Source organism: Scytonema hankhaensis NUACC26, from assembly GCF_045865695.1.
Taxonomy (GTDB): domain Bacteria; phylum Cyanobacteriota; class Cyanobacteriia; order Cyanobacteriales; family Nostocaceae; genus Scytonema.
In genome coordinates, this window is the sequence record NZ_BAACAP010000197.1 from 1 (window position 1) to 57,671 (window position 57,671).

General features: G+C 41.4%; 49 protein-coding genes and 3 pseudogenes. 29 read left to right on the forward strand and 23 right to left on the reverse strand.

The genetic code is table 11. From position 1 onward, the window contains the following. A partial coding sequence (locus ACKTT2_RS21730; protein WP_407890522.1) for an ATP-binding protein occupies nt 1-4,269 on the reverse strand: 4,269 nt, incomplete at its 3' end. A 133-nt stretch (nt 4,270-4,402) separates the two neighbouring features. Between ACKTT2_RS21730 and ACKTT2_RS21735 the strand changes: the two genes are divergently transcribed. The 4 genes from ACKTT2_RS21735 (at nt 4,403) to ACKTT2_RS21750 (ending at nt 6,282) form a co-directional block, all read left to right on the forward strand. Continuing rightward, complete coding sequence (locus tag ACKTT2_RS21735; protein WP_407890523.1) at nt 4,403-4,564, forward strand: hypothetical protein; 162 nt, start codon at nt 4,403-4,405, stop codon at nt 4,562-4,564. After that, nucleotides 4,551-4,709 carry a hypothetical protein gene (locus ACKTT2_RS21740; protein WP_407890524.1) on the forward strand — a complete coding sequence of 53 codons (159 nt, stop codon included), beginning with the start codon at nt 4,551-4,553 and terminating at the stop codon, nt 4,707-4,709. Before ACKTT2_RS21735 ends, ACKTT2_RS21740 begins: the two co-directional genes overlap by 14 nt. Nucleotides 4,710-5,050: 341 nt before the next feature. Then, the gene (locus ACKTT2_RS21745) at nt 5,051-5,332 is read left to right on the forward strand and encodes a hypothetical protein (protein WP_407890525.1); all 282 of its coding nucleotides are present in this window, start codon (nt 5,051-5,053) and stop codon (nt 5,330-5,332) included. A gap of 77 nt (nt 5,333-5,409) precedes the next feature. Beyond that, nucleotides 5,410-6,282 carry an amino acid kinase family protein gene (locus tag ACKTT2_RS21750; protein ID WP_407890526.1) on the forward strand — a complete coding sequence of 291 codons (873 nt, stop codon included), beginning with the start codon at nt 5,410-5,412 and terminating at the stop codon, nt 6,280-6,282. A 109-nt stretch (nt 6,283-6,391) separates the two neighbouring features. Here the strand turns inward: ACKTT2_RS21750 and ACKTT2_RS21755 are convergent. Then, nucleotides 6,392-6,739: pseudogene (locus ACKTT2_RS21755) on the reverse strand (LysR family transcriptional regulator); the annotation flags it as partial. A gap of 151 nt (nt 6,740-6,890) precedes the next feature. On the opposite strand from ACKTT2_RS21755, the gene ACKTT2_RS21760 reads away from it, so the two are divergent. Beyond that, entirely contained in the window at nt 6,891-7,667 is a 777-nt protein-coding gene (locus ACKTT2_RS21760; protein ID WP_407890527.1) for a class I SAM-dependent methyltransferase, read from the forward strand. 732 nt (nt 7,668-8,399) lie between these two features. Next, nucleotides 8,400-8,816 carry a surface-adhesin E family protein gene (locus tag ACKTT2_RS21765; RefSeq protein ID WP_407890528.1) on the forward strand — a complete coding sequence of 139 codons (417 nt, stop codon included), beginning with the start codon at nt 8,400-8,402 and terminating at the stop codon, nt 8,814-8,816. Nucleotides 8,817-9,088: 272 nt separating this feature from the next. Here ACKTT2_RS21765 and ACKTT2_RS21770 read toward each other — a convergent pair whose 3' ends face one another. Next, nucleotides 9,089-9,583, reverse strand: a complete 495-nt coding sequence (locus tag ACKTT2_RS21770) for a hypothetical protein (protein ID WP_407890529.1) — start codon at nt 9,581-9,583, stop codon at nt 9,089-9,091. 307 nt (nt 9,584-9,890) lie between these two features. On the opposite strand from ACKTT2_RS21770, the gene ACKTT2_RS21775 reads away from it, so the two are divergent. Further along, entirely contained in the window at nt 9,891-11,033 is a 1,143-nt protein-coding gene (locus ACKTT2_RS21775) for a protein kinase domain-containing protein (RefSeq protein WP_407890530.1), read from the forward strand. Nucleotides 11,034-11,329: 296 nt separating this feature from the next. Here the strand turns inward: ACKTT2_RS21775 and ACKTT2_RS21780 are convergent, their stop codons facing one another. Together ACKTT2_RS21780 and ACKTT2_RS21785 are read right to left on the reverse strand one after the other, a co-directional pair. Next, nucleotides 11,330-12,862, reverse strand: a complete 1,533-nt coding sequence (locus ACKTT2_RS21780; RefSeq protein WP_407890531.1) for a SagB/ThcOx family dehydrogenase — start codon at nt 12,860-12,862, stop codon at nt 11,330-11,332. 360 nt (nt 12,863-13,222) lie between these two features. After that, nucleotides 13,223-13,351, reverse strand: coding sequence for a hypothetical protein (locus tag ACKTT2_RS21785; RefSeq protein ID WP_407890532.1), 129 nt, complete (start codon nt 13,349-13,351; stop codon nt 13,223-13,225). 132 nt (nt 13,352-13,483) lie between these two features. Between ACKTT2_RS21785 and ACKTT2_RS21790 the strand changes: the two genes are divergently transcribed. The 4 genes and pseudogenes from ACKTT2_RS21790 to ACKTT2_RS21805 all read left to right on the forward strand — a co-directional run. Further along, nucleotides 13,484-14,761 carry a glycosyltransferase family 4 protein gene (locus ACKTT2_RS21790; protein WP_407890533.1) on the forward strand — a complete coding sequence of 426 codons (1,278 nt, stop codon included), beginning with the start codon at nt 13,484-13,486 and terminating at the stop codon, nt 14,759-14,761. Nucleotides 14,762-14,885: 124 nt separating this feature from the next. Then, nucleotides 14,886-15,752: an aldo/keto reductase gene (locus tag ACKTT2_RS21795; RefSeq protein ID WP_407890534.1), complete on the forward strand. Its 867-nt coding sequence runs from the start codon at nt 14,886-14,888 to the stop codon at nt 15,750-15,752. Between the two features lie 59 nt (nt 15,753-15,811). Next, on the forward strand, nt 15,812-16,807 hold the full coding sequence (gene ilvC, locus ACKTT2_RS21800) for a ketol-acid reductoisomerase (protein WP_407890535.1): 996 nt from the start codon (nt 15,812-15,814) through the stop codon (nt 16,805-16,807). Between the two features lie 298 nt (nt 16,808-17,105). Next, nucleotides 17,106-17,375, forward strand: a pseudogene (locus tag ACKTT2_RS21805) (Uma2 family endonuclease); the annotation flags it as partial. A gap of 157 nt (nt 17,376-17,532) precedes the next feature. On the opposite strand, the gene ACKTT2_RS21810 reads toward ACKTT2_RS21805, so the two are convergent. Beyond that, the gene (locus ACKTT2_RS21810) at nt 17,533-17,793 is read right to left on the reverse strand and encodes a type II toxin-antitoxin system RelE family toxin (protein ID WP_407890536.1); all 261 of its coding nucleotides are present in this window, start codon (nt 17,791-17,793) and stop codon (nt 17,533-17,535) included. Further along, nucleotides 17,790-18,005 carry a hypothetical protein gene (locus ACKTT2_RS21815; protein WP_407890537.1) on the reverse strand — a complete coding sequence of 72 codons (216 nt, stop codon included), beginning with the start codon at nt 18,003-18,005 and terminating at the stop codon, nt 17,790-17,792. The genes ACKTT2_RS21810 and ACKTT2_RS21815 overlap by 4 nt, the downstream gene beginning before the upstream one ends. Before the next feature lie 447 nt (nt 18,006-18,452). Here ACKTT2_RS21815 and ACKTT2_RS21820 point away from each other — a divergent pair, with 447 nt between their 5' ends. The 3 genes from ACKTT2_RS21820 to ACKTT2_RS21830 all read left to right on the forward strand — a co-directional run bounded on the left by ACKTT2_RS21820 (nt 18,453) and on the right by ACKTT2_RS21830 (nt 20,346). After that, nucleotides 18,453-19,331: an NB-ARC domain-containing protein gene (locus ACKTT2_RS21820; RefSeq protein ID WP_407890538.1), complete on the forward strand. Its 879-nt coding sequence runs from the start codon at nt 18,453-18,455 to the stop codon at nt 19,329-19,331. Between the two features lie 570 nt (nt 19,332-19,901). Continuing rightward, a complete protein-coding gene (locus ACKTT2_RS21825; protein ID WP_407890539.1) occupies nt 19,902-20,114 on the forward strand; it encodes a hypothetical protein in 213 nt (70 codons plus the stop codon). Then, entirely contained in the window at nt 20,107-20,346 is a 240-nt protein-coding gene (locus tag ACKTT2_RS21830; protein WP_407890540.1) for a hypothetical protein, read from the forward strand. The genes ACKTT2_RS21825 and ACKTT2_RS21830 overlap by 8 nt, the downstream gene beginning before the upstream one ends. 84 nt (nt 20,347-20,430) lie before the next feature. On the opposite strand, the gene ACKTT2_RS21835 is transcribed toward ACKTT2_RS21830, so the two are convergent. The 4 genes from ACKTT2_RS21835 to ACKTT2_RS21850 form a co-directional block, all read right to left on the reverse strand. Then, a complete protein-coding gene (locus ACKTT2_RS21835) occupies nt 20,431-21,540 on the reverse strand; it encodes a tetratricopeptide repeat-containing S1 family peptidase (RefSeq protein WP_407890541.1) in 1,110 nt (369 codons plus the stop codon). Nucleotides 21,541-21,598: 58 nt separating this feature from the next. Next, nucleotides 21,599-21,808 (reverse strand): hypothetical protein, encoded by a 210-nt coding sequence (locus tag ACKTT2_RS21840; protein ID WP_407890542.1) that lies wholly within the window; start codon nt 21,806-21,808, stop codon nt 21,599-21,601. Nucleotides 21,809-22,169: 361 nt separating this feature from the next. After that, complete coding sequence (locus ACKTT2_RS21845; RefSeq protein ID WP_407890543.1) at nt 22,170-22,838, reverse strand: response regulator transcription factor; 669 nt, start codon at nt 22,836-22,838, stop codon at nt 22,170-22,172. A 26-nt stretch (nt 22,839-22,864) separates the two neighbouring features. After that, on the reverse strand, nt 22,865-24,100 hold the full coding sequence (locus ACKTT2_RS21850) for a sensor histidine kinase (protein ID WP_407890544.1): 1,236 nt from the start codon (nt 24,098-24,100) through the stop codon (nt 22,865-22,867). A gap of 352 nt (nt 24,101-24,452) precedes the next feature. On the opposite strand from ACKTT2_RS21850, the gene ACKTT2_RS21855 reads away from it, so the two are divergent. The 4 genes from ACKTT2_RS21855 (at nt 24,453) to ACKTT2_RS21870 (ending at nt 28,467) form a co-directional block, all read left to right on the forward strand. Beyond that, nucleotides 24,453-25,913, forward strand: a complete 1,461-nt coding sequence (locus ACKTT2_RS21855) for an efflux RND transporter periplasmic adaptor subunit (RefSeq protein ID WP_407890545.1) — start codon at nt 24,453-24,455, stop codon at nt 25,911-25,913. A gap of 15 nt (nt 25,914-25,928) precedes the next feature. Beyond that, entirely contained in the window at nt 25,929-27,188 is a 1,260-nt protein-coding gene (locus tag ACKTT2_RS21860) for an ABC transporter permease (protein ID WP_407890546.1), read from the forward strand. Nucleotides 27,189-27,264: 76 nt separating this feature from the next. Next, nucleotides 27,265-27,951, forward strand: a complete 687-nt coding sequence (locus tag ACKTT2_RS21865; protein ID WP_407890547.1) for an ABC transporter ATP-binding protein — start codon at nt 27,265-27,267, stop codon at nt 27,949-27,951. Nucleotides 27,952-28,227: 276 nt separating this feature from the next. Then, the gene (locus ACKTT2_RS21870) at nt 28,228-28,467 is read left to right on the forward strand and encodes a DUF7219 family protein (protein ID WP_407890548.1); all 240 of its coding nucleotides are present in this window, start codon (nt 28,228-28,230) and stop codon (nt 28,465-28,467) included. Nucleotides 28,468-28,639: 172 nt separating this feature from the next. On the opposite strand, the gene ACKTT2_RS21875 is transcribed toward ACKTT2_RS21870, so the two are convergent. Together ACKTT2_RS21875 and ACKTT2_RS21880 are read right to left on the reverse strand one after the other, a co-directional pair. Continuing rightward, nucleotides 28,640-29,632: a ParA family protein gene (locus ACKTT2_RS21875; RefSeq protein WP_407890549.1), complete on the reverse strand. Its 993-nt coding sequence runs from the start codon at nt 29,630-29,632 to the stop codon at nt 28,640-28,642. Beyond that, entirely contained in the window at nt 29,629-30,822 is a 1,194-nt protein-coding gene (locus ACKTT2_RS21880) for an ATP-binding protein (RefSeq protein ID WP_407890550.1), read from the reverse strand. The genes ACKTT2_RS21875 and ACKTT2_RS21880 overlap by 4 nt, the downstream gene beginning before the upstream one ends. A gap of 214 nt (nt 30,823-31,036) precedes the next feature. Between ACKTT2_RS21880 and ACKTT2_RS21885 the strand changes: the two genes are divergently transcribed. Then, nucleotides 31,037-31,681 carry a Uma2 family endonuclease gene (locus ACKTT2_RS21885; protein ID WP_407890551.1) on the forward strand — a complete coding sequence of 215 codons (645 nt, stop codon included), beginning with the start codon at nt 31,037-31,039 and terminating at the stop codon, nt 31,679-31,681. Nucleotides 31,682-31,822: 141 nt separating this feature from the next. On the opposite strand, the gene ACKTT2_RS21890 is transcribed toward ACKTT2_RS21885, so the two are convergent. Both ACKTT2_RS21890 and ACKTT2_RS21895 read right to left on the reverse strand, forming a co-directional pair. After that, nucleotides 31,823-32,188, reverse strand: coding sequence for an aspartyl protease (locus ACKTT2_RS21890; protein WP_407890552.1), 366 nt, complete (start codon nt 32,186-32,188; stop codon nt 31,823-31,825). After that, nucleotides 32,185-32,502 (reverse strand): hypothetical protein, encoded by a 318-nt coding sequence (locus tag ACKTT2_RS21895; protein ID WP_407890553.1) that lies wholly within the window; start codon nt 32,500-32,502, stop codon nt 32,185-32,187. The genes ACKTT2_RS21890 and ACKTT2_RS21895 overlap by 4 nt, the downstream gene beginning before the upstream one ends. Before the next feature lie 132 nt (nt 32,503-32,634). Between ACKTT2_RS21895 and ACKTT2_RS21900 the strand changes: the two genes are divergently transcribed. The 4 genes from ACKTT2_RS21900 (at nt 32,635) to ACKTT2_RS21915 (ending at nt 38,999) form a co-directional block, all read left to right on the forward strand. Then, nucleotides 32,635-32,778 (forward strand): hypothetical protein, encoded by a 144-nt coding sequence (locus ACKTT2_RS21900; RefSeq protein WP_407890554.1) that lies wholly within the window; start codon nt 32,635-32,637, stop codon nt 32,776-32,778. A gap of 403 nt (nt 32,779-33,181) precedes the next feature. After that, entirely contained in the window at nt 33,182-33,406 is a 225-nt protein-coding gene (locus ACKTT2_RS21905) for a hypothetical protein (RefSeq protein ID WP_407890555.1), read from the forward strand. Nucleotides 33,407-33,693: 287 nt separating this feature from the next. Then, nucleotides 33,694-36,603, forward strand: a complete 2,910-nt coding sequence (locus tag ACKTT2_RS21910; RefSeq protein WP_407890556.1) for a sensor histidine kinase — start codon at nt 33,694-33,696, stop codon at nt 36,601-36,603. 194 nt (nt 36,604-36,797) lie between these two features. Beyond that, nucleotides 36,798-38,999 carry a PAS domain S-box protein gene (locus tag ACKTT2_RS21915; protein WP_407890557.1) on the forward strand — a complete coding sequence of 734 codons (2,202 nt, stop codon included), beginning with the start codon at nt 36,798-36,800 and terminating at the stop codon, nt 38,997-38,999. A gap of 157 nt (nt 39,000-39,156) precedes the next feature. Here ACKTT2_RS21915 and ACKTT2_RS21920 read toward each other — a convergent pair whose 3' ends face one another. Then, nucleotides 39,157-39,852: a haloacid dehalogenase type II gene (locus ACKTT2_RS21920; RefSeq protein WP_407890558.1), complete on the reverse strand. Its 696-nt coding sequence runs from the start codon at nt 39,850-39,852 to the stop codon at nt 39,157-39,159. 552 nt (nt 39,853-40,404) lie between these two features. Between ACKTT2_RS21920 and ACKTT2_RS21925 the strand changes: the two genes are divergently transcribed. Then, complete coding sequence (locus ACKTT2_RS21925; protein ID WP_407890559.1) at nt 40,405-40,560, forward strand: hypothetical protein; 156 nt, start codon at nt 40,405-40,407, stop codon at nt 40,558-40,560. 289 nt (nt 40,561-40,849) lie between these two features. On the opposite strand, the gene acsF is transcribed toward ACKTT2_RS21925, so the two are convergent. Next, nucleotides 40,850-41,926: a magnesium-protoporphyrin IX monomethyl ester (oxidative) cyclase gene (acsF, locus tag ACKTT2_RS21930; RefSeq protein ID WP_407890560.1), complete on the reverse strand. Its 1,077-nt coding sequence runs from the start codon at nt 41,924-41,926 to the stop codon at nt 40,850-40,852. 480 nt (nt 41,927-42,406) lie between these two features. On the opposite strand from acsF, the gene ACKTT2_RS21935 reads away from it, so the two are divergent. Beyond that, nucleotides 42,407-42,925: a TM2 domain-containing protein gene (locus ACKTT2_RS21935; protein ID WP_407890579.1), complete on the forward strand. Its 519-nt coding sequence runs from the start codon at nt 42,407-42,409 to the stop codon at nt 42,923-42,925. On the opposite strand, the gene ACKTT2_RS21940 is transcribed toward ACKTT2_RS21935, so the two are convergent. Both ACKTT2_RS21940 and hemW read right to left on the reverse strand, forming a co-directional pair. After that, nucleotides 42,922-43,587 carry a DUF2996 domain-containing protein gene (locus ACKTT2_RS21940; protein WP_407890561.1) on the reverse strand — a complete coding sequence of 222 codons (666 nt, stop codon included), beginning with the start codon at nt 43,585-43,587 and terminating at the stop codon, nt 42,922-42,924. The genes ACKTT2_RS21935 and ACKTT2_RS21940 overlap by 4 nt on opposite strands. A gap of 236 nt (nt 43,588-43,823) precedes the next feature. Next, a complete protein-coding gene (gene hemW, locus ACKTT2_RS21945) occupies nt 43,824-44,999 on the reverse strand; it encodes a radical SAM family heme chaperone HemW (protein WP_407890562.1) in 1,176 nt (391 codons plus the stop codon). A gap of 275 nt (nt 45,000-45,274) precedes the next feature. On the opposite strand from hemW, the gene ACKTT2_RS21950 reads away from it, so the two are divergent. The 3 genes and pseudogenes from ACKTT2_RS21950 (at nt 45,275) to ACKTT2_RS21960 (ending at nt 47,702) form a co-directional block, all read left to right on the forward strand. After that, complete coding sequence (locus tag ACKTT2_RS21950) at nt 45,275-46,351, forward strand: PIN/TRAM domain-containing protein (RefSeq protein ID WP_407890580.1); 1,077 nt, start codon at nt 45,275-45,277, stop codon at nt 46,349-46,351. Nucleotides 46,352-46,358: 7 nt separating this feature from the next. Continuing rightward, complete coding sequence (locus ACKTT2_RS21955; protein WP_407890563.1) at nt 46,359-46,541, forward strand: DUF8622 domain-containing protein; 183 nt, start codon at nt 46,359-46,361, stop codon at nt 46,539-46,541. Between the two features lie 255 nt (nt 46,542-46,796). Continuing rightward, nucleotides 46,797-47,702: pseudogene (locus tag ACKTT2_RS21960) on the forward strand (YheC/YheD family protein). A gap of 4 nt (nt 47,703-47,706) precedes the next feature. On the opposite strand, the gene ACKTT2_RS21965 reads toward ACKTT2_RS21960, so the two are convergent. Next, nucleotides 47,707-53,697, reverse strand: coding sequence for an EAL domain-containing protein (locus ACKTT2_RS21965; RefSeq protein WP_407890564.1), 5,991 nt, complete (start codon nt 53,695-53,697; stop codon nt 47,707-47,709). 267 nt (nt 53,698-53,964) lie between these two features. After that, on the reverse strand, nt 53,965-54,351 hold the full coding sequence (gene gloA2, locus ACKTT2_RS21970; RefSeq protein WP_407890565.1) for an SMU1112c/YaeR family gloxylase I-like metalloprotein: 387 nt from the start codon (nt 54,349-54,351) through the stop codon (nt 53,965-53,967). A 195-nt stretch (nt 54,352-54,546) separates the two neighbouring features. Here gloA2 and ACKTT2_RS21975 point away from each other — a divergent pair, with 195 nt between their 5' ends. Next, nucleotides 54,547-54,633 carry a PEP-CTERM sorting domain-containing protein gene (locus ACKTT2_RS21975; RefSeq protein ID WP_407890581.1) on the forward strand — a complete coding sequence of 29 codons (87 nt, stop codon included), beginning with the start codon at nt 54,547-54,549 and terminating at the stop codon, nt 54,631-54,633. A gap of 262 nt (nt 54,634-54,895) precedes the next feature. Here the strand turns inward: ACKTT2_RS21975 and ACKTT2_RS21980 are convergent, their stop codons facing one another. Both ACKTT2_RS21980 and ACKTT2_RS21985 read right to left on the reverse strand, forming a co-directional pair. After that, nucleotides 54,896-56,143 (reverse strand): vWA domain-containing protein, encoded by a 1,248-nt coding sequence (locus ACKTT2_RS21980; protein ID WP_407890566.1) that lies wholly within the window; start codon nt 56,141-56,143, stop codon nt 54,896-54,898. Nucleotides 56,144-56,201: 58 nt separating this feature from the next. Continuing rightward, nucleotides 56,202-57,299, reverse strand: a complete 1,098-nt coding sequence (locus ACKTT2_RS21985) for an RRXRR domain-containing protein (protein ID WP_407890567.1) — start codon at nt 57,297-57,299, stop codon at nt 56,202-56,204. Nucleotides 57,300-57,671: the final 372 nt, after the last annotated feature.

Sequence of the window (57,671 nt, forward strand, 5' to 3'; positions counted from 1 at the left end):
CCATTTTCCTTGAGTATTAGGTAGGATTAAGGCACAGCGATCGCCTCCAGAATGTTGCAGAATAATCTGTGTTAATTTGTGCAGTAGTTCGTCCAGTTGAATCGTGCCGGAAATGGCTTGGGAGGCTTTGAGAATCGCAGCAAAATCAAAGGTACTGATGTCGGTACTAGAAGAACGACCCAAATCAGTGGAATTATAAACCGAGATAACGGAGCTAACGCTGCTCGATAGTGTTTCCAGCATATGGAGTGATTGTACTCTTTGCTGGAGAATAAAGCGCAGTAGATCGGGATAGCGGTTTTCCAAATCCTCGGTTTTGGCTTTTGCGCCCCAACGAGCATAACAGTAGTATGCCTCCTGCATATAACTTGCTGCGACTTTCTGTTTGCCCCAACTTAGGTAAAATTTAGCAGCCAGTTCATTGCTGAGTGCTTCATCTTGCACATAACCATGTGTTTTGGCTTGGGCAATAGCTAAATCGTAATGTTCCATCGCCTCAGCAAATTGACCAAGCACTCGATAGCGTTCTGCTACCACAAGTTGCCAACGATGTTGATGATTGAATGGAGCATGATTCGCCCAAGTTTGTAGTTTTTCTTGATGGGCATTGATTCGTTCTAAAATGGCTGATTGTTCTTTAGCGTTAGCATCGGTGTAGCGTGCTAGATGAATTAAAGCATCATAAAAAACTCGGACAACTACGACGAAATAGCCAGTTACAGCATTGCTATACTGTTCTGCTAAGGCTGCTTGTTGTGAGGCTGCTTCGTATTCTCCGAATAAATAACAGAGAACAGCTTGATTGAGATGAAGATAGAATAACCCCGTGCGATTGCTGGTAGCTTGTAAGCTGGGTAAGATTTGGGCGGCATTGAAGACTTTGCCTTGTAAACAATAGGGAACTTCAGCTTGTCCTAATAAATTGAGAATCGCTTGCTGGTAGCATTCATAATATTTTATCGTTGCTTCTTGTTTAACCTGGCTGATGACTTGCCGATGAGTCTCCATTTCCTCAGCCAAATCATTTAATTCTCGACCACTCCAATAGCTACACTGACTATATGATACTAAGTTCAACGCTACGCATACCCAATCTCCGGTTTCTAAGCCGCTGTGATAAGCTTCTAGCAAACATGGGATACTGTGATGTAAAGGTTCTTTCCAGTGCCGAATAAAGCTGTTGACAATAAAATAAGCTCTGCTTTTAAAAGCGTTAATCTGGTGTTGTTCTAGTAATTTTAATGAAAGTTGTCCAAACTCATACCCAGCATCAATATCTCCAATCAAACCACAAAGAGTCACTCCGTAGTCTGCATAGGAAAAAATGGCAATAGATGAATTGCCAAACTGGATAGCCATCTCCACTTGCTTGGATGTAAGTAGCGGTAACAGTGTTGGTTTAGCAATGTATGCAGAGGAGACCAGTGTAGTCATTATTTGCATGGCTGCCAGTTGATGTGGATCGCTCATCGCAGGCAAATCCAGCAAACTTAGGGGTGCGTGCCCCATCCATAGTTGCCTTGTTTGTTGAGCTGCTGCGCTAATATCTGCCATCACTGGCTGTTCGGGAAATTCCACACCGAGTAATTTCAACACTTGCAACCCAGTCTCAATTACTTTGGCAAATTGACCTTGAGACCGGAATGCCGTCATTCGGGTTTCATAGACTTTGATAGTATCAAGCAAAGAAGTAGCAGATTGCAACACAACGTCACCCCATCCTGCCAGCTTGTCAAAATCTGTATTTAGGCAGGTAGCTTCTAAACGCTCATTATGCAGATTCAGGGTTAATTTGTAATGTTCCGTCCAGGCATCGGAAGGCAGTAAATCAATACCTTGGGTACAATATTTGACAGCAGCATTATAGGCGATCGCTGCTTTGGCTTTGCGCCCCGCCAGCAAATTCAGTTGCCCTAACTCCAGTTTTTTGTCAGGCTGAGTTATCAAATCAATGCCTATATTCAAGTGATTGACAATTTCAAAGATATATGCTTCTAATTGAGTTACAGGCGTGTTAGCGTGCAATAATTGACCGATTGCCAGATGAGTAGCTTGTTTTTGGTCTTCGGGAATTAAACAATAAGCCGCTTGTTGGACGCGATCGTGTAGAAAGCGATAAGCAACATTTTCGATATTGTTAGTATTAACTTCTTGCTCGTGGCTGAGATAAAACTTGTAAACTTGACTTTGCGGTAAAATCAATCCTTCCTGCAAAGCCTTCCACAAAGCATCTGCCACTTCCTGTGGCGACTGTTGTGAAACAATTGCCAAAGTAGTTAAATCAAAAGAGTTCCCAATACAAGCAGCTAACTTCAGGATATTTTGTGTTTGCTGGGGCAATTTCTGTAACTGAGTAGCCATAAATTCTACCACATCATCAGTCACAGATAGCGCATTAACTTGAGTAAAATCACATTCCCAGTAACCTTGCTCGCGATCGAATTTAATTTGTTCATCTTCGTATAAAGCCTTGAGAAACTGCGTGATAAAAAAGGGATTGCCTTTAGTTTTACGATTGATTAATTCTGTTAGGGGACGCGATCTCTGTATCGTACAATGTAAAGTATCAGCCACTAACTGATTGGTATCACTTAAGGAAAGGGGGGCAAGAGTAATAGTATTAACAGTCTTACCAGCTTTCTTGAGTTCCTCTACCTTCAACATAAATGGATGTACGGCTGACACTTCATTATCTCGATAAGCACCTAACAAAAGAAGATATTTTTGATTTTCCGTCAGCAGTTTAATTAACTGTAGCGAAGCCAAATCTGCCCACTGTAAATCATCCAGAAACATCACCAGTGGATGTTCCCTTCTGGTGAAGACAGTAATAAACTTTTGAAAGAGTAAATTAAACCGATTTTGTACCGCCGTTCCCGATAGTTCTGGTGCAGGCGGTTGTTTACCAATTACCTGTTCTAATTCTGGAATGACTTCAATCAAAACTTGCCCATTGTCTCCAACCACTTGAAGAATTTGATTGCGCCACTGTACCAATTGTGCGTCTGATTCTGACAACAATTGCGCCATTAAGTCGCGTAAAGCTTGCACAAAGGCGGATAAGGGAATATTACGATTGAATTGGTCAAACTTACCTTTGATGAAATAACCCTGCTGACGGGTAATTGGTTTGTGGACTTCGTTCACTACAGCAGTTTTACCAATCCCCGAAAATCCCGCTACTAGCATGATTTCTGATGTGCCGTGAGTCACACGCTCAAATGCTTGTAATAAGCTAGCTACTTCTGCTTCTCTGCCATACAACTTTTCCGGGATGAGGAAGCGATCGCAAACATCCCACTGACCGATTTCAAAATCTCTAATTTCTCCTGTATCTTGGAGTTGGGCTAAACAAAGTTCTAAATCATGCTTTAATCCCAAGGCACTTTGATATCTATCTTCGGCATTTTTTGCCATTAACTTCATAACAATATCCGAAACCGCTTGAGGAATTTCCTCTTCCCCTCTGCCTCTCTGCCCCTCTGCCCCTCTGCCCTCTAGAGGCAGTGCGGTCTTGGGGTCTCCCCAAGTGGAGCAACTGCCGTCCTCCTGCCTCCTACCTTCTAGCTGCGGTGGCATTTTCGCCAGATGACAATGCACCAACTCCATTGGGTCATCACAATTAAATGGTAACTTTCCACTTAATATTTCATACAATGTTACACCCAAAGAATAATAATCGCTGCGATAGTCGATCCCACGGTTCATTCTGCCTGTTTGTTCTGGGGAAATATAGGCGAGAGTTCCTTCTAAAACATTTGGACTTTTAATTTCTTGGGTTTCTTTAGGTAGTAATGAAGCGATACTAAAGTCAATTAGTTGAATTTGTTTTGTTTGAGGATGAATCAAAATATTTGCTGGTTTAATATCTTTATGAATAATACGATTTTCGTGTAACTCGTGGATAATGCAGACTAGTTGAATAGCCATCTTCAAAACTTCTACTAAGGATAAATTCGAGTTTTTAATGTATTCTCTTAAAGAAATTTCTCCGATATCTGCCATCACCAAAATATAGCCATTGCCATAGGTTTCTAGCGACAAGGGATGAATAATTCCAGCCCTGTTGAGATTTTTACTGATTGTATACTGATGGCGAAATTGTAGTAATTCGTTAAAACTGGGATACTCTAAGGTCAGAAGTTTAATAACGACTGGAAGTTGGTCTGATTGGCGGATAGCTCGATACACGTTGGTTCTGGAGCCAACATACAGTTGAGAGTTAATTTGATATCCTGGAATGATGGGGATAGAGTTCACAGTCGCCATCTATATATACCTTATGACAGAATTTGGTTTTCCTTGCTGATATTAGTATTCCCATCAACTTGATGTTATATAACGCTATCGAGAGGAATTGGGGACGACGATTATCGTCAAGTACGCTCTTTAAGATTGACTGATGAAACGCAGGATTGCTTTGGGGATCGCTGCTGAATGCTTTGGGATGAGTAGAGCTGATTACTTGGAACAGGTCATTGGCAATGCTAGCCCAAGTGTTATACGGGAGAGTTCCGCGATTTCTCCAGATAATATTTGGACTGTTGACAATGCTCATCCTTGATGACACAGGACAAAGAGCAGGTGCATCAAGCCAAAACTACTGTTGTTGGACTTACAACCACGCCACCCATAATGGCAACACAGTCATAGCAAGCAGTGAGGGCAGTGGATTCAGAATTGAAGTTGGAATCAGGAATGCAGGATGAATCGAGTTTTAACCAATCAATAAAGCACTTATTGCTTTCACTAATGCTTCTGGCTCGACGGGTTTACTCCTTAAGTTTATACTAGTTGCCTAGCCTTAGCGATCGCTATTAAATAGTGCTGTTTATAGACTAGTTCATTCAGGCTAAAACCCTGATTTTTCCGTTAGTCTCTGAACCAAATTTCGCTTTATGTGCAACAAATTTCATTTTATGGGCGACAAATAGCACCGAAGTCTTGAAATTCTGTTCTAATTATTTCACTTTATCCGCGACAAATTTCATTATATGCGCGAACCCACAACCCCACAAAAACTGATGATCTTCTTGCTAGAGCAGAACTTTTGCAACAAGCTATTGCGACTTTACAACTCCAAATCCAACAAATTAAAGCCACAGGTGAAGTTGCACCGCCTGGTTGTTGTGTTTTGCGCTACCAAGCACGCAGAAACCGAGGTACTTATTGGTACTACAAGTTGCACGCACAACAACCGATATTCCCAACCAAAGAACCAAAAAAACTTAGCAAATACAAGCATTTGGGCAAAGCTGGGAGTCCGGCTCATATTGAGGCTGTGATGCAGGTTGCCAGAAGAACTCAAATCGATTACATATTTTTGTTGTAGTGTTGTATTACTTTGTATTTGAAATCATAATGTTGAGTAAGATGCTGGCTTTGTAGAGGGGAGATACAAAAAATCAAATGAGTGCCTATGGTCAAACCCAAGTTAACCAAATACCATCGGGGTACCGCTCGCAAGGGACTGATACAAACATTGAGGTTGATATTTATCTATTTACTCGCCTTCGACAACTTTCACTCTCGCAACGCTTAGAAATGTTTGCTGCTCATGAACGTGGAGTGAAGAAACTTTGCCTTACAGGGATTAAATTCCGACATCGTGGAGCGCCTTTGGAGGAAATTCGTCGTGTGTTTGCCCGCGCTGTACTAGCAGAAAAATTTAGGATTGATTTTCACCCCAAAGGTGCTGATGAAAATATGTGGATTCAAGATTCGATCTCGCTTGCAGGAGAGTTACACCAACTTTTTGAATCAATCCATATTCCCTACTATGTGAGTGGTGGTGTTGCAGCTTCGCTGCACGGTGAACCCCGTTCGACTCGTGATTTGGATTTGGTGATTGAGGTTCAATCTAACCAAATCGATTTGTTGGTGGCAACACTTGAAGCTGCAGGATACTATTGTCCTGTAGGTGCAGTTGAGGGTTTAAAGCAGGGACATGAGCGGATGCTCAATATTACGCACACCGAAACTATTGCTAATGCCGACTTGTATATGGCTGATGTTTCGCCATTTGCAATGTCGCAGATAGCACGTCGGAGGTTAATCGACTTAGAAGAAATACCAGCGTTTTGGGTTGCCTCGCCAGAAGATACGATTTTACAGAAATTACAGTGGGGTCGAGGGAGTCAATCTGAAAAACAGTGGCGCGATGTGTTGGGGATACTCAAATTGCAAGCACAGAGCTTGGACTATGCATATTTGGCAGAATGGGCAGAACGGTTAGATTTAGTTGATGCTTTGAGCCAGTCATTTATTGAAGCAGGTGTGTAATGTCTAACTTGGGAGAAAAAATGCGATCGCCTGATAAGAATTCCCTACCTCCCATCAAGCTCATTCCACTGAGCGATGGAGGTGCAGCATCTGCAACAACTCCTAAAAAACAACGTAGTTCGAGAGCAAAGATTTCTGGCAGAACGTTAAATGCTGCTGAACTTACAAAACCGATCCCTAATTGCCCAATTTCACCTCGGCTGGTTTGTCGTCCCATTTGAATGGCTTGCTCTAACTGCTTAAGTATTTGTTGCGCTTGTGCAAAAAAAACTTCTCCTGCTGTTGTTAGCTGCACCTTTCGTTTCGTGCGATGAAATAACTCGAAGCCTAGCTCAGTTTCCAATTGACGAATTTGCTGGCTTAAAGGCGGTTGTGCAATATGCAATCGTTCTGCAGCCCTTCCAAAGTGCAGTTCTTCAGCAAGAATCCCAAAGTAGCGCAGATGTCGAAGCTCCATTTTGTTTGCTAACTAATATCTTTTATATATTAATCAATGATGAAAAATATATTGGACAATCACTTAGAAATTTTATACTTTTTAGATATGTCGGAACGCTTGTGCTTCTCAGTAGAGACCGGGGGTCTGTAAATATTAGGAGACTTTCATCATGCTTCAGAATCAATGGGATACATCCCTCTATGAGGGAAAACACGCTTTTGTGTGGAAACACGGAGAGGAGTTGCTGCAATTGTTATCTGTACAACCAAAAGAGCGCATTTTGGATTTAGGTTGTGGTACGGGACATCTGACAGCAAAAATTGCAGATGCAGGGGCTATTGTTATGGGGATTGACGCCGATGTGATGATGGTTGAAAAAGCAAGGCAGAACTATCCTCATTTGAAATTTTTGGTGGCTGATGCGCGAGACTTTCAAGTCAATGAACCGTTTGATGCTGTTTTCTCTAATGCAACACTGCACTGGATTCCAGATGCAAATGCAGTCATTCGTTGTATCGCTCGAGCCTTGAAACCAGGGGGTCGTTTTGTGGCTGAGTTTGGTGGTAAAGGAAATATTCAAGCGATCGCGACAGCTCTTGATGATGTCGTTAGAGAAAATGGGTTGCGATCGCCCGAACAGCTCGATCCCTGGTATTTTCCTAGTATTAGCGAGTATGCTACTTGTTTGGAACAGCATGGATTTGAAGTCCGTTATGCAGTTCTGTTCGATCGCCCTACAGCATTAGAAGATGGAGATGCTGGTTTGGGAAATTGGATTCGGATGTTTGGCGATCGGTTTTTGTTAGGATTTTCTACTGAGCAACAAAGCCGTGTCATTCACCAGATAGAACAGCGTTTGAAACCAGTGCTTTATCAAAATGGCATATGGAGAGCCGATTATCGCCGAATCCGTGTAGTCGCTGTTAAAAAAGATGGGTTTACGTAAAAGCCTTCACAAGTTCTTCATTTTGTCTCTCTATAGTAGAGAATAGGTTCCAAACAAGATTTGTTTTTGAACCTCATATATTAGCTTTCTATATCTAAACATCTATGTTAACCTCCCCTTAGTTTTAAAAGATAAAACTAAGGGAAATTTTACGTATAAAGACAATATACTAATTATCGTTTTAACTCAAATAATAAAAAGCTTTTTGCCGATTTGTTCGTAATGACGGCAACACCTACTGTATAAATAAGTGTAACAAAAAGCATATATTTAAAGCTAGATTCCATGAGCATAACGAGGAAATGAAAATAATTCTTTTCCCAGTCCCCAATCGCCAATCCCCATTACCTCTCAACAAGGAGGGAAACCCGAGTTATACCAATTCTCCAAATGATTGCTACACACGATCCCCCTAAATCCCCCTTAATAAGGGGGACTTTAAAGACTTTCCCCCCTTATTAAGGGGGGCTAGGGGGCAATACTTGTCGGTTAAGCGTTTTTTTCCTCCCCTGCGCCCCCTGCAACCCCTGCACCCCCTGCTTGTCTCCCGCGACAATCTTCTTAACTGAGCAGTATTGGGCTAGGGGGGATCTCGATCTGTTGCTCTAATACAGAGAATTGGTATTACCCATTTTCAAAACGGTTAATAAAAGCTTTAAAAATATTTCTTGATTTTATTAAAATAAATTTCTCTAAATAAATTAAATTAGATTTAAATATTTTTACGGACATATGAAAAGCTTTTTTTACAAAGGCATTTTAGCGATTGCTACTACCATTACCCTGAATAGCCCTTTTCTTGCCCAAGCAAATGAGGATAAGCTTTGGATACCCATTAACAATAGAATAGATGGCTCTACGTATTTAGATGCGAACAGTATCACCCATAAAGGTAATACAAAAACTTTTTGGCTATACGTAACTGTCAATAAACCAAACCCCCAAGGATGGTCTAAGATATTAGCCCAAGGAGTTGCTAATTGTAGTACCAAATACACTATTTACAGACAAGCAAAAGTTTACGACAGCCAAGATAAATTAGTAAAATCAGTTCCACTAGGAGCGATTAAACAACTGAAAATAGAAGCTATTACAACTCCAGATGCTTCACCTAGAGATGTTGCAGATTTAGTTTGCAGTCTAAACTAACAACGATAATAGAAACCTCCAAAAATTAATTATGTATTATCCGGAAGTTCTGGTAGGGGAGCAATGCCTTGCGCCCTTACATCTTTTCCGGAGAGGTCTAATGGCTAATATAGCAATCCTAAACTATTTATAAAAATTTATTATACAGTAGGGTGGGCATTGCTTACCATTGAGTCTTTAGGTGAGCAATGCCCACCCTACTTGTATTTTCTCAATCAAATAGGATTGCTATAGCCAATTACAATTATCATTTAGCTATTAACAATAATACCTTAATGTCTAATTTTCAAATTGAGAATATAACTACCAAGTTGAACTTCTCCAGCCCATAATTCGTATTCTATATGTAAATTTTCGGGAAAAGGGTCTCCAATAAGTGTTAGCTCGCGAGTAAAATTATGCAAGCGAATAGGTTCATTTTTTTCTGATGATTCATTGGGCAACCAATAGCGAGTTCTGCCATAGGCTTCCTGCTGCCAAAAGTGACGGTAACTCAATCGACCATTCCCTTGTAGGGTCATGATAGCTTGTTCGGGAGCCATTTCCAACCACCATTGTTGGGCATTGTTAGAAGAGTTAGCACCGTCTTGTTCTAAATTATTTATATTCTCTGAATCTAGAATATTGACAGGTGGTACGCTCAAGAGCAAATGAAATCTATTGCGGTCTTTTTGATAAAGTGTAGCAGCAGTTTCTACAACGGAAAAAACTGGTAAGTCAACTGACGTAAGCGATAGACAAACGGTTTTACGATATTGAGTTAGCATGGGAGTTATACGACCTCTTCTATAGGATTGTGACTCCGAAAACATCCTCTGACATTATATAGGTAGCTTCTAAGGCAACTTATGCAATCGGCGTAAGGTGTTAACTAGTAAATTTTTAGAATAGTGGGTATAGTATAACTAACTATAATACAAATTGTTGAATACCTAAATATTTTTTATAAAAAATGATACAATCGTTCACGAAATTTTCAATCTTGAGTGTGTATAAAGAGTAACTTAGAGAAAAGAATCTATAGCCTTAAAGGTTCTTCAAAGCAAGATAAACTCACCTAACAGCGATGCCGTAATGTTACAAGAAATTAACCCCGGAACTTTAATCAACAATCGCTACCAAGTCCAGAAAGTTTTAGGACAGGGAGGTTTTGGCAGAACTTACTTAGCATTCGACATTCAGCGTTTTGGTGAATCTTGCGTTATTAAAGAATTTGTTCCAGAAAATACAAAAGAAGATTTAGTTCGTAAATCCCGTGAGTTATTTGAGCGGGAAGCTAAAATTTTGTACCAAATTAACCATCCCCAAATCCCCAAGTTTCTAGCTTGGTTAACTGAGGAAGATCGGCTCTTTATTGTGCAGGAGTACATTCGAGGTAAAACCTACTCCGAACTCTTGTACGAACGTCTTTCTCAGCAAAAAGTCCCATTTTCTGAAGTTGAGGTTGTTCAGTGGTTGCAGGATTTATTGCCAGTGCTGACACACATCCACCTGCAAAATATTATTCACCGAGACATTTCATTAGATAATGTCATGTTCTCTAATACACAATCCAAACCTGTACTGATTGATTTTGGAGTGGTTAAAGAGAAATTCACTGCAATTTTTTCTACAATCGAGCAAAATGCTTCTCCCTTTGCTCGAGGTTCAATAGTGGGGAAAGTAGGTTATTCTCCACCAGAGCAGATTTATATGGGACAATGCTATCCCTGTAGCGATATTTATGCTTTGGGAGTGAGTGCGCTTGTTCTTCTAACAGGAAAAATGCCAAATTTATTAATAGATTATTTGACACTGAAGTGGCAATGGCGTTCCCATACCAGTGTTAGCGAGCCATTAGGCAATATACTGGATAAAATGCTAGCAGAGCAACCAGCACAACGATATCAGTCAGCTAATGAAGTCTTTTCTGCACTCCAATCAATTGCATTGGGGTACGATATGAGAACTGAGCCTCCCCAAACTTTAGAAATTCCTACGACTCTAGAATTGAAAAGAGAAACTTCTAAAATAACTTCTATTAATCCAGAGTTTTTAGAACTTTGCTGTCAAGAACTTACCCGTTCTGTAGGACCATTTGCTAATCTTCTTCTTGAAGAGACTTTAACTCGATTCCCTAACATAACACCTAGTCAGCTTGTAGAAGCTTTGATGGCAGAAATTCCTTACCCACAAAGAGCAGAAGAATTTAGAAAGCGGATGAAACTAATCAATTAAGACAGAAGACAGAAGGTAGAAGGTGTAAACGTTGGTGACAGAGGCTTGACGTTTATTGTACTGAGTGGAGAGTTCAAAAATCTTTGACACAAACTAGGGATGTCCAAAAAATAAATTATCCATCTTGTGGGACGGGCTTCTAGCCTGTTCTTTATTAGTGACGGGCTAGAAGCCCGTACCACAAGAGAAAGTTAGCCCGTACCACAAGAGAAAGTTAGCCCGTACCACAAGAGAAAGTTGGTTATTTTTTTATTTCATAGTTGAAAGACTTATTGGGTGAGCAAGGTACTGATAAATTATCTGGGTCTTCCTACTGTTGTCATATATAAAACTGCTTCATCGCTAGGAATACCTAAAAGTTCATTGACTCGATCGTCGAAAAAGCCACCAATACCACTTACACCTAAATTAAGGCGAATTGCTGCTAAATTCAACCTTTGACCTAAATGACCAGCATCCATGTGTAGGTATCGATAAACGCGATCGCCATATTGAGCAACTGCGGACTTTAAATCAGCCGTATGAAAAATCATAGCTGCTGCATCTCGCCCTAACTCTTGTCCTAAGCAGAGAAAATGGAGTTCTCTTCTAAAGTTTTTAAAGCGAATTTGTCGTAATTCTTGTGCTAATGGTGCGTAATAGTAACAGCCTGTTTCCAAACCTTTGACCCCGGATACCGCAATAAATGTTTCTATTAAATTGAGGTCAAAGTAATCTGTCGAACTATCAAAACCTTGGTAAATGTAACTTTCGGGTTGATAAGTAAAATCTAGTAAAGCTTTCAGTTCCTCAAAAGTTAAATCTTCACCACTGTAAGCGCGGGTAGATCGTCTCTTAAGAATCGTCACTTCTAACCCCTCTAGCTTTTCTCCCCAATCAATCGGCAGGCTTGCAGTAGAAATTTTTTCGCAGAAGGGAAAGTTGTATTTGTCTTCTAAAGACTTTTCTTGCTTGACTGTTGGTAAATTGAGCTTACCAGTTGTGCCCGGTTTGATTTGTGTGGCGCGATGAAAGTATTTTAGCAGTTCTCCATCAGGAATGTGAGGAAAATTCGTCTCCGTGGCAGAAGGTAAAGTCGTGCGCCCTGTGGGTAAGTTCTGTTTGATATCCAGTAAATCTGCCAGGGGAAGAACTGCGATCGCGCCTTCCTGTAACGTATCAATATAAAGCAGTTCGTTTACTTGTTCGTCAATAAAACCGCCGATAGAGTGGGGACGATAATCAGTAATTGCCCCAGCTAACTCGATATTGCCCAACAGATGCCCTGCATCCAAAAAAATCCGTCGGTAAGCCCTGTCTTCATAACGCCATGCCGAACGATGGAAAATTGCAGTGATGACAATCGCTAGTTGAGTTGCTTCCAAAGCCGTATGCCAAAAACAAGCTTCCTGCAACTTTTGCCAAACATCACTTTCCCAATAATGCATTAAGGAATGAGTTCGGCACTGATAATTATACAGCCCTGGAGGCAACAAAGGTGTGCCACGAGAAACTACGTACATCTCCGCAGGATACAAACCACCAGCACTAGGTGCAGCACGAAGATACACTGCACTTCCCATAGAAGGCATTCTAGCCGTTAACCCGTAACTACAAAATAGTAATCGGGCAAGCCTCTGCCACCACTGACTCTCTGGATTACCAGCAAATGCCTCTGGCTTTTCTTGGATGTAAGGCTTGAGGTCAAAAACAGAACCAATTTTATACTCTTTAAATGGTACTGGTTGCTGAGACCAATCCAACTCCTTATTTTTAGTGGTAATGGTCTGAGGGTCATACTTAGTACGTTCGTGGTAGTGCTGAGCAATGGATTGGCGTAATTCCGGCATAAGATGTATAAATATGCTTCTGATACATATCTTGGCATTCTAGAGGCTCATCATTTAGTCTTAATAAGTACAAATGAGGAGCGAAGAGGGAAGGTAACAAGAAAATAATCGACTCAAAGAACAATTAGGAGAGATTTTTTAATTTTTTATTAAAAATGTTAGCTGCACAATAACTAATTTCAATTTTTAATTTTCAATTTACTATTTGTCTCTCCTGTATTCATTATCCTAGATCTGACTGAGAAGAGTCTGGTGTCCGTACCAAACGTTAAGAATTGCGCCTCCAGCGAGTTAAACCATAGCCCGCAGCTACCAGAACCAACAAATAGGGGCTGTATACAAGCAACCAGATACCCAATTTTAGCAACCCAAAGGCATCGCTTGTTCAATTGTCGTTGCAGGTATGGCTGTCTCAATCGCTTCTAGCAAATCGCTACTTTGTATCGTTGGAGACAACAGTGAGAAATCTTTGAGATGTAGTACAGTCAATTTCTCAGCTTGATAATAATTCTTAATTTACATAAATTTTAGGCTTAACTGAATTGTATTAAGCTAAAATTAAGGGGTCTAAATTTGATTTCAGCAGCTTTAAAACTTTTTTTAAGATCAATTGAGCTAATAATGATTAAACCGTTGATAGTTAGTAGTTATGACCCTATAGGAGGAGCGGGTGCTTCACGTTCAGCCTACAGGCTTCATCAGGGATTTCTGAAGCTGGGAATCGACTCCAAGATGCTTGTTCAAGATAAGCGCATGGATGACCCAACTATAGTTAGTGCCTCTAATCCATTAGCTCAAAAATTGTGGAAATTTCGCCCTGTATTAGATGGTTTACCATTAAAACTCTATCCCAACAGGCAAAAGGGTGCTGTACTTTTTTCCATCCAATGGCTTCCCGATATTATCAATTCACAAATTGTGAAGTTTCAACCAGATATTATTAACTTAAGATGGGTATGTGAGGGATTTCTCCCAATAGAAGCACTATCAAAAATTCAGAAGCCTATTGTTTGGACTCTCAACGATATGTGGTCGTTTACAGGCGGATGTTATTATTCTGAAGGGTGCGAGCAATATAAAAAATCTTGTGGGAATTGTCCCATACTTGGTAGCAAGCATAGCTGGGATTTATCTCGGTTGACTTGGCAGCGTAAAGCTAAAGCATGGAACAATCTCAAATTTACTCTCGTTGCTCCTAGTAACTGGATTGCAGAACGTGCTAGAGCCAGTTCGCTATTTTCTAACAAGGATATTAGGGTTATTTTTAATGGTTTAGACATTGATAAGTATAAACCAACTGAGCGTGAAAAAGCAAGAAAGTTACTGAATCTACCCCAAGATAAACAACTCATTCTCTTTGGAGCAATTAATGCAATTAGCGATCCTAGAAAAGGATTTCATCTACTACAAGCAGCGTTACAAAAACTCAGTAAATTGCAGTGGAAAGACAAGATAGAGTTAATTGTTTTTGGTGCAGCCAAACCAAGTCATCCAGTTGATTTAGGTTTCCCGGTACATTATTTAGGTAAAGTTAATGATGAAATAAAGCTTGCACTTCTATATAGTGCTGCGGATGTGATGATTGTGCCATCAACTGAAGAAGTTTTTGGACAGACTGCTAGTGAGTCTTTAGCCTGCAGTACACCAGTAGTGTGTTTTGATTCAACTGGTCTTAAAGATCTTGTCGATCACCAAAACAATGGGTATCGAGCAAAATACTTGAGTTATGAAGACTTGGCAAATGGAATTGTTTGGGTAATTGAAAACAAACAGCGACATCAACAACTGTGCCAGAATGCTCGCCAGAAAGCTGAACAAGAATTTAATATTGAAATACAGACACGTCGTTATTTATCTGTATTTGAAGAATTACTTGAATCAGGGATTTCCAAGAAATAAATGATTGGGGATTGGATAGCGTGATGATTTAAGGGGGATTATCTGTCGCCAACATTTAAGACTCACTCTCGCTAACATTAGCTATTATCTCAAGTGAATAACACTGAAATCTAGAGCGAGAAACATGGAAACAAAACAGCTAGGAAAAACAGGTGTATCTGTCAGTGCGATTGGTTTGGGGGCTATGCCAATGTCAATCAGCAGTCGTCCTCCAGAGGCAGAGTCGATAGAAGTTATCCACCGCGCCTTGGATTTGGGTGTTACGTTCATTGATACGGCTGACTCTTACTGTAAAGACGAATCAGACAAGCACCACAGCGAACGATTGCTTCACAAAGCATTACAAACTTATAAAGGCAATGGCGTTATCATTGCAACCAAAGGCGGTTTGATGCGTCCTAACGGCAACTGGACTCGCAATGGAGACCCCAAACACTTAGAGGAAACTATCCGTATCAGCTTTGAGGCATTGGGAGGAGAAAAACCCATTGATGTTTGGCAATACCACGCCCCCGATCCAAATTACACCATTGAGGAATCTCTTGCACCAGCAAAAAAAGCGGTGGAGGCTGGGATAATTCGGTTTGTAGGAGTCTCCAACTTTTCTGTCGAACAAATCAAGCGGGCGCAGGATATAGTTGATGTTGTCTCCGTCCAAAACCAATACAATCCTTGGTATCGTCAACCAGAGTTTGATGGAGTTCTAGAGTATTGCGAACAAGAAAGCTTGACATTTTTACCTTGGAGTCCCTTTGGAGGTAGCCGCCGTCACCAGGGATTAACCGATTTTCCCACAATTGCCAAATTAGCAAAAGAAAAAAGTGTATCGGTTTACGGTATCGTTTTAGCTTGGCTGCGTTCCAAGTCATCTTGTATTTTACCAATTCCCGGTGCTAGCAAGGTTTCCAGCATTGAAGATACAGTTCGTGCTGTGGATGTAAAATTATCTGATGATGAAGTTCAAAGAATAGATCGAGAAACGGCATCATAATCCGGTAAAATAACAAGTTTGCAATGAAGATGATGCTTGCTGACTGGAGAAGTTAATTTATGGCCCGGATGTACTACGACGAAGATGCGAATTTAGACCTTTTGGCAGGAAAAACTATCGCTATTATTGGATATGGTTCCCAAGGTCATGCCCACGCCCTGAATCTCAAAGATAGCGGTCTGAATGTAATTGTTGGACTATATCCGGGTAGTAAGTCAGTGGCAAAAGCTGAAGCTGCTGGATTGACTGTCAAGAATGTTGCTGATGCTGCTAAAGCTGCTGACTTAATTATGATTCTGTTACCAGATGAGGTGCAAAAAACTATTTACAAAGAAGAGATTGAACCTCATTTGGAAGAAGGTAACGTTTTATTATTTGCTCACGGTTTTAACATTCACTTTGGTCAAGTTGTGCCACCTCCCACTGTAGATGTCGTAATGGTTGCACCTAAAGGACCAGGACATTTGGTACGTCGAACCTACGAACAAGGACAAGGTGTACCGGCTTTGTTTGCCATATATCAAAATGCTAGCGGTCAAGCACGCGATCGCGCCATGGCATATGCTAAAGGTATTGGTGGAACTCGTGCGGGAATTCTAGAAACAACTTTCCGCGAAGAAACCGAAACCGATTTGTTTGGCGAACAAACAGTCCTGTGCGGTGGGTTATGCGCCCTTATCAAAGCTGGTTTTGAAACTTTAGTGGAAGCAGGATATCAGCCAGAGTTAGCTTACTTTGAATGTCTCCATGAAGTCAAATTGATTGTTGACTTAATTGTAGAAGGCGGCTTAGCTAAAATGCGCGATAGCATTTCTAACACTGCTGAATATGGAGATTACACTCGCGGACCTCGGATTGTGAACGATCAAACTAAAGCAGAAATGCGACGCATTCTTCAAGAAATTCAATCCGGTCAATTTGCACGAGAATTTGTTCTAGAAAACCAAGCTGGTAAACCCGGATTTACCTCCATGCGCCGTCAAGAAGCCGAACATCCCGTTGAAGATGTTGGCAAAGATTTGCGTGCCATGTTTAGCTGGTTGAAAAAAGGATAAAATTCTGTAAGGGACTTCCAAATAAAAAAATAACCAACTTTCTCTTGTGGTACGGGCTTCTAGCCCGTCACCAACAAAGAACGGGCGAGGACGCCCGTCCCACAAGATGGATAATTTATTTCTTGGATATCTTTAAAGAAATAGAAAATTTCCGTATTTTGTTCGTAGCTATGCTTTAGCGCTAAAGCGCAACTACAAACCAATAGATATGATTTGTGTCGGCTTACTTTCTAGCGCTATCATGCTGATGAAGCATACGTTAGATCGGTCCCGTTACTGCGAGGAGGATGATTCCAAGATGACACAAACTTTACGGAAACTAGTAACCTTTGAAGAATTTGTTCAGTGGAAACCGGACGGTGGACGTTACGAACTACATGATGGAGTAATTGTTGAAATGACGCAGCCAACAGGGGATCATGAAGAAGTCACGGGGTCTTTGGTGACAAAGCTAGCTATCGAATACGGAAGGTTGCAGCTACCCTACTTCATACCCAAGACTGCATTAGTTAAACCACCGGAAAACGAATCAGGCTATTCGCCAGATGTGGTGATACTAAATGAACCGCAAAGACGCGAAGAGTAAGGGAGTAAGAGGACAAGAAGTTCGGTAGTCTTATAGCGGGAAGGGAGTAATCACATACTTGTACTAGCTTGAGTCAATTATAGGACAAGTAGGTTGTTTGAGTTTGCCGATGAACTCCCCACCACCTAATGCATCATAATCAACTTTCATCACGATACGCTTTACTACGATGACTAACTTTGACAATATTTACTAAGCAAATATTATCTTGTATCTGGTAAATAACTCGATAATCTCCTACTCGAATACGATACAAATCATTCTCTAACTTTTTTACCCCGTTTGGGCGAGGTTCTATTGCTAATTCATCAATATCAGTTTGTATGCGTTCTTGAAGGTCTAATGGGAGTTTTTTGAACTGTTTTAATGCTCCTTTTGAGAAGATAACTTGATAATTCACGCCACGTGTTTTTTCTTATCTGACCACGGTATACCACCATTTATTTTCAAATCTTCTAATTCAGCACGAGCGTCTCTAATGTCTTCTTCATCCTCTTCATCATCAATTTTCTTTAATAATGCGAGAATTTCATCTAACGTACTGTCATAAGCGCTATGTAAAAGTACGTTGATATCCTTGATTATCTCTTCTCTCTCGCGTTTCGTTTTCATTTTTAAACCTCGTTTAATTACTACTTATGTTGGTTGCTAAGCAAAGTAAAGTGCTTTCTCCCAAAGTTCTCGCGAAGCCTAACAACTTTCTTTAATTAAAGCGCATTTAACCAAAGCAATGAGCATTCTTATTGCGTCAGTTGGATAATTGGGCGTGAAGTTCTAGAGGACACGGAAAAAAGTTAAGGTACTCATGTGGACAAGAAATTGTTTATATAGCCGATATCGTAAACGCTATCTCAAGCAAAAGCTCTAACTTCTGTACCAAGATATTAAGTATGCTCATCAATAATTATACAATATAGAGTGACTGTGAATGTGTAATGTAGAAGTTCCTGAATTACAGGCTAAGCTTGCCCAATTGCTCTGTCAAGTGTTGTCCAACAGAAGAAGTGATGAATTCTCAAGCAGGCACTCTTATTGACCGTATAGTGCTGCGCGATCGCTTTGCTACAGAACAATCCAAAACAAATTGCCTTAAAATCTCCGCCCCTCTTCTATAAACAGCAGTATCTGAAAGCTTTGCAAATTTTACCTCGCCTCAAACGCGAACGCAATCTACGCGACATTTACCGAACGATCGCTCATACCCTAGAACGTCCTGAAATTAGCTACAGGTCGCCGGACGATCAACTTGACTTGATTCGAGATAGCTTGAAGCAGCAGCGAACTTTGCTGATTGTAGACAATTTGGAGACTATCGAAGATAAACAGGAATTATTAAGTTTTGTGTACGATTTGCCCCGTACAGTTAAAGTTATCCTAACGACACGCGAACAAGCTCTGTTTGTACCAATTCGGTTAGAATCTCTACCGGAAGAAGATGGGCTGAACCTAATCCATCATCAAGCAAAAGAAAAAGGGGTAGAGCTACACCCTCCTGCAGATCGAGTCCTTTACCAAAACACCCACGGCATCCCAGCAGCAATAGTTTATACTGTTGGTCAGCTAGCAGCAGGGTATCCGTTGGATGCTGTACTGACAAAATTAAAAAGCGCGACAGGTGATGTGGCTCGCTTCTGTTTCAAAACTTCTGTAGAGCGTTTGCGAGGACAACCCCCCCACCGAATACTCATGACACTATCGCTATTTGCTAGAGCAGTTGAGAGAGAAACCATTAGCGCAATTGCTATGGAAGATTCGATGAATACGGGTGATGGATTAGCTCAACTCCAACAACTTTCGCTAGTCCGTCAGCAGGACGCACGTTACAGCTTACACCCTCTGACTCGCGAGTATGCAGCAGCCGAACTTACAGCCTATGCCAAAAGTAAATTTGAAATACAGCAACCGCCAGTGCTGCGATCGTTACCTGTTTTACCGTAAATAGTGTCATTTGGAAACAAACCCAAGAAGCCATTATTTCCGTTGAGGACATCATTACCTGAAGTACCGTGAATTGCCATATTGAACTCCTTTAAAGATGAATTAATTAGCACTGAACAAAGTAAAGAGAACCTGCTTCTCTCTTACCTCAACTAGGATTAGCACCACTGCATAAAACCTGTTATTTACTCATTGATTTGTTTTTGCTTACTTATTCACAAGAGTTACGTACCGTGAATAAAATTTTTGTAATCAGGTTCAGCAATAGTGCATTACCCTTCTGTTTACTTATTGATTTGCTTTTACTGATTTATTCACCCAAATCATTAAAAACTTATGCATTCTCAAAAAAATCTAAAACCTTATACCGTTTCTGTATGAAGATGCATCTAATTAGCCCTTGTCTTGCAGGCTTTGTTTGTACAGCCCCACACATGAACGTGTGAGGGAAGATTAAGCGCAACTTCATCTAGAATTGGTATTAAGTAGGTGGACATAATACGTAAAATGTCCGCCATGAGGAACAAGCAGTATCGCTACTGAGTCAATGGCCGCACCACAGGAGGTAATTTGACCAACGACAATCAGCCAAGCGACAGTATAAAGCGCTCCAAGGGCAAATTCGATCCTGTCCAAGAAACTAGGCAATGGGCAGCTGCTGCATCCCTTGAACGCTGTAAAAGGATAGCCAGGAACACTGGAAGACGATTAATCGAAATAATCGACACGGAAGACGAACCTTTACCAATCATTTGTATTTTTGAGGACTACCCAGATGACTGAAACAGCAACACAAATACCATTAACCGCACTACTTCCCATGCTGACAGCTATCAGCGATCGGGACTACCCGCGCTTTAAAGAACTTGAAATTGATTTTGCTTCTACTCACGGTGTAGAGGTGTGGGAAGATGTTTTTAATTTTCGATTAAAACCAGCGCTCGACAAAGAATCCGATCGTTGGCTGTTAATTCAAAAATGCAGCAAAGGTTTTACAGTAAAGGATGTAGCTTAAAGAAAATCAGGACTTAGGAGTAATCAAATCCCTTTGCATCTAATAGGGTCTTCGTGGCAGTTCGGCTTTTCGTTTCATTGTAGCTTAACGTTGAAGCCGTTTGAGGTTTTCCATGACTTGCTGGTACTGAGCCGTTTTCCCCCGATCTATTAACAGTTGTGCAGCTTTTTGCAAGTCCTCAATCGCTCCAGTTCTATCTCCAGAAGCAGCCCGAAGAATAGCTCTGTTGTTATAAGCATCAGCAAAACCAGGATTGACTTTAATAGCTTGGTTGTAATCCTCAAGAGCTTTCACCCTATCTCCTGTGTCAGCAAGAATATTTCCTCTAGAGTTGTAAGCAAGAGCATATTTACGGTCGATTTGCAACGCCTTATTGTAATCCGCGATCGCAGCTTGTCGATTGCCAATTCTAGAGTAAGCAACACCCCGGTTATAGTATAGACTGGCATCACCAGTACCGTGCTGTGAGGCTTGAGTCCAATCCAGAACCGCTCCTTGGTAATCTCCTTGCTTAATGCGAGTAACAGCCCGATTGTTGTAGGCGATCGCTGCGTCAGGTTTTTTCTGAATCGCTGCGGTGTAATCTTCTAGAGCACCCTGATAATCTCCCTGTTGAAAGCGAATATTACCTTGGTTAAAGTAAGCTAAAAAAGCTTCGCTCTTGTCAGGATTACGTCGTACTGCTTGGGAGTAAGCTTCAAGTGCTCCTCTAGAGTCTCCCTGCTCGTCACGAACAGACCCAAGTGCGTATACGACATCATTGGTGTAACCGAGTTGATATCCTCCTTGTAGCGATCGCTCTGCATACATTCTGACTGTACCTGTTGTCAAACGAAACGCTCTCACTCCCCAATCACGAGTATCCTCTAAAGCTGTTATAGTATTCCCCTCTTTGATAAAATGCCAACTTGGAAATCCTGCAGCATACACAGAGTCACCAACAGCCAAGACATTCGAGTTTCCAAACGTAACAACTTTGTAATTTAGATGACTAGTAAACTGCACCAGTGCTAAATCTAGAGTACCAAACTGAGTCGATCTCAGCCATTGAGCGGAATGCATTCGCCCATCGGCTGTTAGAACGCTGTAATAGCTCCCTGAACCGTCCTCAACTACATGATGATTTGTTAGCACAGTATAAATTTGTCCGCGATGCTCAACAATAACACCTGAACCCGAGCTAGAATTCGTCAAAATCCGCACGCTTACTTGTCTAGCAATCTCTGGGACTGATGTGTCAACATTAAGGTTGCTAAAGACTCGCGCCTGTTGTGGTTCCAGAACTAGCCGGAGTACTAGTTTGTGCTCCTAAAGCTTGCTCTTCCCAAGCTCCTAAATCGACGTAGACTTGACCGTCAGTTTCACGAATGACACCAGCACTACTGACCATTAAAGCAGAAAAGCATTTGTCGAAGTCTGTTGCTATCCATCTGCATAACCTGCAAGCAAGGCAAATCTTCATGAGTGCGATACGGCTTTAGCCGTTAAGCTTCGCTTATCGCCTTCGGCGCAAGCTGTACCCAGCTTATCGCGAAGCGGCTCCTCTGGAGCATTGCCAACTTGCCAACATATTATTGAAGGGACTTACAAATAAAAAAATATTCAAATTTCTCTTGTGATGCCCAGAGCAGCGCCGTGCAGTGAATCCAGAGAAAGCAGGCGGGTTTCCCGCGCCCTGGGGACTGGTGAACTCAGAGGGGGTTCCCCCCGTTGAGGCGACTGCGGAGCGTCCCGCCCGCCACTATTATAAGACGGGCGAGGACGCCCGTTCCACAAGACGGATAATTTATTACTTAGAAATCCCTAAATCGTATCGTTTTTACTTAAAGTTCTAACTGTGGTAAAAAGGTACTAACAAACAAAGCAGCTTGAGTGCGATCGCGCAAATGAAGTTGGCTTAAAATACTTGTTACGTGATTTCTGACTGTCCGTTCTGAGATATAAAGCTCATGGGCAATTTCGCGATTGCTAAATCCCATTGCAATTAAGCGCAACACTTCTTTTTCTCTAGCAGACAGTTTTGCTATTTCTGATGGCATAGGCGCGGGTACGGGCTGAGGTTCGTGAGGGAAAGCAAAAGTTTTTTCAAAAAGTCCCGGTCCCATATGGGTATAACCTTGATGAACTGCACGAATGGCAATTGCTAACTCCTCAAGAGGCGTATGCTTCAAAAGATAACCCCTCGCCCCATAACGCATAGCTTGCGTCACATATTCATCATCATCAAAAGTCGTCAACACCAAAATCCGAACTTCAGGAAAACGCTGAGAAAAGATTTGAGTTGCGGCTACACCATCGATCACAGGCATCCTAACATCCATCAATACAACATCTGGTTGCATTGATGTACGATAAAAAGCTTCCATTACTTCAAGCGCCCGTTGACCATTCTCAGCATCTCCCACCACCTGCAAATCTGGTTTTGATTCCAGCAAGTTTTTCAGACCCTGACGAATAATAATTTGGTCGTCTACCAGTAACAGGCGAATCATGGGGATTGGCGATTGGGGATTAGGGATTAGGGATTAAGGATTAGGGATGAGTCTATCACGGGAATAACCACCTGAATTCGACATCCCTTCCCAGGTTCACTAAAAATATAGCAAGTTCCACCCAAAGCTGTAGCTCGTTCTCGCATCCCTTGAAGCCCAAAACCAGTGGTGTTTTGTTCTAGATGAAAACCTCTACCATTGTCTTCTACAAGTAAGTTTAGCTGTCCGGCTTGAGACTGCAATTGAATGGTAACTTGAGTTGCTGCACTGTGTTTTGATATGTTGGTCAGCGCTTCCTGTAAAATACGGTAAATCGTCACGCTGACTTCTGGTGTTAAAGAAGAGGTCAAATTAACTTTCGAGTTTGGAATTAAGTTAATTCTATTACGAAAGTCTTGAATAAGATTACTAATGGCACTTTCTAAGGATTTGCCGCGCAAAGGATCGGCTCTAAGTGTCGCTACTGAACGGGAAACTTCTTGCAATGCTTGGTAAGCTAGCTGTTTTGCTTCTCTTAAAAATTCTGTGGCTCTGTCTGTGTTTGATGGTAATAACAACAAAGCATTTTCTAACTGAATTGTCTGGGCAGTTAAGGCATGTCCTAATGAATCGTGAATCTCTCGGGCAATGCGATTTCTCTCTTGTAAAGTCGCTTGGTTTTCAATCCGCAAAGCATATTGACGGAGTTGTTCGTGTGCGATCGCCAGTTCTTGCCGACTTCTACGTTCTGACAAAACAGCATTAACTAACAATACCACAAATGCTAGTGTCAGTGCAAAAGAAATCGCATTATTTAATATTAAATTTACCGTGTTTGTGGCAATTTGTTCTGCAATTGGTTTTGGTTGTCCGACAGGTATTCTAACAAAAATAATTGATTTACTTCTTATAATTATAATATAAAGGTATGATATATAAACTAAACCTGCAACAATCAATCGACCCCAAAGTTTAAACATTTGGCAACTACGAATAACTGCAATTAAACCAAGCATGGGAATAAAACGAATATAATTGCTCATGACAGCAGGTAGGAAAACAATACCTAACATCACAGCCGTATAGATTGCCTTGTGACTAAAGTTGTTGGTTGGTAACCTCAAACCCATAGCCCCAAATACAACAATTATCAAAACAGTCAGCCAAGGAGAAGTCTGTAATGGGTAAATGGGCGGTAGCAGGAGTGCAGTTAAGGCACTCATACCCAAAAGCAACCACTCCAGGTATAACATTAAACGTAGGGGAGGCAGAGAACGAGACATTGAAAGAAGGGAGTAGGGAATGGGGACAAGGGAGACAAGGGGGAATAACTACTACTCTAAACCCTAACCCCTAACCCCTACCCCCTAACCCCTACCTCCTACCCCATGACCAAAGTCATGAAGCCATAGTTACTTTTTTCCCAAAGTATTTGGGAGTTTTGCTTCATGCGATTTATATAGTTAAACACCTATGATATTCGGTGAACAGTTACTAGTAATCAGTTATCGCGTATCAGTGGTCACTGTTCACTGGTCACTGTTTGTCTCATGCTCTATGCTCCCCTGTCCCTGGAAAATGGGGGCTTGGGAGTTTCTTAATTTTATTGTTAGATTACAGGATAATTGTTACGGAATGACAGAAGTGAAGGAAGCATCAGAATTAAACAGTAGTACGCGACCTTGGAAAGAAACTGAGTCTGTCAAGGATCGCGTAAAAATTAGAATACCAAAATGGGCAGTGGCATTGCTGATTTTGGGGCTACTTGGAGGTGGTGGCTACCTTGGGGTACAGCAATACATGATGGCACAGCGACAGGAATTTCGTCGTCGCATCCAAACAGCACCTGTTGAACGGATAAACCTTCCTGTGACGATCGCAGCCAACGGTACTGTCAAGCCAGAACGCTCGATTAACGTTAGCCCGAAAAACTCAGGCGTTCTCAAAAAACTCCTGGTTAAGGAAGGCGATCGCATCAAGCAAGGACAACTCCTAGCATACATGGACGACTCCAACCTGCGAGGACAACTTACCCAAGCCAAAGGAGAACTTGCAAATGCTCAAGCAAATTTGCGGTTGGTGCTAGCTGGTAACCGGAGTGAAGATGTTGCCAAAGCAAGAGCAGATGTGCTGAGAAACGAAGCTCAACAACTTCAAGCAAAATCTCGCCTAGATTTGGCATCCTCTCGCGTCAAGCGGTTGCAAGGTCCTGTGTCAGAAGGAGCTGTTGCTCGTGACTCGTTAGATGAAGCTTTAACAGAAGAGCGGAATGCCAAAGATAATATAGAACAAGTCAGAGCCAGCTTAGCTGTGGCAAGAGAAGAACTTGCCAAGCAACGGAATGGTTCTCGCCCGGAAGAAGTTGACCAAGCACGCGCTCAAGTTTTATCAGCACAAGGGCGTTTGCAGACAATACAAGAACAAATCAACGATACAATCATTCGCGCCCCCTTCACTGGGGTAGTTACCCGCAAGTATGCAGATCCAGGTGCTTTCGTTGCTCCCACTACAGCCGGAAGCGATGTGTCTTCTGCTACCTCATCCTCTATTCTTGCACTTGCATCGCAAAATCAGGTAACGGCAAAAGTTGCTGAAACTAATATTTCTCAAATCAAATTAGGACAATCAGTCACGATAAAAGCAGACGCTTATCCAGACAAAACGTTTACAGGAAAAGTCATTCAAGTTGCAGCCCAGTCCACAGTAGAGCAAAACGTCACAAATTTTGAAGTTAAATCTACCCTTTCCGATCCGCAAAATTTACTGAGGGCAGGGATGAACGTAAATATAGATTTTAACGTAGGGCAATTAAATAACGCCTTAGTCATTCCCACGGTTGCCATTGTAAGGCAAGACAATGCCAGTGGAGTTATGGTGCTATCCGAATCTAAACAAGGAGACAGAAAAAGACCGCGATTTCGTCCCATTGCAACTGGCGTCACAGTGGGCAATAAAACTGTAGTTCGCTCTGGTTTGAGTGAAGGCGAACAAGTCTTACTCAGTTCCCCACCAGGATCTCGTCCTCAACAAGGAATGGGTCCCAGAATGTCGCCATTTGGTGGTGGCGGTGGCGGACTACCAAGGCGCGTGCGTTAGGAGGGGGTTTTTGTCATGGCAAAGTCTATCAAATTAACCAAAGTTTCGTTATTTGAAATTCTATCAATGGCAGTGGAAGCCCTTTGGAGCAATCGCCTCCGCACGGGATTAACAATGCTGGGAGTGATTATTGGTATTTCTTCGGTTATTGCCGTGACTTCTGTAGGGCAAGGTATACAGAAGGCAACCGAGTTGCAGATTCAAGCGCTCGGTTCTAATGTCATGCTAGTACTGGCGGGATTTGCTCGCACCGGAGGGATCAGTCAGGGTGTTGGAACCTCATCAACTCTTATTTGGGAAGATGCACAAGCAATTGCCGAGCAAGTTACGGCGGCGCAGTCTGTTACCGCTTATCTTCAGCGTGGAGTTCAGGTAGTTTATGAGGGACAAAATATTTCTACCACAGTTTTGGGTACCGATTTAAATTATCCAGAAGTTAGAAACGTTAACCCTCAAGAAGGGCAGTACTTTACTCAAGAAGATTTGGATAGTGCCAAACCAGTGGTTGTTCTGGGCAGCAAAGTGCGGGACGATCTGTTTGGTGTTGGGGGGTCAGCTATCGGGGCTAATATTCGCATTCAAAATGGAAGTTATGCAGTTATTGGGGTGATGGAGGAGAAGGGAGCATCAGGGACTCAAAACCAGGATGACCAGATGTATATCCCACTGACAAATATGTCTGCCAGAATTGTTGGCAATAACGCTCTCAACGGTACGGCTATTAATGGTGTATGGATTAAAACTCGAGACGCAGCGCAGTTGGATGCGGCTCAGTTTCAGGTGACAAACTTGCTCCGCATTCGGCATAATATCTATCCACCTCAAGATGATGACTTTCGCATCATCAATCAAGTTGATATCATCAACACTTTTACGAGTGTTGTGGGGCTGTTTACTGTTTTGGTAGGAGCGATCGCTGGTATTTCCTTGATTGTTGGGGGGATTGGTATTGCTAATATCATGTTAGTTTCCGTTGTGGAAAGAACCAGAGAAATTGGTATTCGCAAAGCAGTAGGAGCAACCAAAAATGCTATCCTGAGTCAGTTCTTGACTGAAGCAGTGGCTGTAGCGATCGTGGGTGGAGCAATTGGTATTGGTTTTGGCATTTGCTTGACCTTTGCAGCTGCTAATGTGTTTAAATTTCCGTTTATTGTTTCCTTCTGGGCAATTGTTGCTGGCTTTGGTGTCTCTTTTGTCACTGGATTGGTAGCAGGAGTTATCCCAGCTCGGAACGCGGCTCGACTCGATCCCATTAATGCTTTGCGGAGTGATTAAGAGGGGGAAGTGGGGAACTTGGGGTCCCCTCCTTGTTGAGGGGCAATGGGGAGTAGAGAGTAGGGGAGAATATAATATGACGACAATGATTTGGATGGAAAGCATTACCAAAACTTACCGTTTGGCTGAGACTGAGGTACCAATTCTCAAAGGGATTGATTTAACAATTGAGGAAGGTGAATATGTAGCGATTATGGGAATGTCAGGTTCTGGTAAGTCTACCCTCATGAATATTATTGGTTGTTTGGATCGCCCCACAAGCGGACATTATGTTTTAGAGGGTCAAAATTTGACGACTTTAAATGATGATGAGTTGGCTTTTATCCGCAACCAGCGGCTTGGTTTTGTGTTTCAGCAATTCAATCTCTTGCCTCGCGCTACTGCAGTGGAAAATGTTATGCTACCGATGGTTTATGCAGGGGTTCCCAAACCTCAACGGCAGAAAAGAGCGATCGCAGCTTTAACAAGAGTTGGGCTAGCAGAACGGTTGAACAACCGCCCCAACCAACTTTCTGGCGGACAACAGCAAAGAGTTGCGATCGCCCGTGCGTTGGTGAATCGTCCTGCTTTGGTACTTGCAGATGAACCAACAGGCGCATTAGATAGTCAAACTTCCCAGGAAGTGATGGATTTACTGAGCGAATTAAACCATCAAGGTATCACAATTGTCATTGTGACTCATGAGCCTGATGTCGCTGCAAGAACTGATAGAGTTATTCACGTTAAGGATGGATTGATTGTTTCTCCTGTAAGTTTAGGATAGAGAATTCCGTAACGTCTCTACCTCCATGTGTATCTATCTTTATGGGAATGTCCTCTGAAAAACAGTTATGATATTTCTGAGTTTCTGTAAGCAGACCGCTTGTAGCTATTTGAGTGCTGCTTTATAACAAACTATAAAGCTCCTATTACAAAACTTAATTTAGCATTGTACGCGAAAAGGTTAATTTTGCTTCTGAACTTGGGCATTCTCAATAATATCATAAGAATCAGTGATTATGTTAGTGCTGCTTCTACCTTCACATGGAGATAAATCAATATGAAAAGTGAGTTTCTTTATCCTCATAATGCTTACCATGGTGTTACAACTCCAGAAAATCTTAAGTTTGATGCGATGTTGCAATACTTTACACAACGTGTTGATTATATTGTCAGTTTAGAAACTAATGGTAAGCTTCCAACCATTGAGGCTTTTGAAAAAATTCAGTCTTTGTGGGAACGATTGGATCATCTGAAAAAAGAGTTAGGTATTGGAACTTCCCGTTCTAATGGCGACTAAAAGCAAACTCATTAGAGAAGCGATCGTATGCTATGTAAGGAAATAAAAACCGCAGATGCATGCAGACAAACGCAGATGAAGATTACCTGAAAGTAGATATGTGAAGAGCTATAACAGGCTTGATATTTCAATTCTAGGGGATCTGGCAATGTGTTCGTTCTACGATACGGCTTTAGCCGTTAAGCCTTTGGCTTATCGTATTGGCTACATTTTGAAAGTCTTTATAAATGCTTTTTGCTGCTTGCATGAAAGTACCGAGGGCACCATCAGCAGGTTTTAGATGAAACATTGGTTTTTGGGCGTCTTTGGCAATATCTATTAGGCTGGCGTAATATTTTAACCAACCCAAACAATTAGAATCGTCTGCAATGGAAATATTAGAACTTTCTGGATTGTTTAATACTGCTTTTTGATAAATCTCTGGAATCTCAGTCAGTAAATTTTGATAATTTCTGACAGGGCGATCGAACCTCACGGGATGTTGTCGGATAATATAACCTGCAAGTTCCATCTTTGCCCGAGGAATCTCTACGTCTATATCTAAATTGTCTTGTATTTCTTGCCATTGCGATCGCCAATTCTGCAATGTGGTTCCAAGATAAGTTAAGGCTTTGACAGCAAAGAAGTCTAAGGTAAGTGGAACAATAATATAATCGGCAGCAATTAATGCTGCATGGTTAATAGCTCCGAAGTTAGAAGCTAAATCTATTAGAATAATATTAGCTTCATGGGCTGTTGCTGCCTCGTGCAGAATAGTCCGAAAGACTGATATGAATTGAAAGGCAAGTTTCTGTCGTTGATTATCTTCGACATCATGTATTCCAGTTATCCAAGATTCTGTCAGATTGCTCTCTAGTTGAAAAAGTTCTATGTCACCTGTTAAAAGAGCTAAGCGATCTTCAACTAGTTCTAGATATGGCTCGGATATGTCGCTTAATCCCCTTAGTAGTGGAGCTACACTAGCAAAAAGAGTATTTTGTTGCTGCCAAAGTTCTTCGAGGCGATCCTCACCCAGAAACATCATAGATAAATCGGCTTGAGGATCTAAATCGGCTGCAAGTACTCGATAACCTAGTTCTCTATACATCCACGCTAAATGATACACTAAGGTAGTCTTGCCAACGTCACTTCTATTATTAAAAAAAGCAATAGTTGTAGTTTTCATAATCTTTTCCTAACTGTGGCTATCACGTAGGTATCATTTATAAAAAACTCTGGTGGCGGATTACCGTTTTTTTGTAACTGTTGGCGTGCGAGTTGAATTCCTATGCCAAAACGCTGAACGTATCCAAGATTTTTCATGGCTTCAGCAAGGTGAGGATTTCTATAATCTGTTATGCCTGGTTGTCCAAAGTTTTGCCGATTGATTTGACCAAAAGGACTACCAGGATTTTGAATTTCAATGCGATCGCTAAACCAAGAAATTCTGACTGGTGCATTTGTCCCTTCATAAGTACGGTGCAGAATAGCATTTCTTGCTAGTTGTTGTAAAGCCACTATTGGGTAATCTGGTTGACGAACTTCAATGGGACTAGTAGTGATGTCTGTCACAACAGAAATATGAGATTGAAGAGTTTCATCTAATATTTCAAGTAAATTAGGAAGCGCACTACTGATTTCTTTTTGATCTTTAATTGGATCGGTAAACTCAGTACCGTCAATACGAAGAAATTGAATATAGGCACAAGAGATTAATTGTCTCGGATTATTACCCACCACTAATAAACCCAGAATCGTTGGTTTGGGTAGTAGTTCCACTGTAGCAAATCTCAATGCCGTAAGTTGTTGTTCGACAGAACGTTGATTCTCTTCCAGAATTTCACTGGCTAAAGATGCAGTTAAATAAACTCGATAGAACAAGTCTAGATTTAGGTCATTTAAACTAGCAGATGCAAGGGGTTGAAGATCGAAAGGTAAATCCTTTGACAGCCTTTTCTCTGCTAAACGACGCTCTTCTTCTGCTGTAGCAGTTGCTCTACGGGGACCAACTCTTACCCAAACACGTCCATTGAAACGTACAGGTGGAGCGTCTGATGGTTCCACAATGACAACAGCTAGTTCGCATCCACCGATAGTTCGTTTTTGAACAATCATGGTGGGAAAAGGTAAAATGTTACCATCCGATCGCATAGCTGAAAGCGTCAGTAACAGTTTATCGTCAATTGTCAGATTGGCACAGTTGCCATCATCCTTAACACCAATAAATAAGACTCCTGGTTTTTGATGGTTTGGCAAGTCATTGGCAAATGCACAAACTGCTTCACAAAGCTTACCCTTATCGGAAATAGAAGTCTTACGTTCTACCCGATCTGATTCCAAGTCTTTTAGAAGAACTTCCAATTCCTCATCAGTCATTTATATATAGTTTTACCTAACTTTAACTTTTAACCTTAGTTCATTTCTTCTATCATATCCTGTTGACTACAGGTAAAGAAAACTGTTGCGAATGTTCTTTGGCTCCGGCTACCGTGTCTATTTCGGCGAAGATGGTGTATAATTACTGACAACTTGTGCGAAGTCGGGAATCTAACCAACTGTAGTTTTTAGTTCTATTAAAAATAGGATTTTTATGATTCAAGCCTTACCACAATTAGTTACATTTGATGAATTCATTGAATGGTATCCAGAGAATTCAGAGCATAAATATGAGTTACATAATGGAATAATTGTTGAAATGCCTAAGCCTACTGGACTGCACTCACAAGTATCAGGATTTACTTATGGCAAACTCTTTATAGAAATTGAGCGGTTGCAATTACCGGATTTTATTCCTAAAGAATGTGTCATTAAACCAAGAGACAATGGGGGTTATGAACCGGATGTCATTGTTCTAGATAAACAACAAGTTTTTAACAATGAACCCCGATGGAACAAAGAATCCATCATTACAAGAGGTGATTCTGTTCGTTTAATCGTTGAAGTTGTTTCTACCAATTGGTCTGATGACTACGCTTTGAAATTAGAAGAGTATGAGTCATTCGGTATTAGTGAATACTGGATTGTGGATTACTTAGCTTTAGGTGGTAGACGATTTATCGGGAATCCTAAACTCCCGACTATTTCTATTTATTCATTAGTGGAAGGTGAGTACCAAGTTAATCAGTTTAGAGATGGCGATGCTGCAAAGCAGCCGCTACGCGAACGCCTAATCTCTCCAACGTTTCCGGAATTGAATTTAACCGCGAGACAAATTTTTCAAGCGGGAGGGGTGTAAAGGTTATTCCTCAGGTTTCCGACTTCTTGAAGAAGTCGGGAATCTTGCAGCCCAAGATTATAATAACTGCAAGTCATTTATCCCCTAGCTAACCCGTCAAGTATTGATACAGGAGTTGAAAGAAAAGAGTGATTTGTGATATCAATCTCCCAAAGTCAATACTTGCGACGGTATATCCACAACTAACCGCCGTGTTTTTAACCACTGACGTCCCAGCAAAACTTCGGGTATTCCTTGTCCGACATAAACAGGAATCTCAAACACAACTCCAGCAATTTTCACCTTTCCGGCGTAAACATCAAATTTAGATTCCCCCTTCGCCAATAGCATATCTCTTTCGCCTAAATACTCCCAGTCAAACCCCTCCAGATCCTGCTCATCCATCGCTAACCAATCCGAAAACCCCGTGTCAAGAATTGCATTAACTGGCAATTCCAATTCATCTCCTGCAATCAAATCTATTTCAAATACTAACTCATCTTCATCTCCAAACCTGCCTAAAATCATATTGTTCCTGCTACGCCTGTTTCATTTATCTTAAATATAAAAACAGGAGCCTTTGGGTATTTTTGACGTGACATATTGATAGCGGTCATTTCTTCTTTTGAGATAAAATATTCTCCACTTTCGGGTTCAACTACCATATACCAGTTGTAGTGAGTTTCTATAAATTGTGGCTTAGTGCGGTCAAAAATAGGTTTACAGCGTTGGTAAAATGCCTCGCGCCTGCTCGATGATTGCGCTTTTTGTTCTTCCGTCCACTGAACTTGGGGGAAAATTCTTCCCCGACGTGCTGTACGAGTAGGCTTGACTTCAGTCATGGTTGGTTCTCACTTTTTATTACATTGTAGAACGACAAAATAGACAGGCGATCGCGATCGGTATATAATTGAATCCTAGTCAGAGATACCTCCAAGTCATTTGGGTTGACTCCGTAGTAAATTAAGAATGAAATGCGAAGACGTCACATCCTGCAATGCCTATGTCGCATTAACCAAGGTAACTACGGCGATGTTGCGCCGATAGGACATGGTTTGAGCGAGTTGCGAATGTTCTTTGGTTCTGGCTACCACGTCTATGTTATTCTGCAACTGTAATATAGCTAATCCTTCTGTTTGCAGTTATTATGTTAAACTCTCTCAATAATATGAAAGAAAACAGTCTACCTGTAATTTCCTAAGTATGACCAGTATCAGTATTTCCTTATCTGAGTCAATGAAAGCCTTTATTGAGCAACAAGTGGCTAAAGGTGGTTATAGTTCACCTAGCGAGTACCTTTAGAGTTAATCAGTCAAGACCAAGAGCGCAAGGAACAAGAACGCTTAGAAGTAACATCAGTGGCGAGCGAGGACGCCCGCACCACAAGAAGAAATAGTCAGAAAATTTTTTACTGGAGAATTTTTCAGTTATTCTGCTCAAAATGCTCTAACTACGAGATAATGGCAGACAAGCTAACTTCTTTACCATAAATTTTTAATAAAGTTTTAAAGAGGTGCAATCATGATTACGATCGCTCGATCTCGCGATTCAACAAACCTTGAAAACAACTTGCTACGACAAATCGCAATTAAAGAAAATCAGCTGAAAATTGCACAAGAATTTAACATGAGCTATGTTGTTGAAACATTACAGAAGCAATTGTCAGAGTTACAAAGCCAATTACCAGAGTCTCATAACCTTGAATTTCAAGCATTGATGAGCTTATTAGACGATTCGGACTTGTAGTTCGTTAATACAATGTCTTATAAACTTTTAGTGTTTGCCTTTGCCTGGATCTTACTGAAAAAAGCAGGGGCATTTTGTTTTTTACAAACACTTATCTGCAAGTGTTTCATCCAATTGGGTGAATGCGAAATCCCAACTCGAACGATACTCTGAAAATATAACTGTAAATGATAAGCGATCGCTTAAGAGCAAAAAACATGAGTGACATACTCAAATCTCAAATGATTGCTGAAATACCGATCGCTTACATTTATACAATGACTTAGCTTGCGATTAAGGTCTCAAGAGTGGATGAATCCGTGAAAACCCTGCATACACCTACTTCCCAACTAGAAGCATTCTCTCGCTTAGAAAGAATTGCTGCCAATTTACCGGGAATGATTTTCCAATTTCTCAAACGGCAAGATGGTTCCCGAACTGTTATCTATGCCAGTTCTGGCTGTCAAGAACTCTTTGAATTGGAACCAGAATTGGTGCAAGCAAATTTTCAGATATTGTACAGCCTAGCTCATCCACAGGATGTTAATAGTTTTGAGCAATCCGTTGCCGTATCTTGTGCAACAGGAGAACCTTGGCTTTGGGAAGGTCGAATCATTACCCCTAGTGGCAAACTTAAATGGGTTCAAGCAACTTCACGTCCGGAACAACAGCCATCAGGAGACATTATTTGGGATGGGTTAATTATTGACATTACAGATCGAAAACTCGCGGAAGAAAAATTGCGAGAAAGTGAAGCAAGATATAAAGCTATTTTAGACGCAATACCCGACTTGATGTTTCGTCTCAGTCGCGATGGCGTATATCTAGACTTTAAAGGTGAAGGTGCGAATGTCACAATTCCAAGACATGAAATCATTGGGAAGCACCTGCAAGATTTTTTACCTCCTGATGTTGTTTTACTCAGCCAAAAGGCTATTGCCCAAGCTTTAGATTCTCAAAGCTTACAAACTTGTGAATATCAACTGCCATCACCACAGGGAATGCGGGATTATGAAGCACGGTTAGTTGTAAGCGGGCAAGATGAAGTTTTGACAATTGTTCGGGATATTACCAACCGCAAACAAACAGAAGTGAATTTAAGAAGTTTGGCTGAAAAGTTTGCTAAAGTTTTTCGTGCAAGTCCGAATCCGATTACAATTAGCACGCTGTCAGAAGGTCGTTTTATAGAAGTTAATGATAGTTTTGTCGAACAGTCGGGTTATCAGCGAACCGAAGCAATTGGTCGTACTGCTACCGAACTGAAGATTTGGGCGAACGATCGCGATCGCATTGCACTAGTACAAGAATTACAGAAAAACGGTGTTGTTCGCAACATGGAAGCAGAATTTCGCCGCAAGTCAGGTGAGGTAAGAACGGGGTTATTTTCTGCTGAAATCATTTCTTTGGATGGCGTTCAATGCCTGCTATTTATCAATCACGATATCACCGAACGAAAACGGGCAGAAATTGCTCTGCGCGAATCAGAGGAAAAATTTTCTACAGCCTTTCGTTGCAGTCCCAATCCCATCGCTATCCTGTCACTAGAAGATGGACGCTATGTTGACGTTAACGATCCCTTTCTCCAAATTACAGGCTTCCGTCGAGAAGAGGTCATTGGTCGGACTCACAATGAGTTAAATCTTTGTGTTAATCCACAAGATACTACAATACACCAAACTTTACAACAACAGGGATTTATTCGCAATTTAGAAACTGAGTTTTACGATAAATCGGGTGAATCAAGGGTTGTTTTGTTTTCCGCCGAAGTCATCACTCTAGGTGGAGAGCGTTGTATGCTATGCGTAACTAACGATATCACAGAACGGAAACAGGCGGAAGATTTAGTGCGATTGTCAGCAAAACGCGATCGCCTTTTAGCACAAACTTTGGCAAGAATTCGTACCTCACTCGATCTCGACCAAATCCTACAAACTACTGTTAATGAAGTACGGCAATTTTTAGAAGCAGATCGAGTTTTTATTGCTTTGAATGAGTCTTCCTCACAGTCAAATATTATAGCAGAATCTGTCGCTCCCAAATACCCCTCTATCTTGGGTTGGAAAAGCGATGATGAAACACTGTTGGCAGAATTAAAAGGGCTGCTTGGCAGCAATCGATTGCGAGTTGTGGAAGATATTACGCAAACAACACCCTCAACCAAACTTAAAAACCTCTACCAACAATTCCAAACAAGAGCCACCTTGGCTGTACCCATTATGATGGGAGAAGAATTGTTTGGTGCTTTGATTGCAAATCAGTGTGGAAAACCGCGATGCTGGCAGGCAATGGAAATTGATTTGCTTCAACAAATGTCAGAACAAGTTGCGATCGCAATTCAGCAAGGACAACTCTATCAACAACTTGCGCTCCTTAATACTGATTTAGAACGTCAAGTAGAAGAACGTACAGCACAATTGCAGCAGAAAATGGTGGAACTCCAAGAACTAAACCGGGTAAAGGATGTTGTTTTACACACAGTTTCTCACGAACTGCAAACTTCCGTTATGGGTAACTTGATGGTGCTGAATAATTTGTTGGGGACTAAGGACTGGGGACTAGGGACTGGAGCAAGCAATATTAAAGATATTTCCCAATCGCTAATTCCCGTCCCCCGTTCCATCTTAGAGAGAATGCTACAAGGAAACGATCGCCAACAAAAGATGATAGAATCTCTACTTGAATTGCATTCAAGTTCGGCACACGGGATTGTCCTCCATCAAGAGACAGTACCATTTAGTATATTGATGGAAGGAATAACTAAAAACTTGGAACCAATGCTCTTACAAAATCAAGCAACTGTAAAAAATTCGATTCCAAAAGGTTTACCATTAGTTATTGCCGATCCAACTAAATTGCAGAAGGTTGTACACCAATGGTTTACATATAGTTACCAGCACAATCCACCAGGACTAAGATTTACTCTGAAAGCTGTAGTTCAGGATGATGTCATTCGATTTACAATTCAAGATGATGGTGTCACCATAAGTAAAATAGAATGCGATCGCCTGTTCGATTTATACGTTCGCGATCCCCAAGCTCGATGCTCCACAGGTATTGGCTTAAAGATGTTTCTCTGTCGGCAAATTATTAAAGCACATGGTGGTGAAGTTGGTGTGAGCAGCAACCGCAAGCAAGGCTTAACTTTCTGGTTTACATTGCCCTTAGTACAAAAAGGCAGTTGTCCAGAGGCAGAAGGCAGAAGGCACAAAAGCTTATAGTAAAAGTTTTTGCTCTGTGACCAATGGTTGCCTTTTTTCCGCCGCTCTGTACTAGCAATTCTATCTTCATCAAAGGGGCGCTTGGATGAGGGATTGGAAATTGCGGAGATATCTCTATCCCAGGGGAAGACTGTTAACCACCTAGCCCCCAATTCCCGATCGCAAACCCCTTAGTAAAGATTTGGTCAAATCGAATGGCGACCATATTAAAAACAGTACAAAAGAGTTTGAGAAAGGTTTTTTTTGCTACTAACGTGCTAACAGGTAGCCCTAGAACTGCTGAGTATAATGCTTGGCGCAATCATTTTTTGTGGCAAAGATTGTATCTAGGACTGTGGATTGCCATAATCTTGGTCTTGAGCTTTACGTGCTTGAATATTTACGACTTTTTATTCCCATTAAAAGAGTTAACTAAAATTCCCAAAGAATTACAATCTCTGGTTTTTGTCCTATTTGGTGCCATGATAGCAGGCTTGCTGACCTGTTTGCTCGTACATAGAACTCGGTTTGGGCGTCATTATCCAGAAGTTGTGTTCTTGGGATTATCTTGGTCAATCACTCTGGTAGAACAGGTTTGGGCAACATTTAACGGTTTTGCCATACCCGATTTTGTTGCTTGGTTTTTAATGTTTTTGAGCCAAGCCATTCTCATACCAGTTCGATGGACTCTTCATTTGGTTGCTCAACTGGGTGTACTGATTTACTATTTTAGTGTAAACACAGCACTGGGATTGAAACCACCGCCACTAGAAAATCAGAAGCCCATAGATAACGTCACAATGATGCTAGCCTTATTTTGGTTTTGTTTTATTTGTGACCTTGGAGTTTACCTGTACGATCGCCTACAACGTTCTGAGTTTTCTGCAAAAAGAGCATTAGAGGAAGCATACCAAAAATTGAGGACGACAGAAGCTAAGTACCGCAGTATTTTTGAAAACGCGGTTGAAGGGATTTTTCAAAGTACACCAGATGGACGTTATATTACAGCCAATCCCGCCCTTGCCAAGATTTATGGATACTCGTTACCTCAAGAAGTAACAGAAAATTTTACCGATATCGAACACCAACTGTACGTCGATCCCAACCGTCGTTCTGAGTTTATACGTCAGGTGGAGGAGAAGGGTAATATCTCTGAATTTGAATCCCAAATATATCGTCGAGACGGTAGCATTGTTTGGATCTCTGAGAAAGCATATGCCGTTCGGGATGAAAGTGGAAATATTCTTTATTATGAGGGTTTAATTGAGGACATAACTAAGCGCAAACAAGCTGAAGAAGCTCTACAGGAACAGCTTGATTTCTTACAAGTCTTGATGAATACAATACCAACACCTGTTTATTACAAGAACTATCAAGGCATTTATATGGGCTGTAACAAAGCTTTTGAAGAAAGTTTAGGTTTTAGTAAAGAGCAAATTTTGGGGAAAACTGTATATGATTTTCTATCAAAAGATATAGCAGACAAGTATCATCAAGCGGATTTAGTATTGTTTGAGCAACAAGAAATTCAAACCTACGAAAGTCATCTTGTCTACAAAGATGGTGTCCAACATGATGTGATATTTTACAAAGCAATATTTTCCAAAGCAGATGGAACTCTTGGCGGTTTGGTAGGAGTTATTTTGGATATCAGCCAACGCAAACGTACCGAGGAAGCACTCAGAGTCTTTTTGCACGCTGTTTCTCACGATCTACGCAATCCAGTGTTGGGAACTTTAATGGTGTTAAAGAATTTGTTGAACAAGGGATTGGGGACAAGGGACAAGGGACTGGGGGAAGAATCTTCCCAATCGCTAATCGCCAATCACCAATCCCTCATCCCCGTACCCCGCTCTATTTTAGAACGTATGGTACAGAGTAGCGATCGCCAATTGAGTTTAATTAACTCGTTGATGGAGGCACATTCTAGCGAAGTACAAGGTATTTTATTGCAACGCCAACCCGTGCAACTGTCTGCTGTGGTGGAAGCTGCTATTGCAGATTTAGAAGCAATATTACAAGAAAACCAAGATACTCTAACAAATCAAGTCGCTACAGATTTACCACCAATTTATGGCGATCCAACACAGCTATGGCGAGTCTATACTAATCTAATCGTTAATGCCATCAAACACAATCCCCCAGAGTTAGAGATTATCCTTAATGCTACCTTGGAAGGCGATCGCATTTATTGCACTGTTTCTGATAACGGTGTGGGAATGACGCAACAACAGTGCGAGAGATTATTTGACCTTTACTTTCGAGGTGAAAGCGATCGGAATTCTCTCAGTTTGGGTTTAGGATTGTATATGTGTCGGCAAATTATTACAGCACACGGCGGGGAAATTGGCGTCAAAAGTACTCAAGGTGCAGGTACAACCTTCTGGTTTACTTTACCTTTTTACCGACAAGACTAATTATGAGAAATAAGCTCTGGCAATTGCCAGAGCAGCACCACTCCTTGCTAATGTGTGTATCTAAGTTTACTCTGAAAATCGAAAAAATGAAATCCGTGTTTTTGCTGTTTTTGGCTTATTGACCCGTTTTAAGATAAGAGTAGTGTTTCCAATGTTGTTAAAGTTGTATCATTTCAGCCAAAGTTTTCAAGTTGGGAACTTCTAAATCTGGATTGCTGACAGCAGGCACAGTTGCACCCACACCTTCTTTCCCAAATCTACGATTCACCCAAACTGTCGATAACCCTAAAGACTTGGCAGGAACAATGTCGTGGTAAATACTGCAAGCAACGTGTAGAATTTTTTCAGAAGGAATGCCCATACGGCTAATTGCAACTTGAAAGTTTTGTAAAGAGGGCTTGTAACTTTTCACCTGTTCGGCAGTAATAACTGAGTCAAACTCAACTTGTAAATGCTTTGCTGTAAAGGCAAACAAGTCATCATCAACGTTAGAGACGATCGCTAATTTCAGTCGCTGTTTCAGAATCTTGAGGGCTTCAACCGTATCTGGGAAGGGTTGCCAGTTTTTAACAGAGTCAGCGAGGGCAATTAATTCAACAGAAGAAGGTGTAAAGCCAAACTGTTCGCCAAATTTTTGCACAACTCCTTGAAGAATATCTTTGTACTTACGATACTCTCCCTGTTCGAGTTGAGATTCAAAACGCGCAAACAATTCCAGAATGCCATCATCACTCAATTGAATTTGATGTGCATTAAGAACGGGTTGCAGTGCTTCTATCACTCCTGTCTCCCAATCAATGAGAGTTCCATAGCAATCAAAAGTTAAGACTTCGTACTGATTTAAGTCAATCATTTAATGCTCTCACCTTTTTTTGTTTTTCTATGACTTTTTCTTTCCAGTTATCTCAACCTTTCCGAAATAACTGTGCTAGCTTTGCCCACCCTACTACATACATTTCAAAAATTAAATAGAAGTCAGTCCTAGATTAAGGAAAACTATCGTACTTTTTATGACTTTTTCTAACTGTCAAAGCTTAGCAAATGATTTAAAGTAAAAACATCACGAGATTCAACCTCAAGCTTCCGCACTCAGAGTTTTCTCTGGGTGCTTTTAGTTTTTCGGTCAATTGAAAACAGTAGGCATTCTCCACCATTTCATGTTAGTGGGTATTGCTCGCCCTACTTGTGTATGTTATATAATAGTAGTAATTGATACTTAATTCTAGTTCAATATCACCCGATCGGGTGACCCAATTGGATGAAGCTTAGCGATCGCTCTTCGCTATATTCTTAGTTGTGTAACCAAATACAAAGCGACTAACCAGGAATTCCGACTGCAAGTCTTAAGTTTCATCGCTTTCCCTGGAATGGTCTCCAGAATTTACATACTCTTTGCGAGGTTCTGATGAGCGAGCAAGAAAAAGCAAATATTCACTCAGCGTATCAAATGGCAGCAGAAATGACGTACATTGTAGCGGTTGGTTTGAGTCAGGCAAAAGAAAAATCAGAAGCTAGGAAAATGCATCGCCATCGTAAAAACCGTGCTCCGTTTTCTAATTAAAAAATTTATTTAAGCCCGCACAAGCGGGTTTTTTATTTCTAGCCTTGTCTTTTTGAGATGCTACGGTGTACACACAAGTTTGAAATAGCTTACGAATTATGGTTTGAGCGTTGTTTTTACCCCACCCTAGCCCTCCCCTTGGAAAGGGGAGGGAACTGGATTTTCAATTTCCCCCCTGTTATAAGGCTACAGTGTACAGACATCTTTAGAGATCCCCCTAAATCCCCCTTAAAAAGGGGGACTTTAAGAATTTCTCCCCTTCTTAAGGGGGGCTTGGGGGATCTAAAACCTAACGCACAACATATCGAGTTGCTTCAGCATCGATTGGTTTGATGAAGTACATCTGTAAGATTTGCCAACCGTTAGAGATGTAGTAGGGTAGCTTCTGGAAGATTTGCAGGAATTTGGGAGTATTGGAGTTAGCGATCGCAGTCAACTTCTCGTTGTTCTTGACACAAACTTCCAAACGCTCGTAGAACTCCGGCTTTTCAACATCTAGCATGACGGGGAAGACTCGCCCTGCTGTTTCATTGGTTTTTTCAATGACGTACTTATCATATTCCCGTGCATCTAAACCAATGGACGCATAAAAGTCTTTGCGCTGCACGTCATTAAGATACATAGTGGCAAAAACTGACAGCAGGAAGAACCGACACCATAACCGCGCCTTCCAATCGTTCAGCATTTGTGGCTGAGATTTCATGATGGCATCAAAGAAATCACCGTGGCGATTTTCATCCTGACACCAGTTCTCGAACCAACGGAAAATTGGATAAATCCGAGCTTCTGGGTGTGCTTCTAAATGACGGTAAATTGTGATATACCGCCAATAACCAATCTTTTCTGAAAGATAGGTAGCGTAAAAGATAAATTTTGGTTTAAAGAAAGTGTACTTGCGGCTCTTTGTTAAAAACCCTAAATCTAGGGACAGATTGAAATCCGACAGTGCTTTGTTGAGGAAGCCAGCGTGACGTGCTTCATCGCGAGACATAAGATTAAAGCACTCTGCCAGAACGGGGCTTTTGTCCTTTAAGCGACGACCGAGTTCTTTGTAAAGCAAAAATCCGGAAAATTCTGCTGTACAGGAACGCTCCAAAAATTCAACGAACAACCGACGAGTTTCCCCATCAATACGATCCCAGGATTGTTCAAACTCAGAATCCCGTACAAAGTGATGGCGGTTGTAGTCCGCACGAAACTCTTCTAGGATGGCTCGCAACTCATCTTCGTTGACGGAAATGTCCATCCGTGCCATCTCATCGAAGTCAGTTGTGTAGAATCGGGGAGTCAGCAGGGTTTCCTTAGCTGGGACTTTGATCCCTGGTCGTATTTCTTCAAAGCCTGGTTTTTTTAGGGAATCTACCATGTCTCGATTGCGATGAATGTCTTATTATTCCGTAGTTTATGCCACAGCTACGAGAAATACTCTCACATACTGTGACAGACGACAGTATTTTATTTGTATAGTTCAGTCTACCAAGGCTAGGGGTAATAAAAGACGCCTAAAACGTTAAGACTTGCAACAATACTTCAATTAACGATCCTATCGGGTGAAGTGCAATTGCATTTTCCCGAACTATCCTAGAGATAGGACATCAAACATATTTATATTCTCTATGGTTATCCTAAATTATTCATAAAAAATTTTAAGTAGGTAGGGCTAAAGCCCACCATATTCTTCTGTTGGTGGGCTTTAGCCCTACCTACTTATCTGTCCCTTTTAAGATTTCTATTTACAGAGTTTCTTTATTGCAACTTTTGAATCGCTACCTATCCTGGTTTGAAACAAAACAGTGTGGGAAAGCCGTCTGGGAAAACAAGCACGAATCTGAGGGGTTGGTACGGGATGAATGCGGGTAATAATAACACAAATACAAATAAAGAACATCAAGATCGTATTCTTGTCTCTTACATCTTAAACGTAGTGGGATTTTTTGGGCTATTGAGTGGGCTGCACCGCTTGTACAATGGCAAGATAGGGACGGGTTTGTTGTGGATGTGTACTTTAGGTTTGCTCGGAGTTGGGCAGTTTGTCGATTTATTTCTGATCCCTAATATGGTTGACGAACACGAAATACGGCTTAAGCTTAAAGCTGGGGTGTCTCCGCTTGGCGTGCCTCTAGATCGACCTCCTGCAGCAACTCAGGTTTACGAATCGCCGCAAGAAAAACTGATGGTAAAACTGCTGAAAGTGGCAGAAAAAAGAAGTGGCAGAGTGACTGTGACTCAAGGAGTTATGGAAACTGGGGCTAGCTTTACGGAAGTGGAAGCTACGCTCAAGGAAATGCTGAAATCTGGTTATGTAACAGTAGATAACGATCCCATGACAGGAGCCGTTACCTACCACTTTCACGAGCTTGGCTAGTTTCTTCCCAACCACTTTTGACCGTTCAAACGCTGCACAATACCATACACCAAAAGGTCTAGTGTGATTTTGCGCTCGTCTATGAGGAATGACTCAAGAGTGCTGGGCTTTTTCCCTTCATTACAGGAAAATGCTTTTTTCCCTTGAATGTCTTCCTCAGGAAAATACAGGTTAAAGTGGCGCAACCCGTTTTGCAAACTACCTGCTATTTGCCAACAGTCTTCCGCTTTTTCATAGCCAACGATGGGAAGCTTCTGCTTGGCAAAAGATAATTGTAAATCTTGTACCCCTTCTTTTGCGATCGCTTTTTGTAAAGCTGGCAAGTAGTCTTGCTGTATAAACTCTACAAATGGCTTATCTTCAACACCAGGCGCTTTCTCTTTTTTTGCCCCTGCCTTAGCGGCGGCTGGCTTTTCATCTGCATCCCCGGCGGCTTTACCTGCTGGCTTTTCCCGTTTGGGTGGTGCAGTTTTGGCTTTTGCCGCATTGGGATTAGTTTCTGGGTTTGCCGTTGTGGGGTCTGGAGCGTTGGCAGTTGGAATGCTTGTCGCTTCTGGTGAATCTGTGCTGGGAGCATTTTCTTCAGCGACACTGGGGGCTTGCTTATCGACAGTGCTGGGAGCAACTTCTCCTGCTTGATTGTGATTTGTTTCTTCTGCCATTGCTTGGAGTCAATCCTTCCGACTTGACTGTTTCACTTTCATTTTGACATAGCTCTGTGAGTTATTACCGCGCTTTAGATCCCCGATTTCTGGCAGGAGTCGGAGATCTTTCTCACTCTCGTTCCCAGGCTCAGCCTGGGAATGCCTTGAGGGAGGCTCCGCCTCCCGTACCCAACCTGTCACGCTCCGCAGAGCCCCGGTGGCTGCATTCCTAGGTTCTACCTAGGAACAAGGAATCACTGACGGAACAACTCTGCCAGTACCACATTAGAGAACAAAAAACCTTCGGGATCGCTTAGACGTAATCTTCCGCCTGCCACTTCCACCCAACCTTTCTCTTGATAAGTTGCACAGCACCGCTCGATTTCTTTTACCTTCTCTTTGCCGAAATACTCTGTTAATACAGCCAAGCTGACACCCTCTGCCAATCTTAACCCTAACATTAAAGTTTCTAATAAAACCTCATCTGGTGGTGTCACATCACAATCAATCATCGCTCCATTTTGCACCCAGCGATAATATTCCTTAGTGGTGCGCGGACGGTTGAAGCGTTTTCCTCCAACATAACTTGCTGCACCCATGCCAAAGCCGTAATATGGACGGTTCTCCCAGTAAACTCGATTGTGGCGGCATTGATGTCCTGGTTTGGCGTAGTTAGAAATTTCATAATGTTCGTAGCCTGCATTTTTTAAAAATTTCTGTGCCAACCTATACATTTCAACTGTGGTTTCATCTGTTGGTAAAGGGCGATCCCCAGGTTTGTAATACCGCCCAAAAGGCGTCTGTGGCTCAATTGTCAAGTCATAAATAGATATATGCGTAGGTGATAGGGCAATCGCTTTTTCTAAAGATTCTTCCCACCTATCTAAAGTTTGATGCGGTAATCCCGATATTAAATCTATGCTAAATTCGGGAACCGCGACTAGTTGAATTAACTCAACGGCGGCGAAAATATCTGAGACGGCGTGCGATCGCCCGCTCACTTTTAATAGATCGTCCTGAAAAGCTTGCACGCCCAAACTGATCCGGTTTGTGCCTGCTGCACGGTAGCCTTGTATATGGGCTAAGTCAAAAGTACCTGGGTCCATTTCCATGGAAATTTCTGCTTTAGAGGATATGCCAAATTGCTTATCCAACGCTGTCAATATCGTTTGTAACTGTTCTACAGAGAGAAGGGAGGGAGTACCGCCACCAAAAAAGATTGTTTGCAATGGTTGACCGAGAGAAGGTGCGAGCGCGATTTCTTGACACAAAGCGCTGACGTACTGAGAAATAGTGCCTGATGTTTCACCCCGCAAGCGATCTCCGACCACTGAAACTGGAAAATCGCAGTAGAAGCATCGCCGCCTACAGAAAGGAATGTGAACATAAGCAGAGGAGGGAGCGCCAACAACATTGACTGAATAAACCATTTTGATAAAGATTGAAATTATTAATCGAAGAGTTAGAAATAATGAAAATTACTGTGTTATTTGGATTTTTTTATCGTTTTACAACAAAAAGATGAAAAAGATAAAGCATAAAACTCTTTGGTTATAATAAGTGCATATCTTTCAAACAAAACGCTTAGAAGTGTATGAAGGATAAGGGATACTTTACACTTTATCCTTATATCTAAATCTATCGTACCGAGGAAATAAAAAATACCTTGTTCGGGTTAGCACAATTCCAAGAAAACAACACCATCATGGTTGATGCAATTATTATTTTTTCATTCGTCCTAGCAGCAACGGGTATAGGTTATTACACTATAGACTTATTCCCAAGAGGAGTTCTGGCTAGTGTTAGCAACCAAGAAGCTTTACGTCTAGTCTTTGCTGCATTCACCGCTATCATTGGCGGTGCAATTGGATTAAGGTTCCAGACAGGATACCGACGCTTGGAAGCACAAGTCCGAGAATTACCATTTGATGTCATTTTAACTCGTGCCATTGGCTTGGTTGTTGGGCTACTGATAGCTAACTTGATGCTTGCTCCCCTATTTTTGCTACCAATTCCAGCAGATTTTGGATTTATTAAACCTTTGGTCGCTGTTGTGGGTAGTATAGTTCTGTCATACACGGGCATGAACTTAGCTGATTCCCACGGACGAGGATTATTGCGCCTGATTAGTCCCAATACGGTAGAGTCAATGGTCGTGGAAGGGACTTTAAAACCTGCTACGACCAAAGTTTTAGACACTAGCTGTATTATAGACGGTCGGATTGAATCACTGCTAGAAACTGGGTTTTTAGAAGGGCAACTGCTCGTACCCCAGTTTGTTTTACAAGAATTACAGCAAGTTGCTGATGCTAGTAAAGACCAAAAGCGAGTTAGAGGGAGACGCGGACTGGAAATTCTTAACAGAATCAAAGGGACTTATCCAGAGCGGATTGTAATTAACCCTACTGACTATGAGGACATTACAACTGTTGATGCTAAGTTAGTGCGATTTGCTCAAGAAATTAGCGGTACGTTACTGACCAATGATTACAATTTATCAAAAGTGGCTAGCGTACAGAAAGTTCCCGTACTGAATGTTAATGACTTGGTAAATGCAGTTCGTCCTACTTACTTACCTGGTGACAATATTGACATTAAGGTACTTAAAGAAGGGAAAGAACCAACTCAAGGCATTGGCTATCTCGACGATGGCACAATGGTTGTGGTGGAAGAAGGCAGTAGTTATGTAGGAGGCGAAATCCGAGTCGTCGTTACAAGTGCTTTGCAAACTTCCGCAGGAAGGATGATTTTTGCCAAACCACAAGCTTCTGCGATCGCATGAGATCGACATGACAAGAATTAGAGTTAAACTTTGCAGCCGATGTGGATTAACCGCATCGGTTCTTTATCGAGTGAAGTACGAAGAGGATGGGCAATGGGTTTTTGTTTGCCCTAATTGTTGGGAAAAAGTCAGTCAAAATAACCCATTTTACGTTTACGGAGGAACGTGGAAAGCAAAGAAGAAAAATTGAACAAAATTTGAGATGTTGGCTTGAGAAAGTCTTATAGAAATTATGAAAAAAACTCTTGGTGTTGTCGCTAGAGAGTACCATGAAAACACTGCTCTTTTTGGAGCAAAAACCGCTTTGTTGCAAGAGATGGCAAATGAAGCTCAGAATCTTGCCATCGAGCTTTTAGTATTTTCTCCATTGACTTGGCAGCCAGGAGAATTTGAAATCAACGGGTATAGCTTTTGTGATGGTGCGTGGGTTGCTAACAGACACATTATGCCGAATAATCTCTATTATAGATTTATTGCTCGTACTCATGAGAAAACATTAATCAGAGATTTTAATTGCTTTTTGAGACAAAATAACTTTAATTTCCTAAATCCTTTGGAGTTAGGTTCTTTAGTAAAAAACAAAATGTTATTTTATAATTTTTTAATTGAGAATAATATTCCTACAATTGAATCTATTCTTATCGACAATGCTTCAGAAGAAATGATAGAGAGTTTTTTAAACTACAGTAACTGTATATATATAAAGCCAATTAAGGGGCATGGAGGAAAGGGCATTGCGATCGTTAAGCAAAGCCAACACGATCGAGAAGCTTTTTATTTGATGACAAAAAGCTGTATGGTAATTAATCGCAAAGAATTATTAGAAACTCTGAAAGCAAAATTCAATTCAAGCTCTTATCTACTTCAGCCAAAAGCCAAAGTTTTTGAGTTAGATAATTCACATTTTGACGTAAGAGTGCTAGTTCAAAACTCTGGAAACGCAAATTACCAAGTTACAGGTATGGGAGCGAGGATTGGTAGCAAACATTCTTGGATTACAAATATCAATGGTGATGGTAAAGCTCTATCTATTTATGAGTTGAGATAATTTTATCAAAAAAATTATGGTAGAAGTATTGATTTAGAGATAATTAGAATAACAGATATTTGCCTGGAATGCTGTCACAAAATTCATGAAAAAATTGGTAATTTTACAGAAATTGGTTTTGATATTTTATTGACTTTAGATAAAGGTCCCCTCGTTTTAGAAGCCAACTCTCAACCTGGACGGAAGATATTTAAGGCGATCGCTAGTTTATATGAAGAAAATTCTACAGAATTTCTTCGATATAAAGAGCTTAGACGCACAAGTATTAAACTTCCTCTAATTTTTGCTTTAAATAATACCTAGTTTCCTACCATAGAGGATTGGTTATGATTAACGCCTCTGCTGCTAAACTGTCCAATGGATGGGAGAAAAAATACCCCTGTCCGTATTCACAATTCAACCATCTGAGGAGTGCAAGTTGAGAGGCTGTTTCCACGCCTTCGGCTGTCACTTCACAACCTAGTTTCTGTGCCAGTGTAACAATTGTCTCAATAATCTCTAAATTCCTACCATTAGAGTTTATTGGGCTAACAAAGGAGCGGTCAATTTTTAACCCATGAATTGGAAAGCTATGAAGACGACCCAATGATGAATAACCAGTTCCAAAGTCATCAATTGACAACTTAATGCCCAAATTTTGAAGCTGTAAGAGTAAGGTAGTAGTCCGATCGCTGTTTTCCATGATGACGCTTTCAGTAATTTCTAGCACAAGAGACGAGGCATCAAGACTCGTCTGGTGCAAAATTCGCACTATCTGCTCGATCAAATCCGGCTGGGAAAACTGTTTGATTGAGAGATTGACGCTGATTTTCTTGAGCGAATTGGAGCGATGACGCACCCGCCAAGCTTGCATCTGGAGACAAGCCTCGTGCAGCACCCAATAGCCAATTGCGACAATCAGTCCAGTTTCTTCCGCCACTGGGATAAAATCTAATGGAGAAACGAGACCGCGCTCTGGATGCTGCCAGCGGATCAAAGCCTCAAAACCTGTAATCCTGCCACTTGTAAGCGACACAATTGGTTGATAGTAAACTTGAAATTCTTGGCGGTCAAGAGCACGCCGTAAATCTGTTTCTAACTGCAATCGGGCAACAGCATTAGCATACATACCTGGGTTGAAGAGTTCATAGCGCCCCCTACCCAAAGCCTTAGCTCGATACATTGCGGTGTCAGCATCGCGGAGTAAATCTTCTGGTCGGTCATAGCCGACACTTAAGGCGATGCCCATACTTGCGGTAGTAAATACTTCTTGCCCATCAAGATGAAAGGGCAACGACAGTGCCTGATGAATCCGGTCAGCAATGTGGAATGCGTCACTGATATCCTGAAGCTCCTCAAGCAGAACTGTGAACTCGTCTCCCCCGAGACGTGCAACTGTGTCCCTCGGTCTCAGGCAAACTTTTAACCTGGTGGCAATAGCAATTAGGAATTGGTCTCCAACTAAATGTCCAAGGCTGTCATTGATCGTTTTAAAGCCATCCAAGTCCAGAAACAGGACAGCAAATAGATAATCCATGTGCTGTTTTGCCTGTTTGAGCGCACTTCTAAGGCGGTCTATAAACAAAGCGCGGTTTGGTAGACCCGTCAATGCATCATGGAACGCAGCATGATGCAGTTGTGACTCTACCCGCTTGCGATCGGTAATCTCAGCTTCTAAACGCTTGTTAGCTTCCAATAGTTCCGTATTAGTAACCTTAAGTTTTTCAAAATAATCTTGTAAGTTAGTATAAAGTTTTGCATTTTCAATTGAGATTAATACTTGAGTAGTTAATAACTTTAATACTTTAAAACGGTCTGGAGTAAAGGCTCCAGTGGTCAGGTTATTTTCTAAGTAAAGGAAACCCGCCAATTTGGCTTGATTCAATAGCGGCACACACAACACTGATTTCGTCAGGTGTTTTACGATGTAGGGATCGCGGGTAAAAAGCCCTTCGTGCATGGCATCGTTCAAAATGATACTTTCTTGAGTTCGGCTTACGTAATTGATTATGCTCAGAGGTACCATTGGGATATTGTTGCTGCTACTGACTGCTTCAATAGGAATAAACGGTAAAACTTTGAATTCATTATTATCAAATCTTCCTGATGCCGCAATAACCCATTGTCCTTGTTTGCTCAAAATGAGATAACCTTTTTGAGCCCCGGCATTCTCGAGGACAATTTTCATCATCTTTTCCAATAAGGTATTGAGCACAATTTCACTCGATAGAGTTTGAGACGCTTTGAGAACGCTAGCCATATCGAGTTTATTTGAATCAGTTGTTGAAATTGTTGTCAGGGCGAATGATGTTTCGCCCGTACAAGACGACCCTTGAGCAAAAAACTGAGGATACCTTTGTTCTAAATCCTTGACCTTTGCCGTAGCTTGCCAGCAAACATAGCCATAGTGAGCCTTTGTCATGTAGAGTTTGCCAAATTCTTCTATTCCATGCGCCAAATAAAAATTTGCGGCTAACTCATAAGCTAATGCTTCCTCTTGAATATATCCGTTATCCCTTGCTCCTTTTATAGCTCGTTCATAAAGCTTCATTGCTTCAAAGACTTGTTCCAAAACTCGTGCCTTTTCTGCCTCTACTAGATCGTAATTGTGCTGAAAATTCATCGGCGCATGGTCAGCCCAAGTTTTCATTTCCTTTTGGTTAACTGCCACTTGTTCTATATATTGTTTCCGTTCTTGAACATTTTGGTTAGGATAATTGGCTAGAAGCGAGAGAGAATAATAAAAATTATGTTCAGCAGAAGCCAGTAGACCTTCCAAAGATTGTTTATTCGCTGCTGCATTTTCAGCGTTCTTAACTGCTGACGTATATTTCTTAAATAAATAATTTAACCTTGTTTTTGCTAGCTCGATAACAAATAGCGATTGCGAGTTCTTCTTTCTTTGTAAAATAGGTAGCATTTCACTTTCATTAAACATCTCTCCCATCAATCTGTTAGATTCTATAGAATTTTCTCTTAAATTTAATACTAATTGACCCCAAATTTTGACATAATTTAGAGAAAAATCCTGTTTCATTGATTGAATTAGACTTATATAAGTATTATACTTTTGCTTAACATAATCTAAGGGTTTTCCCACCAAAAGTAAATTAGAGCAGTAGTTAATAGCTGCATAAGATGCATATTCTATGTCTCCAGTTTCGATTAATATTTTAAGTGTCTCTAATAAAGATTCTAAAGTCGAACTTTTATGTTCTTTCCATGGTCTGATACAACAGTTAAACATTAAGTGAACTTTACCTTTTATTTCTGAAGCATCAAACTGTTCCAACATTTTTAATGAGAGTTTTCCAAGTTGGTAGCCCAAATCGAGGTTGGATTGTGTCCTACAAAGAAGCAAGCCATATAAAACATACGCAAAAGCAGCAAAGGATGAATTTCCATAGTTTAGACATAGCTCCACCATAGTAAATACGATCGATGGAGCTAGTGAGGAATTTGTCATATGACTTGGAGACCATATAGCCTTTAAAATCCGCATAGCAGCCAGCTTATCAGGAGCACTCATTGGTGGAAGATTGTCTAAATCATCAATAATCACTTCGCTTGGTGGAGAATGTGACAGAGATATACCTAACATCTTCAAAAATTGCAGCCCAATCTCTACTGAGTCTTGCATCTGGTTTTGAGCGATATAAAGCTGAATTTTAATTTCATACACATTAGCTTTTTCCTGCACTGTCTTAACTTGTTGTAGAACAACATCAGACAAATGTTGGCTTCGTTCGTAGTTAGTGCTTAAATATTCCGCATATACTGCTGACTCATACAAATCTCGCGTCAAGTCATACTGAGTCTGCCAACTATCTTCTGCTAATAGAGCCAGCCCTACATTTAAATACTTGAGTGCCGCTTCATAAGCCATTGCTGACTTTGCTTTTTGACCCGCTATCAAATTCAGTTTGGCAATCTCATCTCGTTCGTCTTGATGTAGAGACGTTATACATAACGTCTCTACATCAAGACCTAAATTGAGGCGATCGACTATTTCAAATATCTTCTCTGATAACTCCTCAGGTGGGGTACTCTGCAATAGTAGGCGACCTATTTGTAAATGAACTGCTGTTTTTTGTGCTTCATCAATTAAGGAATAGGCAGCTTGTTGTACGCGATCGTGCAAGAAGGTAAAAATAGCTTCACCTGCTGCAAAATTATCTCCCGCTTCGATTAATTTGTACTTGTTATTCAAGGGAATCACTAAACCTTCTTGTATCGCTGGAAACAAATCAGCTAAGACCTCAACAGGTTGATGTTGATAGATCGTCCCTAAAACGGATAAATTAAATGGATTGCCGATGCAAGCTGCTAACTGTAAAACGGTTTGGGTAGCAACATTTAACTTAGCAATCTTGCTCGCCATCAATTCCACGACACGATCTGTAAAATCCTTAGCTTGAATTTGTCTGACATCCCAATCCCACTTTCGCGTTGGTTTGTTGAAAGTTAATAATCCTTCGGTGTAGAGCGACCTCAAAAACTCAGTGGTGAAAAAGGGGTTACCTTGAGTTTTTTCATACACTAAATCCGTTAACGGCTGCGTTGAGGTGGGTGAGCAAGCCAATGCCTCAGCGGTAAGAGCGTTGACATCTTGTGGAAGCAGGTTATCTAAATGAATAAATGACAAAATTCCTTGTTTTTGTTTGATTTCCTCTAAAGCGATCGCCAATGGATGAATAGCATCCACTTCGTTATCTCGATATGTGCCAATAATAAGTAAATATTGAATATTTGTATCGCTCATTATTGTTTTGAGCAAATTCAAGGATGCGCTATCCGCCCATTGCAAGTTATCAATAAATAGGACTAGGGGATGCGATCGCTGACAAATGGCTTGGATAAAGTTTTGAAAGACCAAATTGAAACGGTTTTGTGCTTCTGATGGTCCTACTTGAACGACAGGCGGCTGCAGACCTATAACTCGTTCCAAATTGGGGATAATATCTATCAATACTTGTCCGTTATTACCAACTGCTGCTAAAATCTTATCTCGCCATTCGCTTAATACTGCTTCACTTTCGGTCAACATTTGATTGCACAAATCGTTGAAAGCCTGAGATATAGCGTAGTAAGGAACATTGCGCTGGTACTGGTCAAATTTACCGGAGATAAAATTCCCTCTTCTAGCAGTAATCGGTTTATGGGCTTCCTGAACTAAGGTTGATTTTCCTACACCAGAGTAGCCTCCGACTAAGACCATTTCGATTTTGGATTTTAGATTTTGGAGCCACTGCGTTGCTCTGGGAACCAGAGTTGAAGCAAGTGGCGTGATTTTAGATTGAGAGATTGTCTCTCTCCCTGCGGTGGTGGCGACACCTATGTTCTCCGGATATGCTACGCGAACAAATGCAGCTAGCAACGTTTCTATTTCTCGCTCTCTACCATACAATTTCTGCGAAATTTGAAAGCGCTCTGAAATATCTTGCTGACCAAGGGGAAAGGCATCAATTTGTCCATTTGTCTGTAGCTGGTGCAGACAGGTTTCTAAATCCACCAAAAGCCCGTAAGTTGATTGGTAGCGGTCTTCAGCATTTTTTGCCATTAACTTCATGACAATATCTGAAATTATTGGGGGTAGGGGCGCATGGCTATGTGCTCCTAAGAGTTCACATGGTGGTATTGGCTGTTTGGCAATATGGCTATGGACTAATTCCAATGCATCTGAACTCTCAAATGGCAAAATACCCGTCAGTAATTCATAGAAGGTAGCACCTAAAGAGTAAAAATCGGTGCGATAGTCAATCGCACGATTCATCCTTCCTGTCTGTTCCGGGGAGATATAAGCGAGTGTGCCTTCTAAGATGTTAGGATTGCTAAAGGTGGGGTTTTCCTGTGAAAGTACGGTTGAAATTCCAAAGTCAATAATTTTGACTTTCCCAATGGTTGGATTGAGAACAATATTGCTGGGATTAATGTCTTTGTGGATAATATTGGCAGCATGAATTTGACCTAAAATTTTAGCGATCGCGATCGCCAACTTCAGAAACGCAGATAACTCCAGTTGACCCGCAATTCCCAACAAAGTTAAGGAGTCGCCCCCAAAATCTTCTAAAACCATAATCAGGCGTTCTTGGTCGCGTATCAGAGTGTAAGCATCCACCACTCCTGGTATTGTCAGGAGGTCGCGGGTGACCTTATATTCTCTTTTAAACCAAGCAATGCGCTCTGGAATTGGATAGGCATCTTTGAGCATTTTCAGCACAACAGGTTGCTTATCTGATACTCGGTAACCACGATAAATCAGAGAATTGGCGCTTTCATACAGTTGAGTCACAATGCAGTAATCGGAAATCGTTAACATCTGCAGTCACCCTCATCCAATATGCAGTTAAAGGTTGTTTGAAAAGTGGTTAGTTGTGATTTTAATCGCATTACCCCCCTTAATCCCCTCTTATAAAGGGGGGAAATTGAATTTTCGGTTCCCTCCCCTTTCCAAAGGGAGGGCTATTTCCGGTTCCCTCCCCTTGGAAAGGGGAGCGCTAGGGTGGGGTAAAAAATATTTGATACATCAATCATGACTTTTCAAACATCCTCTTAAAGGTAGTTAGCAAATGGTAGCTTAACCACATCAATTTTCATAAATTTCAAGGGGTAAATCGTCTGGATCTTTGAAAAATGTAAACTTTTTCCCTGTTATTTCATCAATTCTGATATCTTCTACTTCTATTCCTTGTGATTCTAAATAACTAACGGCTTGCTCAATACTATCTACTTGAAAAGCTAAATGTCTTAAACCACAAGCTTCAGGGCTACTGACTCTTTTGGGAGGCGATGGAAAAGAAAATAGTTCTATTTGTTGATTTTCTCCCACTCGTAAATCTAATTTATAAGAATTTCTGTGAGCGCGGTAGGTTTCTTTAATAATAGAAAACCCTAAAACTTCTACATAAAACTTTTTTGAGCGTTCGTAATCAGAACAAATAATGGCTACATGATGAATTCCAGTTGTTTTCATAATTTTTTCCAAGTTTAGTCAATTTCCGAGAAAGATTTTACCTCTGTAGGGACGCAATGCCTTGCGCCCCTACGACAGCTTACCGATTCCCCGGTAATTAAATTTCTGGAAATCACCTTAGTCAATTGCCCCTAATTCTATCAGTGTAGAAATTGCCTGAGTTCAACCTGTCACACCAGTGATGTTCATCCCTTCATAAGGGCTGTACCAGAGCCTGGTGTTATTGGTGGGTTGATTGCTGTAGCTATAGGTAGTTTACTAACACAAAAACTTCTAAGCTAGCGATCGGCTAGGGGTCAGGAGTTAGGTGCTAGGGGTTAGGGAAGAGGGATTTTCGCGATCGAGACTGGATGCTGTGTTTTTTCTCGTTCCCAAGTTTTTTCTCGTTTTCTCGTTTCGGTGGTTCTACCTGGGAATGTAATCTCTGAGGCTCTGCGGAGCTAGTTTTTGCTGAATACGGGAGGCGGAGCTTCCTAGGACGGCATTCCCAGGCGCAGCCTGGGAACGAGGTGAAAGATGAATTGCAGATACCGCCATCTACCAACTAAGAATCTTGCAAAACAGTTTTGGAAACAATCCGGGTTTTCTTACGATCGCTCTCCGATAACTCTTCTCCTGCTTGCAGGCGAGTAGCAGAAGTTTGTAGGACAGTCGCCGCGCCAGTATCTCCCATTTGTAGAGCAGTTTTAGCGGCAGTTTGCAGCATTGTAGCAGCACCAGCGCGATCGCCCTGTTGCAATTTTGCTTCAGCAAGTTGTGTTTGTCGATATTTAGCAAGTGCCAAAATATGCTGCTGCACTTGAGTATCACCAGCAGGTTGGTAGGAACGAATAACATTTGCCTCAACAGGAATTGTTTCTGAAAGTAATCCTGTCTTATCTTGAGCGGGATCGTCGTAGCGAACCTGAACTTTGGCGATGGTTTGCCTACCTTCTGGTAACTGTCCCAAATAAATATTTGCTAGCACAACACGTTCTGCATCCTTCATTAAATCGCCCAAACGAACGGAGAACCGTCCATCCATTTCCAGTTGTACTGGTAATTCAATTGTGTCTGGGGCGACTTGGGCGACAGGTTTTAGTTCTGCTAAGCGCACATGAGGTACGAGTGAAAAAAGTAAGTAAGCATTGGTCAATCCCACAGTTTGAATGCGGGTAAACAAACGACCAAACTCATCCACCACCTGTTCTGGTTGCTGAACGTAAGATAAAGTTCCACCACCAGCATCAGCAATTTTTTCCAGAACATCTTGGTTCCAATTGTCACCGAACCCCAAGGTATTCAAAGTTAAACTATAGCCAGCAGCCAATTGGGCAAATTTTAAACAACGGTTGTTGTCACCGTGTTCGTTTTCACCGTCAGTCAATAAGAAGGCTTGGGAAATAGTTTCTTTTTTTCCTTTTGCCAGTTCCTCTATACCCAAACGCAATCCCTCATCAATTGCAGTTCCGCCATCAGCAGCAAGACGGTTAATTTGTTGCTTAATGCGTTCTGGATTTTCCAGCAATTGATTGGAAACCAGAACTTTGGCGCGGTGATCGAACACAACAACACTGAGGCGATCGCCAGGGCTGAGTCTGTCAACCAAGCGGATTGCTGCTTTTTTGACAATTTCCAGTGGTCGTCCACTCATAGAACCACTATGGTCGAGAATGAGGCATAGATTGAGAGGGACGTTCCGATCCATCATTTCCGGCTTTGCAGAAATGGAAATTGCCAACTGACGTTGACTGTTAGATTGATTTGCATCTAAATTGCCATCATTGAGAGCTGGCTGCAAGCTAACCTTCATCTAAAAACTCCTACGAGGTGGGAAACTGCGTACTTAAGGAACGCGCAGGAAAACCGAGTCAAGCCGTTTTGACGGCAGTGATTCTCCAAGAGCTATAAGTACAAAACTTACAATCTTTGGATAGTGCATTTTGAGTTAATCGCTTACCAGTGCTGAGACTGTGCAAGCTAATTGTTTTTCTATTGGGGTCTTTTGTGGTAGGTGATTCTTGCCAACCGCCTACATAACAGAATCCGTATTTAGGATGCTTAACCAGCGAGCCACGTTTTAAACCATCGCTGATTGTTCCACCATAGCGAGGTCTGATGTGTCCCGATTGATGTTGTAATCTGTGTAGTTGACGGCGATGAAATTCCAAAGGAACAACCTCGATTAATGCGGTGTTGTCAGGGTTGGTATGTCCCTTCAAGGTCGCAGTACTTTGAGGGAAACCCTCCCACAGTACTGTCTCACCGCCAACAAACCAGTTAGCAAGCACCCAAGAATCAACGCAATGAGCATCAAATTTGTTAGATAGTTTGTTTTTAGATTTCTTCAGTCCTAATTCTTGCCGCATTTCGTAAGTTTCATTGCCTGTTCTGATTTCTAGATTAGCTAATCGCTCTAGTTCTGAGTAAAACCACTTTTTGCCAACTTCCAAAGGGCTAAACATTGAGTTCCACTTGTGTGCTTTTTTCCAAGTTTTGGCTTTGATGTCTTCAACTACAAAGGTAGAAACTGGAAACATTGAGGTCAGCCATTTACAAATCCGTAATTTCCACTGCCATCTACTGCGTGTTGATGGTGGTAATTTCTGTTTGATAACCAGTCGGTTTTTACGATTTTGGCGACAAGGAGTATGACGATATCTTCTAGCACGTCGCATATTGCGCCGAACTTCTACACGGTCTTGTACCCAATCAACAGCATGAGTTTGGATATTTAAGTAAGTATGAGCTTGGGACTTTACTGTGTAACCTTCACGCTTACTCCCTGGATCTACTCCTACCGCTATTGGTTGCGTGTTTCTATTCGATGGTTCTTGGTTTAATCGAACACAAAAGACTCCTTTTTTGAAGAATGGTGTAGCTTTTCCCGATTTAATCCAACGTCTCGCCCTACCGGGTGTTGTTGGCATTAAAGGACAATTATTTTTGTCAACTACTGGTACAAACATTTACGATAAATCCTATCGCTAGGTATATATATCCCTTCGACACTGACAACTGTAGAGGACTTAGACTAGGGAAGCATCCAAAAGTCGTACTTTAGCGTACCACCGCACAAGTTGTTCAGTTTTTTGTCCCAGCTGTATGGCTGGCGTCTAGACGCTGTTTTAGTCTCGCATTTAGGAGTCGGTGAACCTCCAAGAATGCAAGCCCCCGAATAGAATTCGGGGGTCAGTGACAATCCCCCAAAGTTTCACACGGGCTATACTTATTTATAGATAACTTCAAACCGCCATTTCTGTTCTTCGGAAAATCTTTGTGATAAGAACTTTAACAATCACTTCATAAGTTATTGGGGACTGGGGACTGGCGATTGGGAA

Excerpts from the sequence above, each read along its gene's own strand:
- ACKTT2_RS21735 (WP_407890523.1), top strand. The coding sequence starts at position 4,403 with ATGAAACGCAGGATTGCTTTGGGGATCGCTGCTGAATGCTTTGGGATG.
- ACKTT2_RS21740 (WP_407890524.1), top strand. The coding sequence starts at position 4,551 with ATGCTCATCCTTGATGACACAGGACAAAGAGCAGGTGCATCAAGCCAA.
- ACKTT2_RS21750 (WP_407890526.1), top strand. The coding sequence starts at position 5,410 with ATGAGTGCCTATGGTCAAACCCAAGTTAACCAAATACCATCGGGGTAC.
- ACKTT2_RS21760 (WP_407890527.1), top strand. The coding sequence starts at position 6,891 with ATGCTTCAGAATCAATGGGATACATCCCTCTATGAGGGAAAACACGCT.
- ACKTT2_RS21765 (WP_407890528.1), top strand. The coding sequence starts at position 8,400 with ATGAAAAGCTTTTTTTACAAAGGCATTTTAGCGATTGCTACTACCATT.
- ACKTT2_RS21770 (WP_407890529.1), bottom strand. The coding sequence starts at position 9,583 with ATGCTAACTCAATATCGTAAAACCGTTTGTCTATCGCTTACGTCAGTT.
- ACKTT2_RS21775 (WP_407890530.1), top strand. The coding sequence starts at position 9,891 with ATGTTACAAGAAATTAACCCCGGAACTTTAATCAACAATCGCTACCAA.
- ACKTT2_RS21780 (WP_407890531.1), bottom strand. The coding sequence starts at position 12,862 with ATGCCGGAATTACGCCAATCCATTGCTCAGCACTACCACGAACGTACT.
- ACKTT2_RS21790 (WP_407890533.1), top strand. The coding sequence starts at position 13,484 with ATGATTAAACCGTTGATAGTTAGTAGTTATGACCCTATAGGAGGAGCG.
- ACKTT2_RS21795 (WP_407890534.1), top strand. The coding sequence starts at position 14,886 with ATGGAAACAAAACAGCTAGGAAAAACAGGTGTATCTGTCAGTGCGATT.
- ilvC (WP_407890535.1), top strand. The coding sequence starts at position 15,812 with ATGGCCCGGATGTACTACGACGAAGATGCGAATTTAGACCTTTTGGCA.
- ACKTT2_RS21815 (WP_407890537.1), bottom strand. The coding sequence starts at position 18,005 with ATGAAAACGAAACGCGAGAGAGAAGAGATAATCAAGGATATCAACGTA.
- ACKTT2_RS21830 (WP_407890540.1), top strand. The coding sequence starts at position 20,107 with ATGACTGAAACAGCAACACAAATACCATTAACCGCACTACTTCCCATG.
- ACKTT2_RS21840 (WP_407890542.1), bottom strand. The coding sequence starts at position 21,808 with ATGAAGATTTGCCTTGCTTGCAGGTTATGCAGATGGATAGCAACAGAC.
- ACKTT2_RS21845 (WP_407890543.1), bottom strand. The coding sequence starts at position 22,838 with ATGATTCGCCTGTTACTGGTAGACGACCAAATTATTATTCGTCAGGGT.
- ACKTT2_RS21850 (WP_407890544.1), bottom strand. The coding sequence starts at position 24,100 with ATGTCTCGTTCTCTGCCTCCCCTACGTTTAATGTTATACCTGGAGTGG.
- ACKTT2_RS21855 (WP_407890545.1), top strand. The coding sequence starts at position 24,453 with ATGACAGAAGTGAAGGAAGCATCAGAATTAAACAGTAGTACGCGACCT.
- ACKTT2_RS21860 (WP_407890546.1), top strand. The coding sequence starts at position 25,929 with ATGGCAAAGTCTATCAAATTAACCAAAGTTTCGTTATTTGAAATTCTA.
- ACKTT2_RS21865 (WP_407890547.1), top strand. The coding sequence starts at position 27,265 with ATGACGACAATGATTTGGATGGAAAGCATTACCAAAACTTACCGTTTG.
- ACKTT2_RS21870 (WP_407890548.1), top strand. The coding sequence starts at position 28,228 with ATGAAAAGTGAGTTTCTTTATCCTCATAATGCTTACCATGGTGTTACA.
- ACKTT2_RS21875 (WP_407890549.1), bottom strand. The coding sequence starts at position 29,632 with ATGAAAACTACAACTATTGCTTTTTTTAATAATAGAAGTGACGTTGGC.
- ACKTT2_RS21880 (WP_407890550.1), bottom strand. The coding sequence starts at position 30,822 with ATGACTGATGAGGAATTGGAAGTTCTTCTAAAAGACTTGGAATCAGAT.
- ACKTT2_RS21885 (WP_407890551.1), top strand. The coding sequence starts at position 31,037 with ATGATTCAAGCCTTACCACAATTAGTTACATTTGATGAATTCATTGAA.
- ACKTT2_RS21890 (WP_407890552.1), bottom strand. The coding sequence starts at position 32,188 with ATGATTTTAGGCAGGTTTGGAGATGAAGATGAGTTAGTATTTGAAATA.
- ACKTT2_RS21895 (WP_407890553.1), bottom strand. The coding sequence starts at position 32,502 with ATGACTGAAGTCAAGCCTACTCGTACAGCACGTCGGGGAAGAATTTTC.
- ACKTT2_RS21900 (WP_407890554.1), top strand. The coding sequence starts at position 32,635 with ATGCGAAGACGTCACATCCTGCAATGCCTATGTCGCATTAACCAAGGT.
- ACKTT2_RS21905 (WP_407890555.1), top strand. The coding sequence starts at position 33,182 with ATGATTACGATCGCTCGATCTCGCGATTCAACAAACCTTGAAAACAAC.
- ACKTT2_RS21915 (WP_407890557.1), top strand. The coding sequence starts at position 36,798 with ATGGCGACCATATTAAAAACAGTACAAAAGAGTTTGAGAAAGGTTTTT.
- ACKTT2_RS21920 (WP_407890558.1), bottom strand. The coding sequence starts at position 39,852 with ATGATTGACTTAAATCAGTACGAAGTCTTAACTTTTGATTGCTATGGA.
- ACKTT2_RS21925 (WP_407890559.1), top strand. The coding sequence starts at position 40,405 with ATGAGCGAGCAAGAAAAAGCAAATATTCACTCAGCGTATCAAATGGCA.
- acsF (WP_407890560.1), bottom strand. The coding sequence starts at position 41,926 with ATGGTAGATTCCCTAAAAAAACCAGGCTTTGAAGAAATACGACCAGGG.
- ACKTT2_RS21935 (WP_407890579.1), top strand. The coding sequence starts at position 42,407 with ATGAATGCGGGTAATAATAACACAAATACAAATAAAGAACATCAAGAT.
- ACKTT2_RS21940 (WP_407890561.1), bottom strand. The coding sequence starts at position 43,587 with ATGGCAGAAGAAACAAATCACAATCAAGCAGGAGAAGTTGCTCCCAGC.
- hemW (WP_407890562.1), bottom strand. The coding sequence starts at position 44,999 with ATGGTTTATTCAGTCAATGTTGTTGGCGCTCCCTCCTCTGCTTATGTT.
- ACKTT2_RS21950 (WP_407890580.1), top strand. The coding sequence starts at position 45,275 with ATGGTTGATGCAATTATTATTTTTTCATTCGTCCTAGCAGCAACGGGT.
- ACKTT2_RS21955 (WP_407890563.1), top strand. The coding sequence starts at position 46,359 with ATGACAAGAATTAGAGTTAAACTTTGCAGCCGATGTGGATTAACCGCA.
- ACKTT2_RS21965 (WP_407890564.1), bottom strand. The coding sequence starts at position 53,697 with ATGTTAACGATTTCCGATTACTGCATTGTGACTCAACTGTATGAAAGC.
- gloA2 (WP_407890565.1), bottom strand. The coding sequence starts at position 54,351 with ATGAAAACAACTGGAATTCATCATGTAGCCATTATTTGTTCTGATTAC.
- ACKTT2_RS21980 (WP_407890566.1), bottom strand. The coding sequence starts at position 56,143 with ATGAAGGTTAGCTTGCAGCCAGCTCTCAATGATGGCAATTTAGATGCA.
- ACKTT2_RS21985 (WP_407890567.1), bottom strand. The coding sequence starts at position 57,299 with ATGTTTGTACCAGTAGTTGACAAAAATAATTGTCCTTTAATGCCAACA.